Origin of the sequence: Mycobacterium sp. (assembly GCF_035314665.1) — a bacterium.
Lineage (GTDB): Bacteria > Actinomycetota > Actinomycetes > Mycobacteriales > Mycobacteriaceae > Mycobacterium.
The window spans coordinates 1-56,065 of the sequence record NZ_DATFZD010000387.1; the positions used below are offsets into that span (position 1 = coordinate 1).

The following is a 56,065-nucleotide window of genomic DNA, read 5'->3' on the forward strand; positions in this document are numbered from 1 at the left end:
CTTGCCCCGAAGCGAACCTACCTCGTCCGAACCGAGGTTGCCAGCGGCGGCTGATTAATTAACTATTTCAGGATTTTAACAAATCCGCATGCTAGAGCGTGGGCGAACGTAACGCCGCGGACGTCGTTGTCAGGGGCTGAGACACACGTCGTGCCACGACCGATGAGAGGCGATTGTGACAAGTGCGACACGTCAGGATTGACAGACATTCGCCAGGCAATCTTCTCCGGCATGATTGCACTTCAGGGCGCTGGAAGCTGGCCTTGGTGACTTGGACAGTAGACGTCCACCGATGCGGTGATGAATTTGATCGCGGTTCTTCTCACGCGAGCGGGATACAAACGCAAAGCCGGATTATCCTCAAAAGCACTATCCATCTCTTCGTTGGCTACAGCCTCGACCGGGGTGCCCCCATCGAGTTCGCCACAAATCTGATGGGCTCGAGCGATGAGCCCCGGCACATTATCGATAGCGGGAATCTGTTCCTGTTCGAGCAGCGCCACAAACTGATCCTGCTGGCCTGGGTCTGCGCCTGCCGCGCCAGCGCAAACAATTGCGGCGGTCAGCACCACCGCGGCGCTAACCAGAGCGGCTATGAGGCTACGGATGTTGGTGCACACGGCAGGATTTTCCATCGCTTTTGTGTCACCTGCTCGGCATCTAACTCGATCGACACCAAGCGGTAATGGTGGAGCCGTTTGGCGCCTGCAATGATGGATATCGTAGCTGGTTGTAATGGCGAGTCATCACTGGGCTTTCGCGCAGACCCGCAGATCGAGGGCGCGGCGCGACGGCCAGGTAGTCGCGTGATAGCGCCGGCGATCGCGGCCTTGATAACCACCGCATCGAGCGTGGTGGGTGCGGCACATTTGCCGGTGGCGGCACAAGGCACCGTGCTCACCGCACTGACCAGGCCAGCCCCCGCGGGCGAAGTTACGCCGACACCGCCACAGATCCCGCCACCGACGCTAAAGCCCACCGCGGCGCCAGTCGCGCCACCGCCGCCTCAAGCAGAACAACCGCTGCCTCCCCCACGACAGCAGCAGAGACCCCCACCACAACAGGCACCCCCGCCGCCGGCGGAAGCACCCGCACCAATACCGGAAGCACCCGCGCCAGCGCCGGAAGCACCCGCCCCAACACCAGAGGCACCCGCGCCAACACCGGAACCACCCGCACCACCACCGGAGGCGCCTCCTTCACCGCCTCCCGGACGGGGGCACGTCCGGCTCGCACCGTGAGGCAATGACTGCCGCTGTTCAAACCGGCGGGCTCAGCCGCCCCGAACCCGGCGCTTGTGTTTATTTAGTCGCCTCGACCAGTTCGGCGTTGGCCAGAGTTCAGCCAACTCCTTCGGCAGTAACGACTTTCGCGGCGTCAGCCCAGGTGCGCCCGGAGCAGCCAGGCCGCTATCGACTTGCGCCCATTGCCTTCGTCGCGGAGGTCGGCAGCCGGGAAGTTGCTGCCGTCGGGAACGTTGGCGTGAATGCGGGCGGGCCGGATCTCATCGATGACCCAGTACGGCGACACGGCATCGCGCAACTCGTCTTCGGTGACCGCGTTGGGCGGACCGTCCGGCATGCCCGCGTGGTCGAAGACCAGCACGAAGTAGGAGGCACCGGGCGCGGCAGCGCGAACGATTGACCGCTGGTAGCCGTCACGAAACTCAACGGGCATCGAATGAAACAGCGTGCTGTCGACGATCGTGTCGAACCGCCCTTCGGAACCGGTCGGCCAGCTGGCGAAGTCAGTGATGTCGGCCACCGCGAACGAGGCATTGCTCAATCCATGGCTGGCCGCCTCGGCCTTGGCCAACTCGATGGCAGTCGGCGAGGCATCCAGCCCGACGGTGTTGTACCCCAGCGCCGCCAGATGCAGTGACAGCGCTGCCTCGCCGCAGCCCGCGTCGAGCACGTCGCCCTTGATTTCGCCCTGATCGATGAGCGTCGCGAGCTCAGGTTGGGGCTCACCGAGACTCCACGGCGGTCGGGCACCCTCCCCGAATTGGGCGGCTTCGCCACGGTAGGCCGGATCGAAATCGAAATCGAACTTCTCTACTTCAGTCATATCCGAGATATATCAACTAGGCTGATATATGTCAATATGGTTGATATGAGCACTGCCCAAGATGCGCCACTTGGATACTTGCTGCATCAGGTGATGGCCACGCTGCGACCGGAGGTGGCCGCAGTGCTGAGTCCGCTAGGTCTGACGCTGCCCGAGTTCGTCTGCATGCGAATGCTTTCCATGAGTCCCGGGATGTCCAGCGCCGAACTCTCCCGGGAAGGCAACGTCTCGCCGCAGGCGATGAACACGGTGTTACACCGGCTGGAAAACGCACAGGTGGTGACCAGGCCCGCGTCGGTGCCATCCGGTCGCGCGTTGCCCGCCACGCTCACCGGATCAGGCCGGGCGCTGTTGAAGCATGCCGAGGCTGCCGTCCGGGAGGCCGACGGCCGTGTCCTCGACAAGCTGTCGACAGCCGAGCAGCGGGAGTTCAAACGGATGTTGGCAGCGCTGGGGACCGACTAGCCTGCATCGTCACCGCTAGTCCTGATGGCCCGGCTCCTCAGCAGGCCGTTGCGGCCTGCATCGTTACCGGACGTCTTGAATACGGGCCCACGGCCGGGCCTCTTCGAGTTCGTAGGCCAGCTCCAGCAGCCGGACTTCGGCTCCGGTGGGTGCGGAGAACATCATGCCGACGGGCAACCCGCTGGCGGATTCGGCCAGTGGCAGCGAGATCGCGGGCTCCCCGGTCACGTTCTGCAGCGGCGTGAACGCGACCCAATCTTGCAGCCGGTCGATGATCTGCTGGTAGTCGGCGGTCGGGTCGAGGTAACCAATCGGCGGCGTCTCGTGCGCCAGCGTCGGGGTCAGCACCACGTCATAGGTTCGGGCGAAGCGGGCGGTGTGGCGATGAGCGCCGCGCAGACGCACGAGCGCCAGCGGTAGCCGGTGCAGGTTGCGGCGGGCCAGCCGATCCAGCCCCAGGGTCAGGTTGTCCAATCGTGTGCGGTCGAAGCCGACCGCGCGCCGGCTGAACTGGATCTGGCCCAGCGCGAGCAGCCCCCAGTACAGCAAGAAGTCGGCGGCGAAACTGGTCGGCACCGGCGGCTTTTCGACATGGTCGACGCGGTGGCCGAGCTCTTCGAGCAGCCCGGCGGTTTTCAGTGTCAGCTCACGCATTTCCACGCTGCATTCACGCAGCAGCGAGCGGGTGATGACCGCGATCCTCAGCCGCGACTTGCCGGGGCGCGCCACGTCCCCGATCGGCGGCAGCTGCGGTGGGCGCCAGATGCGTTCGGCTTCACGGTAAAAGGCCGCCGTGTCGCGCACCGATCGGGTGACCACCCCGTTGGCGACCAGGCGAATCGGCATCCGGCTGACTTCCTTGTCCAGCGGCAGCCGACCCCGGGATGGCTTCAAACCGACAAGTCCGTTGCAGGAGGCGGGAATTCGAATCGAGCCACCGCCGTCGTTGGCGTGGGCGATCGGCACCGCACCGGCGGCGACAAAGGCGGCGGAGCCCGACGACGATGCGCCCGCGGTGTGGTCGGTGTTCCACGGGTTGCGGACCGGTCCGATTCGCGGGTGTTCGGCCGAGGCGCTGAATCCGTACTCCGACATCTGCGTTTTGCCCAGCGACGTCATCCCGGTGCCGAGGTAGAGCCGCGCGAATTCGCCGTCTTCGTCGGCCGGCCGCGCGGGCCACGCGTCGGTGCCCCGCATCGTCGGCAGCCCAGCGACGTCGACGTTGTCCTTGACAAATGTCGGTACGCCACTGAGGAAGCCACCGTTGGGCGGCACTGAACTCTTAGCCGCCTCGACGCGGGCTCGATCGAATGCCTGATACGCCAAGCCGTTCAGGGCGGTGTTGACCGCTTCAGTGCGTGCGATCGCCGACTCGACAACCTCGGCCCTGCTCACCCGACCGGATTGGATGGCATCGACCAGATCGACCGTGTCCAAATCGCCCAAGGCGTCATCATGGAATGAGCCGCCGAACGCGTGTACGTGTCGCATCTGCGCTGATGCTACTGCTGGCCGACCTCGAACCGGACGAAGCGCGTGACGATGACACCGGCATCGTCGAGCAGTGCCTTGACGGTCTTCTTGTTGTCGGACACCGATGGCTGCTCAAGCAACACGACGTCTTTGAAGAAACCGTTCAGCCGGCCCTCGACGATCTTGGGCAGCGCCTGTTCGGGTTTGCCCTCTGCACGCGAGGTCTCCTCGGCGATGCGCCGTTCGCTGGCCAGCACGTCGTCGGGCACGTCGTCGCGGCTCAGGTAACGAGCCTTGAGCGCGGCGATCTGCAGCGCGACGGCATGCGCAGCAGCGGTGTCGTCGCCGGTGTACTCCACCAGCACACCGACCGCCGGCGGCAGATCGGCCGAACGCTTGTGCAAGTAGGTTTCGACGGTGCCGTCGAGAAACGCGACCCGGCGCAGCTCAAGCTTCTCGCCGATCTTGGCCGACAGCTCGGCGATTGCCTGTTCGACAGTTTTGTCACCCGCGGTGGCCGCTTTGAGCGCGTCAACGTCAGCCGTCTTGGCCGCCGCGGCGGCACCCACCACCACGTCGGCGAGCTTTTGGAACTCCGCATTCTTGGCGACGAAGTCGGTCTCGCAGTTCAGCTCGATCAGCGCGCCGCCCTTGGCCGCGACCAATCCCTCGGCGGTGGCGCGCTCGGCACGCTTGCCGACATCTTTGGCGCCCTTGATTCGCAGTGCCTCGACGGCCTTGTCGAAGTCGCCGTCGGTCTCGGCCAGTGCGTTCTTGCAATCCAACATTCCGGCGCCGGTCAGCTCGCGAAGTCGCTTGACGTCGGCAGCGGTGTAGTTCGCCATATCAGCCTTCCGTGGAGGTTGATTCAATTGGGGTTTCGGCGGCAGGAGCTTCGGCCGACGCTGCCGCCGTCGCCGAGGCCAGCAGTTCCTGCTCCCACTCGGCCAGCGGCTCGGCGGACTCTGCCTCGGGCTTGCCGTCGCCGCGGCCGAGTCCGGCACGCGCCTGCAGGCCCTCGGCTACCGCCGAGGCGATCACCTTGGTCAGCAGGGCCGCCGAGCGGATCGCATCGTCGTTGCCCGGGATCGGGTAGTCGACCAGGTCGGGGTCGCAGTTGGTGTCGAGGATCGCGATCACGGGGATACCCAGTTTGCGAGCCTCGCCGACCGCGATGTGCTCCTTGTTGGTATCGACAACCCAGACCGCCGATGGCACCTTTGCCATGTCGCGGATACCGCCCAGGCTGCGCTCCAGCTTGTTCTTTTCCCGGGTCAGACCCAGGATTTCCTTCTTGGTGCGGCCCTCAAAGCCCCCGGTCTGCTCCATCGCCTCGAGCTCCTTGAGCCGCTGCAGCCGCTTGTGCACGGTGGAGAAGTTGGTGAGCATGCCGCCCAGCCAGCGCTGGTTGACATACGGCATCCCGACGCGAGTGGCCTCGGCGGCGATGGACTCCTGGGCCTGCTTCTTGGTACCGACGAACAGCACCGAACCGCCGTGGGCGACGGTCTCCTTGACGAATTCGTACGCCTTGTCGATGAACGTCAGCGTCTGCTGCAGATCGATGATGTAGATGCCGTTGCGGTCGGTGAAAATAAACCGCTTCATCTTGGGATTCCAGCGGCGGGTCTGGTGCCCGAAGTGAGTGCCGCTGTCGAGCAGCTGCTTCATGGTTACTACGGCCATGCTTATGCCTTTGTGTGTCGGTTGTCGCCCAGCGTCGGGTGAAGCCGGGCCCTGGCGGCTGCTGCGATGCCGGACCCTGTTAAGGGACCGCCCGGCATGCGGTGCGAACTCCTAGTGGAACGGGAGACGCGGTGCAGACGCGCGAAGTCAGTCCGTTGGTACGGGCTGCGGGAAGCAGTTTACACGGTCTCAGCAAGTGCTTTGTCCACAGTGCTGGCTGGCCGGGTTGACGGTGCCACGGTGAACTGCGGATATGCGATTGCTACCGCTGATCTTGGCCGTGGGACTGATTTGGGCGTGCCCGGCGCGCGGTGACGATCCCCGGCTGGACTGGCCGTTGCGGCCGCAGCCGGCGGTGCTGCGAGACTTCGACGCCCCGGCGCCGGACTGGAATCGCGGTCACCGCGGTGTCGACCTGGCGGGCAAGCCCGGCCAACCGGTGTACGCCGCGGGCGCGGGAACCGTGGTGTACGCCGGGATGCTCGCCGGGCGGCAGGTGGTGTCGTTGGCACATCCGGGTGGATTGCACACCAGCTACGAGCCGGTGCAGGCCAGCGTGCGGGTCGGGCAGCTACTGCCCGCCGGGGCGGTGATCGGCGAACTGCTGCCCGGGCATTCGGGCTGCCCGGTTGCGGCGTGCTTGCACTGGGGAGCGATGTGGGGCCCGGCCGCCCGCGCCGACTACGTCGACCCGCTGGGGTTGCTGGCGTCGACGCCAATCCGGCTCAAGCCGCTGCACGGATGAGCGTCAAGCCCGCGGATGGGCCCGGTCGTGCACCGCGCGCAATCGGGCAACAGTGACATGGGTGTAGAGCTGGGTGGTGGCCAGGCTGGAATGACCGAGCAATTCCTGTACGACGCGTAGGTCAGCCCCGCCCTCGAGCAGGTGAGTGGCGGCGCTGTGCCGCAACCCGTGCGGCCCCATATCCGGTGCGCCGTCGACTGCGGCGACGGTCTGATGCACGACGGTGCGGGCCTGGCGCACGTCGAGTCGCCGTCCCCGAGCGCCCAACAGCAGCGCCGGCCCGGACTCCGCGGTGGCCAGCGCGGGACGCCCACGGGCCAGCCAAGCGCTCAACGCATCGGCGGCCGGCTCCCCGAACGGCGCCGTGCGCTGCTTGTCGCCCTTGCCGAGCACGCGCAGCAGCCGATGCCCGGTGTCGACGTCGTCGATGTCCAGGCCGCACAGCTCGCTGACCCGGATGCCGGTGGCGTACAGCAACTCCACGATCAACCGGTCCCGCAGCGCCAGCGGATCACCTTGCTGGCAACCGGATTTCGCGGCCGCCATGGCGGCGAGGGCCTGGTCTTGGCGCAATACCGACGGTAGGGTGCGACGCGTCTTCGGCACCTGCAGCCGAGCAGCCGGATCGTCGGTAAGCAGCCCCTGCCGCACGGCCCAGGCGGTGAACGTCTTCACCGCCGACGTTCGGCGCGCCAACGTGGTGCGGGCAGCGCCAGCGCCGGCCCCGGCGGCCAGCCACGACCGCAGCAACGGCAAACTCAGCCCACGCAGGCCGGTCCCGGGCGTGCGTTCGTCCAGGAAGGCGAACAACGACCGCAGATCGCCCAGGTATGCGCGACGGGTGTGCGCCGAGCGAAGGCGTTGCAACGCCAGGAAGTCGTCGAACTCGTCGAGGATCGCCTCCACCCGCCCACGGTCGCAGACGCCGACGGTGTGACTCAGCTGACGCGCCGCAACGTGTCCGGAGTGAGATCAGCCAGTGATGGATAGCCGTCGACGGCCATAGTCAGGTCAGCTTCGGCCAACAGCGTGCGCAGCACGTGCACGATGCCGTCGACCCCGCCCAGCGCCAGGCCGTAGGCGTAGGGCCGCCCGATGCCCACCGCAGTGGCGCCCAGCGCGAGGGCTTTGACGATGTCGGCGCCGCTGCGGATCCCCGAGTCGAACAGCACCGGCAGCCCGTCGGCGGCCTCGACCACGTCCGGCAGGCAGTCCAGCGCGGGCAAGCCGCCGTTGGCCTGCCGGCCGCCGTGGTTGGAGCAGTAGATGCCGTCGACGCCGCCGTCCTTGGCGCGCCGCGCATCGTCTGGGTGGCAGATGCCCTTGACGATTAGCGGCAGCTTGGTCAGCGAGCGCAGCCACGGAAGGTCGTCCCAGGTCAGTGGGTTGCCGAAGACCTGGATCCACCGCAGGACGACGCCCTGCGGGTTCTCTTCGGGTGGCTGCGCCAGACTCGCCCGGAACACCGGGTCGCTGGAGTAGTTGCTCAGGCAGTGCCCGCGTAGCTGGGGGAAGTTCGACACGCCCAGGTCGCGCGGACGCCAGCCCGTTACCCAGGTGTCGAGGGTGACGACGATGCCCTTGAAGCCGGCCGCCTCGGCGCGGTGCACCAGGCTGGCGGCCAGATCGCGGTCGGTCGGGGTGTACAGCTGGAAGAATCCCGGGGTCTCGCCGAACTCGGCCGCGACGTCTTCCATGGGGTCGACGGTCAGCGTCGAGGCGACCATCGGAACGCCGGTGCGGGCGGCCGCGCGGGCGGTGGCCAGATCGCCGTGACCGTCCTGGGCACACAACCCGATGATCCCAATGGGCGCCATGAACACCGGCGCGGGCAGCGTCATCCCGAACAAATCCACCGACAGGTCACGTTCCTTGGCGCCGACGAACATCCGCGGGATCAGTCCCCAGCTCTCGAAGGCCTCGCAGTTGGCCCGCTGGGTCCGCTCATCCCCGGCCCCGCCCGCGACGTACGACCACACCGACGGCGGCAGTGCCTTTGCGGCCTTGGCTTCCCATTCCGCGAATACCATCGGCAGCGACGGCGCCACTCCCGTCAGGCCCTGAAAATAGATCTCGTTTTGATAGTCGCCGAATGCCATGCGATGAGCATGCCAGTCGGGGTTCAGGCTGACGAGCCTCTAGTCAGCCCCGGCCTCAGCCTCAGCCAGTTCCCTCTTCCACTGACGGAACGTCTCTTCGGTGCGACCGCGCCGCCAGTAACCGGAGATCGACGCCCACTTCGCTTCGACTGCACGGTCTTTGCGGATGTAGGGCCGAATGTTGTGCATCACCGCCTGCGCTTCGCCGTGGACGAAGGCATGCACCTGCCCGGGAAGCCAGGCCGCGGTCTTGACCGCCTCGATCAACGGCGCGTGGTCGCCTGCTCGATCCTCGCCGATCAGATCGGCGCGTCCGCCGCGGTAAATCCAGTTGATCTGGACACCGTCCGGTGCGATCAGCGGGATTTCATCTTCGGGTCCGGCAATCTCAATAAAGGCCTTGCCAATTGTGTTGGCGGGCAAGGCTTCCAGCGCAACGCCGATTGCCGGCAGGGCGGTCTCGTCGCCGGCCAGCAGATGCCAGTCGGCTGCGGGATCCGGCGAGTAGGCCCCGGACGGCCCCATCAGGTACGCCGGCTGGCCTGGCTCGGCCGTTGCGGCCCAATGTCCGGCCGCGCCGTGCTCACCGTGCACGACGACGTCGATCGCGATCTCGCGGGCGACCGGGTCGGCGCGGCGCACGGTCAGCGTCCGAATTGCGGGCTGCTTGGCGGCGGGCAGCTCGGCGAAACTGTCCAGCGTCAGCGGCCGGGGCAAGCCGGCCACATCGACGTCGTCGTCGACGAATACCAGCTTGACGTAGGAGTCGGTGAACTCGCTCGGCCTGAAGGTGTCAAACCCGCTGCCGCCGAGCACAACCCGAACCATGTGCGAGGTGACGTTTACGCTGCGCACCACTTCGAAGGTGTGCACTGGTCGACCGGCCACGTAGTTCCCTCCCCTTTACAGCGGACCCCGTCGACTATACGAGCCGCCGCCATCACGGCGGGGGGCTCCGTTTCCGGACGATCCGCCAGCGGCCGTCGTGTCGCTCGGCCAGGCCGGCGATCTCCAGCATTGCCAGCGGCGCCAGGATACGCGCGGGCTGCAACGCGGCGGCGACGGCGATCTCGTCGACCGTGGCGGCCCCGCGCCCTGGTAGCGCCTCATAAACCTGTCGCTCGGCGTCGCTGAGCCCGTCCAGCGCCGTTGCAGGGCGGGGCTGCTCGGGCGCCAGCTCACCGACGTGGCCCACCAGCTCGACAATGTCCTCGGCGCGGGTGACAACCTCGGCGCCGGCGCGCAGCAGGGCGTGGCACCCTGTCGACGCCGACGAGGTCACCGGCCCGGGTACCGCGCCCACCACCCTGCCCAGCGCTCGGGCCCACGCAGCGGTGTTGGCCGCGCCGCTGCGCAAACCCGCCTCCACCACCACCGCCGCTCCGGCAAATGCGGCCACCAAACGGTTGCGGGTCAAGAACCGGTATCGGGCCGGTCGCACCCCGGGTGGGTATTCGGTGACCAGCAAGCCGTTGCTGCCGATACGATGCAGCAGCCCTGAATGCCCAGCGGGATAAGGGATGTCAAGCCCACCAGCCAAGACCGCGACGGTGATGCCCTCGACTGCCAGCGCGGCGCGGTGGGCCGCGCCGTCGACGCCGTAGGCCCCGCCGGAGACCACCGCGACGTCCTGCGCGGCCAGCCCGGCTGCCAGATCGGCAGCCACCTGTTCGCCATAGCTGGTCGCCGCCCGCGTTCCGACAACGGCGGCTGCCCGGTATGCCGTCTCGTCGAGCCTCGCCGGCCCCATCGCCCACAACACCAGCGGTGGTCTGCCTTGTGGCTTCGCGGCGACGGTGTCGCCGCCGAACGCGGCGAAGGCCAGTATCGGCCATTCGCCGTCGTCGGGCGTGATCAGCCGACCGCCGCGGCGAGCGAGCAAGTCGAGATCGTCTGCGGCCTTGTCGATTTCGCGTCTTGCCTCGGTGTGTCGGGCCAGGACGTCGTCGACCTGACCCCGCCGCACTCGTTCGGCCGCGTCTATCGGCCCCACCCGATCCACCAGGGCGGCCAGTTCCGCGCAGGGCGGTTCGACCACCCGGGACAGGTAGGCCCATGCTCGGAACGTCGGGTCGGTCATCGTGACGCCCCGGGTTGGCGAAAGCTCAAGGCGACGGCCACCTCGTCGCGACCGGGTGAACCGCGGCCCGCCAGATCGGACAATGTCCAAGCAACTCGCAATGTCCGGTCGACGCCCCGGATGCTCAGCAGCCCGCGCTCCAGCGCACTGCGCAGCGGCTGCATCGCCGCACTGCCAAGCCGGAAACGGCGCCGCAGCAGCGTTCCGCTGACCTCGGCATTGGTGCAAAATCCGTGTGGGCGCCAACGCTCGGTTGCCGCATCGCGGGCCAACGCCACCCTGCCCCGGACCTGGGCCGTCGATTCGGCGTCGGTGGTCGCGAAGGCGCTCATCCGCACCGGATGCATTTCGACTCGCAAGTCGACGCGGTCCAGCAGCGGCCCCGACAACCGGCCGAGATAGCGTCGTTTGGCCGCCGCCGCGCAGATGCAGTCGCGCGGATCGGCCGGGGCGCACGGACAAGGGTTGGCGGCCAGAACCAATTGAAAGCGGGCGGGATAACACGCCACCCCGTCTCGGCGGGCAAGACGAATCTGACCGTCCTCCAAAGGCGTTCGCAACGCCTCCATTACATTGACGCTGACTTCCGCGCACTCATCGAGGAAGAGCACCCCGCGGTGTGCCCGGCTGACGGCGCCCGGCCGCGCCATTCCCGAGCCACCGCCGACCAGGGCGGCGACGCTGGAACTGTGATGCGGCGCGACGAACGGCGGCCGGGTGATCAGCGGCGTGGCATCCGACAGCAGGCCGGCCACCGAATGAATGGCGGTCACCTCCAGCGACTCGCTGTCTGACAGCGATGGTAGAAGCCCCGGAAGGCGTTGTGCCAGCATCGTTTTGCCCACGCCCGGCGGGCCGGTGAGCATCAGGTGATGCGCCCCCGCAGCGGCCACCTCGACGGCGAAGCGGGCCTGAGTCTGCCCCACGACGTCGGCGAGGTCCGCCGACGGCTCGGCTTCCGGAACGATCCCGCTAATCCGCTCGTCTAACTGCGCCGACCCGCTGAGCCAGCCCTGCAGTTGCGCCAAGGTCCGCACGCCCCAGACCTCGATGCCGTCGACCAGGCTGGCTTCCGGGAGGTTCTCCACTGGAACCACCACGGCTTTCCAGCCCTCACCCTTGGCCGCCAGCACGGCCGGCAGCACCCCGCGCACCGGCCGAACCCGTCCGTCGAGAGCCAACTCACCAAGCACCACAACGGCTTCCAGCTGCCGCCACGGCGTCTTGCGCTGCGCCGACAACACTGCGGCCGCTAGCGCGAGGTCGTATACCGAGCCCATCTTCGGCAGCGTCGCCGGCGAAAGCGCCAGCGTGAGCCGAGACATCGGCCAGCGGTTGTTGCAGTTGGTGATCGCCGCCCGGACCCGGTCCCGCGATTCCTGCAGCGCGGCGTCGGGCAGACCTACCAGGTGCACACCCGGCAGGCCCGAGGTGATATCGGCTTCAATCTCGACGATCGCGCCGTCCAGTCCCAGCACCGCGACGGAAAACGCGCGACCCAGCGCCATCAGCCGATCCCCTGCAGGTGACTGATTTCCGGAGTACGACGCCGGCCGATACGCACGCCGATCACATCGATGCGAACGGCCGCCCAACCTTGCACCTGGGTGGCCAGCCACATCGCGGCCAGCCGACGTAGCCGGCGGGCCTTCTGCTCGGTCACCGCTTGCGCGACACCCCCGAAACCGTCGCCGGTTCGGGTTTTGACCTCGACGAACACCAAAGTATTCGTTGTCGGGTCGACGGCGATCACATCCAGCTCGCCGTACCGGCAGCGCCAATTGCGGGTCAAGATTCGCAGGCCCAGGCCGGTCAGGTGGTCGGTGGCCAACTGCTCACCGAGCGCTCCGATTTCGGCCCGCGTCAACATCGTCATGCGGCCACACTGCGGCAGGTCGCCGACAGGCATGTGCACCACACCGCCGTCGCTGCGAGACGGTGGCCGGTTATCCCCAGTTGCGCGTCAGTCCACAGGACGCGTCGTTGCCGGCGACCGTCGCGTCGTTCTAGTACCGGTGACGTGCCATCCGTGCTCCCCCACTGCCGTCGTCGCCGTCACCGGCAAGCGCGGGCACCATTTCGCTTGTCACCAGACCTTGTTCACGAGTGATTTCGTCGACGATGTCAAAGGACGCGGCGATGTTGTTCGGGGTGTCGATGATGATGGTCACGACCGGCACATGCCGACTCAACGAGAACAGCTTGTCGCCATGCGGCGGGTGATCGCCGTGGAAGCCCCAGATTCCGCGCAGCACGGTCGCGCCGTGTGACGATTCGTGGTGCCGGAGCCGTTGGATCAGCGCACGGTGAACCGGCATCCCGTCGAAGCGGGCAGATTCCGAGGAGTAGACCATCAACTTCTGAAAGAGCGCCAAGCCGTGCCCGTCGGTTCCCGGTAGCGCATGCGGTCGTTCCAACAGCTCGCCGTCGCGCTTGCACACCCGGACCCGTTCGACCGTGACGAGCGGGCGCTTCAGCAGCGCGCCAAGCTCCGGTAGCACCCGGCCGATCTGCTCGCCGTTGCCGACGGCGATGATCATCATCGGCACATCGGCGTTCCGGTCGAAGAACTGCGCGCGTTCTCGCCGTCCACGAACCGTGCCGTCGACGCCCAAGAAGACCGATGCGCCGGCGAGTTGACGCCGGTAAAGCAGGTCGCAAACCGCAATGTGAGCGGGCACGCCGTAGACCCGCTCCTTCCGGCCGACGTAAATCGTCAGCTTGGTGGCTTCGTGATATTCGTCCGACAGCTCGATGCTGTGGATGTCATCATCCAGCAAGCGGGCGCGCTCCAAGCTGATCAGGCCGCGCTTGTCGACGGCCAACACGGGTTCGAGCAGTCCCTCAATGACGGACTGGGTGTCCACCGCGATCACCGCGACGGGGGGATCCTCCGACAAGCTCAGGGACTGATCGGTTCTGAAGTGGCGCCGTGAACCGAAGCCCGCGATCCCGCGCAGCACGATGCTGGTAGCGACGCCCCGCTGTTCGTACAGGCTCAGCATTGTTTCGGCCACAAAGCGACCGTCCACGCGCTGACGCTCACCGAAGTACGCAGTGAGCTTCAGACAAGCTTCATCCACGATCGCTCCCTCCATTGCGGCACAACAGTTTTCGACCTAAGCAATTTCCCCGTCGACGCCATGATTTGAGGTGATCTCGGGGTGATCTGGTCATACTCTGCTCCCGGGTTTCCATCGCCTGAGGCGCCGCGCGGATCGCACGCGACGTCGTCAGTGTCGATCTAGTTCCCAGGGACCGTTGGCAGTCGTCGGCTTGACCGTTGACTGCAGGTGGCGAGCCCCACCGCCTTGTCTTGCGGTCAGATTACTCAGCGGTGACATCGTGGGTCAATCGCCGCATGCGCCGACTATCGCGGCTATTTGCCGCAAGTACCCCCAGCTACGTTGCATCTGGAGTTAACCCGCCGTTAGCATCGCGTTCAGGCGATGAAGCTCGCCTTTAACCGCCGTATCGGCTGATGGCTTCTACCCGTGAGCGGGTCGTTGTCAGAGGACGGGGGGCCAATGAGTCAGGTTGCTCAGCTCGAATTCCCCGTTCGCCTCCGGGATTATCCAGCGGCGTGTTCAACGTATTCAGGTGATGACGCGTGGCATCCACACGCCATGTTCAACCGCATGTGACACCTATCGAGAGGAATACCGATGTCATTCGTCACAACACAACCGGAGGCTCTGACCGCCGCGGCCGGCAACTTGGCCGGCATCGGCACCACGATGAGCGCGCAGAATGCCGCCGCCGCGGCGCCGACCACCGGCCTGGTACCCGCAGCGGCCGACGAGGTGTCCGCGCTGACGGCCACCCAATTCGCAGTTCACGCGCAGATGTACCAAGCGGTCAGCGCTCAAGCAGACGCGATTCATCAGTTATTCGTCAGCACGCTCGGAACGAGTGCGACGTCATATGCGGCCACCGAAGCCGCTAACGCCATAGCGGCCGGTTAAGACGGGACACGGCAATGGATTTCGCGGTGTTACCACCGGAGGTCAACTCCGGTCGAATGTATGCCGGCCCCGGTTCGGGGCCGATGTTGGCCGCGGCGACGGCCTGGGATGGGCTGGCGGCCGAGCTTCAATCCACGGCAGCGTCCTACGGGTCGGCGATCTCCGAACTCACCGGCGGCCCGTGGCTGGGCTCGTCGTCTGCGTCGATGGCGGCAGCGGCCGCGCCGTACCTCGATTGGATGACCGGGACCTCCGCGCAAGCTGAGCAAACCGCCACCCAGGCCAAGGCGGCAGCAGCGGCCTACGAAGCGGCGTTCGCGATGACGGTGCCGCCGGCGATGATCGCTGCCAACCGCACGCTTTTGATGGCGTTGATCGCGACCAATATCTTCGGCCAGAACACCGCGGCGATCGCGGCAACCGAAACCGACTATGCCGAGATGTGGGCCCAGGACGCCGCCGCAATGTACGGCTACGCCGGTTCGTCGGCGGCGGCATCGACATTGACGCCCTTCACCCCACCGCCGCCGACCACCAATCCGGCCGGGGCGGGCAGCCAGGCCGCAGCGGTGGCGCAGTCGTCCGCGTCAAGCGGTTCGCAGCTGATGAACGCCGTCCCGCAAGCGCTGCAGGGGCTGGCGTCGTCCGCAGCGACAGATCCGACATCGGCGAGCGCTCTGTCCGATCTGCTGACCCCGATCTCGGTCGCCCTGACGAGCCTGGCAATCCCGATAAGCACGACTTCTGTCGGCTCCTCGGCGACGAGCATCTCGGCAACGTTCACGGGGGTCGGGACCAACTTCCGCGGCTTTGAGATCAACGCCGACCGTGACTTCGCTCAGGGCAGGGGGCCCTACACGGGCTATGGGCCGGGCGCCGCCAAGCTGCCGGAATGGTTCTGGAGCGGCCAAGGCAGCGTCGCTGCACCGTCGAACGCGGCTACGGCATCCGTATCCGCCGGCTTAGGCGAGGCAAATACGGTCGGCAAACTGTCAGTGCCGTCGGCCTGGACGGTGGCGGCACCCGAAATACGCCCGCTCGCCTATACGCTGCCCATCACCGGTGCCGCGGCCGCACCCGAGATCGCCGCTGGCAGTTCGGGCAACCTGTTCAGCAACATGGGCCTCGCCGGTGCGGCCGGCGGCGCAGTCGGCAGCACGGCTTCGGTAGGACGCGGCGGCGATCAGCGCGTCAGGATGACACCGCGGGGGAATCCCAAGCCGCCGCAACGGCCGGCGAACGAGACGGTAACCGAGATCGCCGTCGAGCTACGCGAGCTTGCCAGCCGGGCGCAATCGCTGCTGACCAAGCTGGCCGACTCCGGGCTGATGACGGCCGAGCAGGTCACCGAGCAGAAGGGACGCTTCACCTGGTGATGCGGGCACAGCGCCCTTCCTCAGTCAGCGGGCCGACGAAGCGCACCGGAAGCGATGGCCGCCGCGACCATCCAGGACGCCGCATAGCCAAATGCCACCGCTGGCGACGTCAGCGTGTAGAGCAATCCGGCGACGACGGTGGCCACGAGGTCACCCGTGGCCTGAACGGCTCCTAGAACTCCAAACCCGCTGCCGCGCAACCTGTCTGGCAGCAGTTGCGCGACGACAGCCGATTCCGTTGGCTCGGCGAATCCGATTCCTGCTCCGGCTGCGGCGAATGCAAGCACAATGGCGAGCACACTGTGCGAGCCGACCGCGAATGCGCAGTAAGCGATTACATATACGGCCGCGCCGGTCGCGAACACCACCCGCGGACCCGCCCGGTCAAACCACCGTCCGGCTATCAATGACGCGAACGTCGCGACCACGTTGTGGCCCGCATAGATCAGGATCGCCAGCGTGGTCGCGGTGGCAACCGATCGTTGCGGCGAGGTGAGCAATTGGGTGGCGCGCAGTATCAGCAGAGTCGTTGCGACGTTGCCGAACTCGAACAACAGCACCGGCACCAGCGCCCGAAGCATCCCGGCATCCCCCAGAGCGCGCAGATCGAGCCGACGCGCCGGAAACTCGCTCGCCAGATGGGCGCTGTGCCGGCGGGACTCGCGTGCGGCGATGATGATCGCGACTGCCGCAAGGAGACCGGGAATCGCGGCCAGATACAGCGCGGGTCGGACTCCCACCCACGCCATCAAGCCGGCCGCCAACAACGGACCGGCAACCGCCCCCAGGTTGTCACCGGCTCTTTCGAGCCCGAATGCTCTGCCGTGCGCTGAAGACGGGCTCAACGAAGCCAGTAACGCATCGCGGGCCGGTGATCGTAGGCCCCGGAACAACCAAGCGATCGCACGTAGCGCGCCGACCTGCCACACCGTTACCGCCGCACCGATGGCTCCGGTAGCCACCGCGGTGCCCAGATAGCCGCCAGACGCGGCCCGTGCCCGTCGTTGCGGGTCGTTCGCCAACGGCCCGGTGATGAGCTTCATCGCACCGACCAGCGCATCACTGATCCCGTCGATCACGCCGAGTGCCGCCGCGGAGGCACCCAGCGTGCCGGTGAGAAATGCCGGCAGCACCGACGTCGTCACCTCATGACCGGCGTCAGAGAAGAAGCTCGCCGCACCGACCGCGCCGACACCCGGAGTGAGCCAGCTGGTGTTACCGGTAGCGATCGCCGCGTCATCACTCATTCCGCCGGCGGCGCTCACAGCCCCGAGACTTCCACAAGCGGACGGTTCAGCCGCCCATTACGCTGAGTTGGCTGAAGCCACGGCACTGGGAGGGGCGGTTGTGATTCCGGCGGGCTACGTGGTCCTGCTGCTCTGCGGACCGTTGGCGGCGGTGGCGGCGGTGTGGGTGGCCGAGCGCGTCGGGGTCCCGTATCCGGTCCTGCTGGTGGGCCTTGGAGCGCTGTTCAGCTGGTTACCAGGTATCAGCGTGCCCGTGCTGTCGCCTCATGTCGTGTTCTACGTGTTTCTGCCCCCGTTGATCTACTACGCGGCGTATTTCATTGCACCCGATGACCTTCGTGCCAATGCCAGGTCGATCGGCCTGCTGTCGGTGGGACTGGTGATAGTCACCATGGCCGCGGTCGCTGGAGTCTTGGTGGGTCTCGCGGGTGTGCCACTGGCGGTGGCCCTGGTGGCCGGAGCGGTTGTGGCGCCGACCGACGCGGTGGCGGCGACATCGGTGTTCAAGCGGCTGGATGTGCCGGAGCGACTCGCGACAATCGTTGAGGGAGAAGGCCTTACGAACGACGGCACCGCCTTGGTGCTCTACGCAGGCGCGGTGGGCGCGGCAACGGTCGGCGCAGTGCGACCCGGCCCGCTGGCGGTTACGCTGCTGGCCGCTCCGGCCGGCGGCGCTGCGCTGGGCCTGGCCATCGGCTGGGTGGCGGTGAAGGTGCGCCGACGAATCGAACAACCGTTGTTGGAGATCACCATCTCGCTCGCGACGCCTTACGTCACCTATGTGCTCGCAGAGGCGGTCCATGTCTCGGGTGTTTTGGCCACCGTCGCCGCCGGGGTTTATGTCGGTTCGCACCTGAGCTCCATCTTCGCCCCGGGCGCGCGACTGCAAGCCTTCGCCTTTCTCGATGTTTTGGTGTTTCTGCTGAACGCAGTGCTGTTCACGCTGGTCGGCGCGGAACTTGTGCGTTCGGTGCACTGGGTGCCGGGGATGTCCGCGCTGCGAGTCGTGGCGGTGTTGCTGGCCGTGATCATCGTGGTGATCGCATTGCGGATGATATGGATGCTGTTCGGACCGGTCAGCGCAAAGCTGTTCGGGCGTGCCCGGGGCGAGCCCGTGTGGCGGGAACGTCTGGTCGTGGCGTGGGCGGGCATGCGCGGCGGCTTGTCGCTGGCAGCCGCGCTGGCGGTTCCGTTGCAGCTCGCCGACGGCTCACCGTTTCCCGACCGCGACTTGTTGATCATGGTGGCGGCTGCGGTGATCGTGGCGAGCCTGCTCGTGCAGGGCACCAGTCTGCCGTGGTTGCTGCGCCGGCTCGGGCTGCGGGCTGAGGATTTCGCAACCGAGGAGAACAAAGCCCGGCTCAAGGCGGCCCGCGCCGCGCTGAAATGGCTGGACGACCAGTCCGGCGCTGAAAGTGCCTATGAGGCAACGAAATCTGCACGGGCCGTATACGAGGCCAAATTGCGGCGCCTACAGATCAGCCCTCCTGGGGATGAGGAGTCCGACGAAGCCCGGGAAATGGAACGGTATCGGGTATTGCGACTGGAAATGCTGGGAGTCGAGCGGTCGGCGTTGCTGGCGTTGAGGCGCGACCGTCGCATCAACGCGACAGTGTTGCGCACCATCGAACGAGACCTCGACCTCGAGGAGGCGCGGCTCAGCGGGTCTTGAGACCGTTCCGAGCTTGGTCCTCGGCCGTCTTGGTCACTCGGCGGGCCGCGACTAACCGGGCGATCCGCGATCCCACGTCGTAAGCCAGGATCTGCGCAGTCGCGTCCGGGACCCGGCTGATCGCGGCGGCCATCCTGTCGGCGGTGCGGTCATGTAGAAGCCGGCCCACCAGCGCCGCATATGTTCGCCGCGGGAACAACACCGTCACCTTGGTGCCCGGATGTTCCTTGATCTCCTGGCAGACCAGTTCTTGGCCGGCGCGACTCAGGTGGCGGTCCGGGCACTCAACCATCCGCAGCGAAACCTGGTCCTCGAAGTGCTCCCATCGCTTCAGCAGGCGCGCGGCATGAGCCGTGTCGATCACGAAGTGCACCGCGGTCAACTTATCGGCGTGCAGCCCGGTCGCGTAATGCAGCGCCTCCATCACCGCGAGGTCGAAGTGATCGACAAAGACAAATATTCGATGCCGCGGATGCCTGACCAGGTCCTGACGCTCTGCTACCAACATCTCCAAAACGGAGTTTTCGGCACGGTACTGGCGGTTGAGCCGCATCAATCCGAACACCAGCAGCGGCATGACCACGACCACCAGCCAGGCTCCCTCGGTGAACTTGGCCACCGCGAAGATTCCCACCACGATCGTCGACAAGATCCCCGCGGACAGGTTGATCGCCAACTTGCGTCGCCAACCGGGCCCACGATGGATCAGCCAGTGTTTGGTCATGCCATAGCCGGCCATCGAGAATCCGGTGAATACGCCCATCGCAAACAGCGGCACCACCGCGTCGACCGAGCCGCCGGTCACGATCACCAGTGTCACCGCCAGTGTAGTCAGCACGATGATGGCGTTGGAGAACACCAAACGATGACCACGTTTCATCATCGGCCGCGGCAGAAAGCTGTCCTCGGCAATGAAACTCGTCAGCGCAGGAAAACCGTTGAAGCTGGTATTCGCACCGAAGAACAAGATCGCCGCGCTGGCCGTCTGCAGCAGCAAGTACGTGATGTTCCCGATCACCCCGTTGCCGAAGACCGCCCGGCCAACCTCGGACAGCATCGACGGATACTCGGCGACAAACGGAGTGGCGTGGGTGGCATGCACCAGGTAGATGACACCAACCAATAAGAACCCGAGGACACAGGCCATTCGGGTGAGGACCCGACGTGCGTTGGGGCCTTGCGGCTGACGAAAGACATTGACCGCGTCGGTGATCGCCTCGACCCCGGTCAGCGAGGTGCCGCCGTTGGCGAACGCGCGCAACAATATAAGAACGGTGGCGCCCATAATCAGCCCGTTGCCCTGATGGACCGGCACCGCCCCGGCAATGTGCGCCGGATCGTATTGCGGCAAACCCCAGAAAATTTGACGAACCACACCGGTCACGATCATCACCGTGAGCATGACGATGAACGCGTAGACCGGCACGGCGAAGATCCGGCCCGCCTCCCGCATTCCGCGCAGGTTGGCGTAAGACATGAGCAGCAACGCGCCTACGGTGATTTCCAAGTGGTAGGGGCCCAGTGCCGGTACCGCCGACACCACCGCAAACGTGCCCGACGCGCACTGCACCGCCACGGTCACCACATAATCGATCAACAGCGCGGCCGCCGAGATCTGCGCGATGCGCGGCCCGAAGTTGGCTCGAGCCACCACGTAGGAGCCACCCCGTTGGGTGTAGGCCATGACCACCTGCCGATACGACGCGGTCACCAACGCCAAAATCACCAAGATGACACCGGCGATCGGAAGGACCAGCAGGTACGCAGCCATCCCCGCCGCTGGCAGCAACTCGACCATAATCTGCTCGGGACCATAGACCGTGGACGAGATCGCATCCGGTGAAAGCGCCCCTAGCGCAACGGTATTCGACAAGCTCTCGTGTTCCAGGTGCTCGCTGATCAGCGGCTTGCCCAGGAAGAACCGCTTCCACGCATCGGCGAACGTCGACGGGAGGTTCTGGTCGTCAGCCAACTCTGTCACGGTAATTTCGTTTCCACCCTTGAACGCACCGAAAGAGCCTACGAACGTGAAGAGTAGCCGCTCCGGCCGGGTGCGGCAGTCCACGGCCAATGGCCCGGGCACCGATTCCCATCCAACGCGACGGGTCTTGACAGGTATCTCCCATCGATACCACGTCCATTTTGACGAATTGGCGACTAGGATCCCGCCGCCCAACCGGTGTGGCCCGGCCGGCCAGCCGACATGCCCGGTAGTCAGATGACGGGGCTCGCAGTCGGCGCTTCTTCGATGGATTCGAGGGCTTGAGCAGCACGCTTAGCTTCTGCCGCTCGGGCGGCTTGGGCTTGCGCGATCCGGGACCCTATGTCGTAAGCCACGATCTGCGCGCTCGCGCCCGGGATCCTGCTGATCACCCGGGCGATCTTGTCGGCGGTGCGGTCATGCAGCAGCCGGCCAAGTAGCGCCGAGTAGGTTCGGCGCGGCAACAGCACGGTCACCGTGGTGTCCGGGTGCTCCCGCTTGACCCATGTAACCAGGTCTTGGGCGGCCCGACTCAAGTTGCGATCCCGGCACTCGACCAAGCGCAACTCAGTGACGTGCCCGAAGTGCTGCCAATTCTCCTGCAGACGCGCGGCGCGATCCCCGTCCAACACGAAGTGCACCGCGGTCAGTTCGTCGGCGTGCAGCCCCTGCGCGTAACGCATCGCCTCGATCTCGGCCAGGTCGACGCTGTCCACAAAGACAAACACCCGATGCCGGTCGTGTTTGTCCAGGTCGGCGTGCTCGGTAAGCGACGACTCCAGTACGGAGGCCTCGGCGCGGTACTGCCGGTTGAGCCGCATCAACACCAACACCAGAATCGGGAAGACAACGACGACCAGCCAGGCCCCCTCGGTGAATTTCGCGATCGCGAAGATGGCCACCACACTCGTCGACAAGATGCCGGCGGACAGGTTGATCACCAGCTTGTAGTGCCAGCCCGGCCCACGATGGGTCAGCCAGTGTTTGGTCATCCCGTAGCCGGCCATCGAGAACGCAGTGAACACGCCCATCGCGAACATCGGCACCAGCGCGTTGACGGAGCCTCCCGTGGCAACTAAGAGCACCACCGCAAGCGTGGTCAGCAGGATGATCGCATTGGAGAACACCAAACGATGACCCCGCTTCATCAGCGGCCGCGGCAGGAAACTGTCCTCGGCAACGAAGTGAGTCAGCGCCGGAAAACCGTTGAAGCTGGTATTGGCACCGTTGTACAAGATCGTCGCGCTCGCCGCCTGCAACAGGAAGTAAAAGATGTTGCCGATCAGTCCCTGGCCGAAGACCGCCCGTCCGATCTCGGAGAGCATCGACGGATATCCGGCGGAAAACGGAACGGAATGAGTCGCGTAGCCAAGCCAAGCCACACCGGCCAACAACAGCCCAAGAATCGCAGCCATGATGGTCAGCACCCGGCGAGCGTTGGGCCCTTCGGGCTTGCGAAAAAGGTTGACAGTGTTGGAAATCGCCTCGACCCCAGTCAACGACGACCCGCCGTTGGCGAACGCCCGCAGGATTATCAGAATCGTCGCACCCATCACCAGGCCGCTGCCCTGGTGGATCGGCACCGCGCCGTCAATGTGTTGCGGATCGTATACGGGCAGATTCCCCAAGACTTCACGAGCAATGCCGACCACGATCATCAGCGTGAGCATGCCGATAAACCAGTACGTTGGCACCGCGAATGTCCGTCCTGCCTCCCGCAATCCGCGCAAGTTCGCGTAACAGAAGATCAGCACCGCAGCGACCGAGATTTCCAAACTGTAGGGGCCCAGCGCCGGTATCGCCGACGCCACCGCCACAGTGCCGGCAGCACACTGGATCGCCACGGTGACGACGTAGTCGATCAACAGCACTGCGGCCGCGATCTGCGCAACCCGAGGTCCGAAATTTTCCCTGGCGACGATGTACGAGCCGCCGGCTCGGGTGTAGGCCATGACTACCTGCCGATACGACGCGGTCACCAGCAACAGAATCAGCAGGATCACGCCGATCAGCGGAAGCAATAGCACAAACGCGGCCATCCCGGCAGCCGGCAGCAACTCGACCATGATCTGCTCAGGACCGTATGCAGTCGAAGAGATCGCATCCGGTGAAAGCGCACCTAGCGCAACGGTATTCGACAACTTCTCGTGCTGAAGCTCGTCGGTGATCATCGGCTTACCGAGAAATACGCGTTTCCACCCGTCGTAAAAGGACGGCACCATGCGCCGCTCGTCAGGCAATCCGGTCACGAGACATTCCTAACCGATGTTGGGACTGGCCGCCGTCTTCCTTACGGGATCTTGACGCCCTCCGAACACCCCACGCACCAGGCATCGGAACCGCATCCACGAGCAGAAACGCCGATCCGATGGCCTGCGCGGAAGCGGCCTGAAATGATGGACAACGTGGCAGACGACGGGAACAACGGCACTGCGGGAACACCCGCGGCAGCCGACCCAAGCAAGGTCTTTTCCGCGCTCGCGGAGATCATCTACCAGGGCTCGGACGCAAACCAGGTCTACGCGGCCATTTGTGTCGCCGCGACGCTGGTCGTCACGGGCTGTGACCACGCCAGCCTGCTGGTGCGTCGCGAGGGTCACTACGTCACCGTCGGCGCCAGTGACCGCATCGCGCAGCGAATCGACGACATGGAACGCACGGCCGGGGACGGACCGTGCGTCGACGCCATCGAGGAAGAGACGCCGCAGATCGAAACGGACCTCACCACGCCTAATCAATGGCCACAGCTGGCCGCCCGCCTGGTCGCCGAGACCCCCGTGAGGGGAGCGATGGGCTTTCGCATCCTGGTCGATAAGCGCAAAACAGGCGCACTAAATCTGTTCAGCGACAAGCCAGGCGTCTTCGACCACGAGTCCGCCGGCCAGGCGATCGTGCTGGCATCGTTCGCCAGCGTGGCCATCAACGCCGTCGCTCAGGGCGAGGACGTCGCCACCTTGCGGCGCGGGCTGCTCAGCAACCGCGAAATCGGCAAGGCCGTGGGCATGCTGATGATGCTGAACGGCGTGAACGAGCACGAGGCCTTCGACATCCTGCGGCGGTATTCCCAGGATCTGAACATCAAGCTCGCCGATGTGGCGCGGTCAGTCATCGAGCACCGCGGGAATCCGATATTCGGATGACGACCGGTCGTCGAGCGACCGCTAGCGCCCGCCGGCTGCCTACTCGGGCAGCCGTAGCTCGGGTTTCTCGACCTCTTCGATGTTGACGTCTTTGAAGGTGACCACCCGCACCTGTTTGACGAACCGGGCCGGCCGGTACATGTCCCACACCCACGCATCGGAGAGCCGCAGCTCGAAGTACACCTCGCCGTCCGCGTTGCGCGGCACCATCTCGACACCGTTTGCCAAATAGAAGCGGCGCTCGGTTTCCACCACGTAGCTGAACTGCCCCACGATGTCCTTGTATTCGCGGTACAGCGAGAGCTCCATCTCGGTTTCGTACTTTTCGAGATCTTCGGCACTCATCTGCTCAGCGTCCTTCTCCGGCCCATTCGGGCGAGTCGGGTTCCATCTTTCCCCACCCATTGTGGGTGTCTCGACCCGGTGGGCCGGACTCGGCTGCATTGCCAGGCCACTCCGGGCCCGCATCGTCGCCCGGCTCGGCTCGATTGCCGGGCCAGCACTCCGCCACGTCCGGTTGCCAGGCTCCTCCTCGGGCCGTACCGGCCCGCATCGTCACCAGGCGCAATCGGCTGCCCGACCCGGTTGCCACCCGCCGGACATTGATGAAGGAATACCGATGCTCGGGACACGGGCCCAGCTCGTTCAGCGCCGCAGAGTGCGCGAGGGTGCTGTAGCCCTTGTGCTCGGCGAACCCGTAACCCGGATGGTCGGCGTCCATCGCGACCATCAACCGGTCCCGGCTGACCTTGGCCAGCACACTTGCGGCAGCGATACAGGCCGCCGCCGCGTCTCCACCGATCACCGGCAGCGACGGCACGGGCAGTCCGGGCACTCGAAAACCGTCGCTGAGCACGTAGCCGGGACGCACCGCTAACCCGGCCACCGCGCGGCGCATGCCTTCGATGTTGGCCACGTGTACGCCGCGGCGGTCAACGTCGAGCGACGGGATGAACACCATGTGGTAGGCCAGCGCGTAGCGGCAAATCAACGGGTACAGCTTCTCTCGCGCCTTTTCGGTGAGCTTCTTCGAATCATCAAGGGCAGCAAGGCTTTCCAGTCGGCCCGGCCCCAGCACACAGGCCGCGACCACCAGCGGGCCGGCGCACGCGCCGCGACCGACCTCGTCCACGCCGGCCACTGGTCCCAGACCGCTGCGATACAGCGCCGACTCCAGGGTGCGCAAGCCGGAGGATTTACGGATCACCGTCCGCGGCGGCCAGGTGGTGGCCATGCCTAATGATTCTGCTGCGGATTCACCGATCGCACAGCACCCCATCGCGACGGCGGCCACACAATGAACCTTGCCTTGCCGATGACGTTGCCCACCGGCACGGTGCCCGCCATGGGATCACCCGTGCACAGCAGCCCATCCATTGCGTCGGTGGGCGTGCTGGTGCAGTGTGCCCGGGAGTCCGCCGAATGAGTGCGGTTGTCCCCCATCACCCACAACCGCCCTTGTGGGACGGTCACCGGCCCGAACTCGGGGCCCAGACACGGATATACCGATGGGTCCGCGTTCATCGTGGCCGGGTCCAGATAAGGCTCCTGCAACCGTGCGCCGTTGACCGTCAGCCCACTTTTGCTCCGGCACTGCACGGTCTGTCCACCCACCGCGATCACACGCTTGACGAGGTCGTTCTCGTCAGGCGGAACAAAGCCGATGAACGACAGCGAGTTTTGCAGCCACCGCACCGCGGTGTCATGCGAGCGGATCGACTTGTAGCCCACGTTCCACGACGGCGGCCCCTTGAACACGATGACGTCACCGGGCTGCGGTGAGCCGAACCGAAAGGTCAGCTTATCCACCATGATCCGGTCGCCGACGCAGCCCGAACACCCGTGCAGCGTGGGCTCCATGGACTCCGACGGAATGAGGTAGGGGCGTGCCACGAACGTCAACATCACGTAATAGAGCACTAGCGCAATCGCCGCCAGGATGACGGTTTCCCGCAGCGCCGCTCGCTTGTTGCCGGTGGGCTCGTCGTCGGCGTCGCCGGCACCCGATTCCGCGGTAGCCGGATGGCTCGTCTCAACGTCCGGCTCGGCCGGATCGGGGTTGGGCTGGCCGTCGGGCGACGAGTCCGTGGTTTCGGTCACCGCGTCAGCCTAGCCAGCACGACGTGCAGAGTCGCGGGCCGCCGCGCGGGGGGACGGCAGAAGCCGGAACAGCCATCGGGCCGCACCAGGTCAGCGCTTCTCTTTGATCTTGGCTTTCTTGCCGCGCAGCTCTCGCAGGTAGTAGAGCTTGGCGCGACGGACATCACCGCGGGTCACGACCTCGATGTGGTCGATATTCGGCGAATGCACGGGGAAGGTCCGTTCGACGCCTACGCCGTAGCTTTCCTTGCGGACGGTGAAGGTCTCCCGGATCCCGCCGCCTTGCCGACGCAGCACAACGCCCTTGAAGACCTGGATGCGCTCTTTGGCGCCCTCGATGACCTTGACGTGCACATTGATCGTGTCGCCGGGGCTGAAGGCCGGGATGTCGTCGCGCAGCGACGCCTTGTCGACGAAGTCCAGCGTGTTCATGTCGGGGACACTTCCTTGCGGTCGCGGCTGCGGGCTGCTGCTCACGCTGTTGGCGCGTTGACAGTCAACCAAGCCGATGGATTCGGGCATCTGGGCGCGTCTCGCAGCAGGCGGGAGCGGACCGGCCGGCCGACAACCGCTGGAGACAACTGGTCAATTGTGCCAGATGGGGCCCAGGCAGCGAAATCGCCGCGAATCGCCGCTCCTGTTTACCCCGCCCTGACGTGGGCGAATGGAAAATAGATGCCATGCGAGCGCGGGCGCTGGTGCTGCTGATCACCATGGCGGCGGAACTCACCGTGTCGGTTGCCGGCTTCGAAGCGAAGGTGTACGGCTCGCCCGCTGCTGCGTCGCACGCGCCCTACACGGCCGCACCGCCGCACGCGATCGTGCCGCCGGAGTCCCCGCAGGGAATGCACGGCGCCACGTTCGACGGGTTGGCGGACCGCATCGCGCAGGCCACCGAAGAGGCCGGGGCCGACGGCGCCACCATCTCGGTTGCGGTCCTCGACCGGGCCAACCATCAACTGCTGTCCAACGGCAACGAGCAGCTCGTCGCCATCGCGTCGGTCGCCAAGCTGTTTATCGCCGATGATCTGCTGTCGCTGGAATCGGGCGGCTCAACGGATGACCACCGGCTGTCGACGGCAGACCGCGAGGCCCTGGACAGCATGCTGCGCTCCTCCGACGACGACGCGGCGGAGGCGTTCTGGGCAGAGCACGGCGGCGAGGCGATCATCACCGACGTCGCGGGCCGGTACGGGCTGACGTCCACTGCCCCGCCCAGCGACGGGCGATGGTGGAACACGATGAGCTCCACATCCGACTTGGTGCGCTACTACGACAAGCTGCTCAACGGGTCCGGCGGATTGTCTGGCGAGCGGGCGAAGATCATCGTCGACGACCTCGCCGGGTCCACGGCTACCGGAGCCGATGGCTACCCCCAGCGGTTCGGCATTCCCGACGGGCTGTACGCCGAACCCGTTGCCGTCAAGCAGGGGTGGATGTGCTGCATGGACGGCAGCAGCTGGATGCACCTGTCCACCGGCATCATCGGGCCCGACCGGCGCTACGTCATGGTGATCGAGTCGCTGCAACCCTCCGATGACGCCACCGCGCGGGCGACGATCACCCAGGCGGTCAAGACGATGTTTCCGTCCGGACGGATTTAAGACCGCGAGCGCTACTGCAACAGGTCCGGACGGCGTTCACGGGTGCGCTGTTCGGCGGCCTGGCGTCGCCAAGACTCGACGCGAGCGTGGTCGCCGGACAGCAGCACCTCCGGGACGTCCAGTCCGCGCCAGCTCGGCGGCCTAGTGTACGACGGCCCTTCCAGCAGACCACAAGAATGCGAATCATCTTGGTGCGAAAGCGGATTGCCCAAAACGTTGGGCAACAGTCGCAGCACCGCCTCAATGACTACCAGGGCCGCCGATTCTCCTCCCGGCAACACGTAGTCTCCGATCGAGACCTCTTCTACGCGCATCCGGCCGGCCGCGTCGTCGATGACTCTCTGGTCGATCCCCTCATAGCGACCGCAGGCGAACACCAGATGGGGCTCGGTGCTCCAGCGCTGCGCCGTCGCCTGGGTAAACAGCGTGCCCGCGGGTGTTGGGACAACGAGAAGCGTTTCCTGCGAACAGATCTCGTCCAGTGCTTCGCCCCAAACCGGCGCCCTCATCACCATCCCCGGGCCACCGCCGTAAGGCGCGTCGTCCACCGAGTGGTGCACATCGTGAGTCCACTTCCGCAAGTCGTGCACTTCGAGTGCGACGAGACCCGACTCTATCGCCTTGCCCGGCAACGATTGTCGCAGCGGATCGAGGTACGACGGGAAGATCGTCACCACGTCAATCTTCATGTCTCCAACTCCAACAGGCCCTCAGGCGGATCGATTTCGACGATCCCAGAGTCCAACGACACCGACGTGACGATCGCGCCCACGAACGGCACCAGCAACTCACCGGCATCAGCCCGGTCGACCGCGAGTAGTTCCCCTGCGGCCGTGTGCAGGACCTCGGCGACGGTGCCGATATCGAGCCCGGCCGTTGTCCGCACCAGAAGGCCTTCCAGTTGGTGGTCGTAGTAGGTGTCGGGCTCATCGATGGGCGGCAAGTCCTCGGACTCGATGATGAACACGCTGCCCCGCAGCGCGTCCGCGGCATCACGGTCGGCCACCCCCTCCAGCCGCAGCAGGAGGCGGCTCCCGTGCGGACGGACGGCCTCCACGACGTAGTTGCGCTCACGGTGATCGGATGCCCGGGCGCGCAATGTCGTGCCTCGGGCGAACCGCGTCTCGGGATCATCGGTGCGGATCTCGACGACGAGTTCGCCGGTCACGCCGTGGGCTTTGACCACGCGCCCGACTGTCAGCTCCACAGCAGTTCCATGGGCCGGGCTCCGCTACTGGTCGGTGTCCACCACATCGACTCGGATACCGCGACCACCGATTCCGGCAACCAGCGTGCGCAGGGCGGTCGCGGTGCGCCCGCCGCGACCGATCACCTTGCCGAGATCGTCGGGATGGACGTGTACCTCGACGGTCCTTCCACGCCTGCTGGTAACCAGGTCGACCCGGACATCGTCGGGGTTGTCGACAATGCCGCGCACCAGATGTTCGACGGCGTCGACGACGACGGTACTCATGCTCAGCTCTCGGTTGCCGATTCGGCCTGCTCGCTGCCTTCGGCGGGCTCGGCCGCCGCGGCTTCAGCGGGCGGCGTGGCAGGTGCCTCGGCTTCAGCGGCCTTCTCAGCGTCGTCGGCTTTCTCGGCCTTGACCGGCGCGGCGGCCTTCTTGGCCGGAGCTTTCTTCTTCTTCGGTGTCGCGGCCTCGGAGTCGGGAGCCCCGTCGGCGGCGGCGAGCGCGGCGTTGAACAGCTCCAGCTTGGTCGGCTTGGGCGGAGCGACCTTCAATTTGCCCTCGGCGCCGGGCAGGCCCTTGAACTTCTGCCAGTCACCGGTGATCTTGAGCAGCTTGAGGACGGGCTCGGTGGGCTGAGCGCCTACCGACAGCCAGTACTGGGCACGCTCGGAGTCGATCTCGATCAGGCTGGGCTCTTGCTTCGGGTGATACCGGCCGATGATCTCGATCGCGCGACCTTCGCGGCGGGTCCGCGAGTCGGCGACGGCGATGCGGTATTGCGGATTGCGGATCTTGCCAAGCCGGCTGAGTTTGATCTTTACAGACATTGTTGAGCGACTTCTCCTGTGGGTGTCACGCTGCAATTCAGCGATTCGGGCGGGGTGCCAGGATCCGGTTTTGCCTCGCGTGCGTGACCGCGAAGCGACCGTAATCGCAGGGCGGACAGCCGCCCATTGTGCCAGAGCAAGGTCAGCCAGGGAAAATTCGCCTGTTCGGTCTCTGCCTTTAGAGAATTTTCTGGAAGCACTTGGTTTCCACCCGGCGGTTCATCCGCCAACCGTCGGGCGTGCGCAAGAACTCGTCGTCGTACCACAGCCCGCAGAACATCACCTGTTCCCCTTTGGCCCCCACATCACCACCCAGCACCATCGGGTTGAAGCAGATTGTCCGCGACGACGCGGTGTCCCCATCGATGCGCACCGAGAAATTGCCCAGCATGTGCGAATATATGGGGAAGTTCGGCAGCACCTCGGCCAGCCAGGCCTTCACCTCTGGATAGTGGCCTTCGATACCGCCGAGGGCCGTGTAATCGATATATGCGTCGGGCGTGAACACCACGTCGAGGTCGTCAAAGCGGCGCGAATCGATCGCAGTGGAGTAATCGACCACCAGCTGCTGGATTTCCAACCGGTCAGAGATTTCGGCCTGGCTCAACATGAGTGAATTGAACACCTCGGTCGCGTCGATGCGCGGCGCGGGCCGGTAAGCCGCCCGGCGACGATGCGGCTCGCGAAGCTACCCCGGAGAAGCCGGGCCGTTAGACTGAGCGGCCATGCGTACGCTCCTCGCCGCAGTCGCGGCTGTTCTAACTCTCATGGGCTGCGCCACCCCGGCGCGGGCCGACGTCGGCGTGCAGCCCGTTGGCTCGGTACCCATCCCCGACGGCCCGGCGCAGACCTGGCTGGTCGCCGATCTCGATTCCGGCCAGGTGCTGGCCGAGCGGGACGAGAACGTGCAACATCCACCCGCGAGCACGATCAAAGTGCTGTTGGCGCTGGTCGCCCTGGACCAGCTCAGCCTGGATTCCACCGTGGTCGCCGACGAGGCCGACAGCCACGTCGAATGCAACTGCGTGGGCGTGAAAGCTGGCCGCACCTATACGGCGCGCCAACTGCTGGACGGACTGCTTCTGGTGTCGGGTAACGACGCCGCCAACACGCTGGCGCACATGCTGGGCGGTCCGGACGCCGCCGTCGCCAAGATGGACGCCAAAGCTGCGTCGCTGGGCGCCGTCAACACGCACGCATCGACCCCGTCTGGCCTGGATGGGCCGGGGGGCTCGGGCTGGTCGACGGCGCACGACCTGGCCGTCATCTTCCGGGCAGCAATGGGCAATCCGGTGTTCGCCCAGATCACCGCCGAGCCCGCCGCTGTGTTTCCGGGCGATAACGGCGATCACCCGATCACCAACCAGGACGAGCTGCTGCAGCGCTACCCGGGCGCAATCGGGGGCAAAACCGGCTTCACCGACGCGGCACGCAAGACGTTCGTCGGCGCCGCTGCCCGCGGCGGCCGCCGCCTGGTGGTCGCGATGATGTACGGGCTGGTGCGTGAGGGTGGACCAACCTACTGGGATCAGGCCGGCAGTCTGCTGGACTGGGGTTTCGCCCTTAACCGGCAGTCGACGATCGGCGTTCTGTAGGCCGCTGACGACAGATGCCGCGTTTTGCTAGGCTTCCTATGCCGTTGCACCCTATTCTGCAGTTGCCCAATACGAACTTTCACGGCATCGTGTCGACATGCGTCGACGTTGTCCATCGGTTGAGCCGTCAGCCATCGCCAACTATGTCTGCGTCTCGAACAGCGCCCACGCAGGTTCCCGCAAGGAGTGATGATCGATGATGGCCGAAAACCAACCCGCTCCATCTGGCTCGCCACCTCAATCAGACAAGGACGACTTCAACGCGCACGAGTCGCTGGTCGATGGTCTGGTCGTGGTATCGGTCAGCGGTAGCGTCGACATGCTCACCGCCCCGGGTTTGGCCGAGTCCCTCGATTCCGCGCTTGCCAAAAAGCCCGACGGCCTGATTGTCGACCTGTCCAAAGTCGAGTTTCTGGGCTCGGCCGGGATCAGTGTGCTGATGAAAACCCGCGAAACCCTTGGCGACTCCACCCCGTTCTGTGTGGTTGCCGACGGGCCCGCCACGCACCGGCCGCTCACCTTGTTGGGGATCAACGAGATGATGTGCCTGTGTCGAACATTGGACGACGCGGTCAGCAAGCTCACCGACCGCTGAGACGTTCAGGCCGGTAGGCCAACTCCGCTCAGCAGGGACATCAACAGCTGAATCCGTCGCTGCTCGATGTCCGGTTGGGGTAACACCGCTCCCACCAACGCGGCGCCGTCGAAGGTGTTGGTCAACAACGCCACCAGGACCGGGAAGCTTTCCTGCGGGAAGCTCTCGGCACCGGGCAATGCGCGCGCGGCGTCGCAGATCTTGGTGGCGTACTGCTCGAGGACGTGTTGCAAAGTGGCGTTGAGCTTTTCGTTGGTGCGCGCGGCGATCATCAGTTCGTACAGCACAGCGTTGGTGGGGCTGCTGGTGATGTCCCGCAGGATTGTCAGCGCCGCCTCGAGTGCCGGCCGGTCGGACGGTATCGCGGCGACCTGCTTGCTGAACGAGTCGAGTTGACGCCGCAGGACCTCATACGCCGTGGCCGCCATGAAGTCGCCCATCGTGTCGAAGTGGCGGAACAGGGCTCCGACCGATACCCCGGCACGCTTGGTGATCACCGCCGCGGACGCCCGGGCGTATCCGACTTCGATGATCGTCGCGATGCTGGCTTCGAGCAGTCGCGCCACCGTCTCTTCGCGACGCTGCTGCTGGGTCGCCATCTCAGACCCGCACACCCGAGACGGCGGGCTGTCGATGACCCGCAGCGGCGCGCAGATACCGGCCAGACTTCACCGTCTTTCCATAGCCGTCGCGAAATTGGCCGTCGCGGAACACGATTGCGCCGTTTACGCCGGTGGCCACCACGGCCGCGTCGTTGCGGTTGACCATGCGGCTCAGGCCGCCGTAGAACGGGACCGTCTCCTCGTGGTACGCATCGACCGAATCGTCCAGGCCGGCCGGATCGATCACCACAAAGTCGGCGCGGTCGCCCTTGCAGAGCGTGCCGGCGTCCAGACCGAACCATTCGGCCACTTCACCGGTGAGGCGATGCACCGCGCGCCCGAGGGTGAGGAACGGCTTGCCCTCCCGTTGGGCGTCCAGCGTGCGCTTGAGCAGCCGCAGCGAGAAGTTGTAGAAGGCCATGTTGCGCAAATGCGCACCGGCGTCGGAGAAGCCCATGTGGATGGTCGGCTCGGCGGCCAACTTGTTGAGTTGCTTGGGCCGATGGTTGGCGACGACGGTGGTCCAGCGGACGTTGCGCTCGCCGTTCTCCACCAGGACATCGAGGAACGCGTCCAGTGGGTGTAGCCCTCGCTCGTCGGCGATCGCGCCAAAGCTCTTGCCGACCAACGACTTATCGGGGCATTCGACGATCATGGCGTCGTGGAAGTCGCGATGCCACAACGACGGTCCGAGTTTGATGCGGTCGAACTGTTGGCGGAACTTGCGACGGTATTCCTTGTCGGCCAGTAGCGTGTTGCGCTCCAGCTGATCGCGCAGGTGCAACGCCGCGGTGCCCGCGCCGAACTCTTCGAAGACCGGCAAGTCGATTCCGTCGGAGTACAACTCGAACGGGACCGGCAGATGCTGGAAGCGCACCTGAGAGCCGAGCAGGAAGTTGAGCAACCGCGTGCCGAGCCCGAAGACATGTACGGCCAACGGCATTGACTTCGCGTCGGCAGACACCAGAAGGCTCATGCGAACGGGCTTGCGACGGCAGAACATTGGGCTGCTGGACAGGAAGAACAACAGCCCCGACTCGGCTTTGGCCACGTTGGGCGCGCTCTGCAGGATCCGGCCGCGTCTGCGCAACACCTTGATCAGCTTGCGTCGTTCACGCCACGTCGCGAAGGTGGACGGCAGCGCACGGGAGCGGAAGCGGTCGCCGTCGAGCTTGTCGATCGCCGCGTCCATTCCAGACATGCCGAGCATTCCGGCGTCGAGCGCCTCGTCGAGCAGCGACGCCATCTTGTCGAGTTCGGCGTCGGTGGGTCGCACGTGCTTGTCGGTGGCGCGATCAAGGCCGAGCACGGCGGTCCGCAGATCGGAATGACCCAGCAGCGAGCCCACATTCGGACCGAGTGGCAGGCTGTCGAGTTTCTCGATGTATTCCGCCGCCGTCGACCACGTCTTGTTGTCTTCCAGTGCGCCGTGGACGAACTTGCGCGGCACCGCCTCCACGCGGCTGAACAAATCAGCGGCGTCGTCGGCACCGGCGTAGACCGTCGACAACGAGCACATGCCCAGCAGCACGGTGGTGACACCGTGGCGCACCGACTCTTGCAAGCCGGGATCCAGCAACACCTCGGCGTCGTAGTGGGTGTGCACGTCGACGAAGCCGGGGACGACCCACTTGCCTTTCGCGTCGATCACCTCGGGGCAACCGGTCTCGTCCAGGGGACCGTCGGCCGCCTCTGAAACAACGCAAGCCACAACGCCGTCGCGGATGCCCAGTGTGCGGGTCAGCGGCGCACTGCCGGTGCCGTCGAACCACAAGCCGTCGCGAATGATCACGTCGTAGGTCACTGTCTTCCTCCGCATCGTTGGGGGTTGGAACGAACCTAACATAGATAGTGAGTACTCGCAATCTTTCCGGGCAGGCTCGAAGGCGCCTAGTCCAGGCCCTCTTCACGTCCGGGCACCGAAGCATCGAATGCGTTGAGCGTGACGCCGACCATCGAGAAGCAGCCGACCAGGAAGACGATTTCGGCCAGCCCCTGCTCTCCGAAGGCGCTCAGCGCGGCGCGATGGGTCGTTTCCGGAAGCGGGCCGCCGCGGTTCAGCGCGGCCGCCATGTCGTAGGCAACGCGTTCCTCGCGGGTGAGCTCGTCCGGGCGTTCTCCAGCGACGATGCTGGCGATTTTTTGCTCGGCTAAGCCCGCTCGGCCGGCGAAGTACTCGTGGCCATAGATTTCGTAGCAGGCGCCGAACTTGACTGCGGTAACCAAGATGACGAGCTGGTGGATGGCGGCGGGCAAAACGCTGTGTTCCCACATTGCCCTGTTGAAGGCCCAAGCGGGGTTGCCGAACTGCGGGAAATGCAGCCAAGCGTTGAACGGGCCAATCAGCGCACCGTCTTTCCGACGCGCAACGAGTTCACCAAAGTTCTCCTCGATGACATCGACCATGTCGTCGTAGAGGATCTGTTGATCCGGGCTCAGGCTGGCCGGTGGCAACAACGGCAGGCGCATCTCTGGTCCTCAACCTCGGTCGGTACTCAACCCGATGGTCATAACCGCCCCCTGGTTCGCGGACGCTGCGGCTGCGGACTCACCGCGCCGAGCAGCCCCGCCAGCTCAGCGACCGAAACCTCATCGAGGCGCTGCACACCGTCGATGATCTCGGCGCGAAGCGCCGCGTCGGCGAACGGTTCGCCAAGCCAATGGAACTTCTGCACGACACGGTCCCACGACATCGGCCGCGTAAGTGATCCTTCGAAATCCGATTGCTCGCGGTGCAGCTCTCGACCGTCGTTCAAGGTGATGTACACGCGAGCCGCTGTCCGTTCGGGGTAGGCCTCGGTCAGGTCGGCGGCGGCCTCGACATGGACGCGCGTCAGCAGCTCCTGGACGTCGTCGCGCCGCACGCGTTCGGTCTCGAGCTGCTCGGGGCCCACCTGACCGTCCAGCAATGCCGCGCTCACAAGGTATTTGAGGTTGTAGTCCGCCTGCTCCTTGGTCGATGGGTGGTCCTTGTTGCCGTAATGACCACCACCGGCGAAGTCGAACGCGCCCTGGAAGACCTCGAGTCGCACCGTCGCCACGTCGGCACCGGTGATGCCGTGCTCGTCGCGAAGCGCCAACGTCGCGTCGATGATGACCTGCCCGTGAATCAGTGCGCAGTACTGCTTGAGGTAGGTCTGCTCGACCGCGGTTAGCGATCGATCGGATGTGCGCAAGTCGATCGGCTGGTCAAACAACCGCTCAAGTCCGTTGGGACCTTCGAAAAGCGCTCTGGGGCCGGTGATTCCACGGCCCGCGAGGATGGTGTTGTAGACCGCCCGCATCCCGGTGATGGCTGGCGAAATACCTTTCCAGGCCGAAACAGGCTCGGCGTGCACCGCGGCGAGTGACACGTTGTCGGCGGCGGACGCGGCGATGGCGTCGCCGGTCTGTGCGACGTCGAGCGCGAGTAGCTTGGCCGAGCCGGCAGCTGCCGACATGGCCAGCTGCAGCGCATGGTTGAGCCCTCGGCCCATAACCGGAACCGTTGCGCTGAAGCGAGATTGAATCTCGTAGGCGACCCCTAGAGCGAGCAGAAAGTCCCCTCCGCGCGCATCGACGTGTTCGGCGACGGCAAAAACAGCACCGAAGTTGTCGGCCGGGTGGCACAGACCGCCGGGCGTCAGATATGTGTCGAGCAGATCAGGGTAGCGCACCAGCACCGCGTTGAAGAAGGCCGCCTGATCGACGGATCCACGCCCACCTCCGACGAACGTCGCCGTCGGATGGCTGCTGAACTGTTCGGCATGGGCGCGGATGGCGGGGATCAGTTCTCCGTCGAGGGCACCGAGCGCACAGGCGATGCTGTCCAGAACGTTTCGCTTCAGCGTCGGCATGACCTTACCGCCCAGATCAGACTGGTCGGCCCTGACCACGAACTCGGCCAGCGTGTCGACGGTGTATGTCGGGTCGTTGCGTGTCATGCCCGGTCCACTTCTCTGCTCGTATCGAAGATCGTTGGGGCACAGAGGTTGTTATCGCTGGCCACTTCGATCCGCCGACGCATGTCAGCAGACATCTCCGGCATCTCGGCGAGAGGAAACCAACGAACGTCGAGGCTTTCATCGTCCGCGGGGAACGGCTCTCCGCCAACCCAGTCCATCCGGAACACGAGATCCAGGTATTGGGCATGATCGCCATTGGCATGAATTATCGGGCGGGATACCTGCACCAAGGCTAGTCGTCTGGCAATCGCGTGGATGCCGGTCTCTTCCAACGCTTCTCGAACGGCACAATCTGCCGGGTTCTCGCCCGGTTCAACAACGCCGGTGACCGCGGTCCATGCCTGGTTGTCGGAGCGCTGGACCAGAAGTATCTGCTGATCGCGGATGACCACTGCTGTCGCACCCGGCAACCACAGTGGCGCATGTCCGATGTGCCGACGAAGCTCGACGATGAATTCGGGGATCGGCATACTCACGTGTTTAACAGAGACTGCGATCAGCTGTCGTCCGCGGCGGCAAAAACAATTGTGACCTGCAGCGCAGGTTTCGCCAAGGGCCATGTCAGATCCTTAGATCGACTCACGATCTGTCCTGGACGGCGTGGGGCGAATAGGAGCAAGAAAGGAATCGCCATGGACCTGAAGAAAATCGTCGGCACTGGTGCAATCGCCGGCGCGCTTGGCTTTTCGGCAATCGGACTGGCAGGTGTCGCCAACGCCGCGCCGACTCCACCGGCAGCTCCCGCTGCGTTCCAACATGCGCCGATGCCCGGCTGGGGCGGACCCGGCTGGCACGGCCCCGGCGGACCCGGCTGGGGTGGCCACGGTTGGGGTGGCCCAGGCTGGGGCCGACCCGGTTGGGGCGGACCCGGTCTCGGCTGGCGCGGACCCGGCTTTGGGGGGCCTGGCTTTGGCGGCCCCGGCTGGCGCGGACCACGTTGGGGCGGAATCGGCTTCGGCGGCGGCCTTCGACGCGGTTAGCCGTCGATCAGAACGTTTGTCCGCGCAGGATTACTAGGTCGGGCCGATTTAGCACAGCCGGACCCTGGCGCGGATCCTCGTTGTAGCACAACAGGTCTGCGGACGCGCCGTCGTCCAGTGCCGGCCGTCCCAGCCAACGACGGGCATCCCAGCACGCCGCGCCCAACGCGTCGTTCGCACTCATCCCGATGCCCTTGAGCGCCTCGACCTCGTCGGCGATCCGCCCGTGGGCGACCATGCTGCCGGCGTCGGTGCCCGCGTAAACCGGTACGCCGGCGTCTCGGGCGGCGGCTATCCGCGGATAGCAGTTGGCGTAGAGGTCGCGCATGTGCGCGGCGTATTTCGGATAGCGGGTCGCGGAATCGGCTATGCCGGCGAAGTTTTCGATGTTGATCAGGGTCGGCACCAAGGCGGTTCCGTGTTCGACCATCAACTCGATGGTGTCGTCGGTGAGCCCCGTGCCGTGTTCGATGCAATCGATCCCGGCGTTGATAAGTCCGGGCAGCGCATCCTCGCCGAAGACATGGGCGGTGACCTTTGCGCCGTGGTCGTGCGCAGCCTCGATCGCCGTCTTGAGAATGTCGTCGGACCACAGCGGGGCCAAATCGCCTGTGCCGCGGTCGATCCAGTCGCCGACCAACTTCACCCAGCCGTCCCCGCGGCGTGCCTGCTGGGCCACCGAGTCCGGCAGCTGCGACTCGTCTTCGAACTCGATCGCCAAGCCGGGCGAATACCGCTTGGGTTTCGCCAAATGCCGTCCGGCGCGGATGATCCGCGGCAGATCCGCGTGGTCGTCGAGGCTGCGGGTGTCGGTCGGCGAGCCGCAGTCGCGCAGCAACAGCGCGCCGGCCTCGCGTTCGGTCTCGGCCTGGACGATCGCTTCGTCGAGCTCGATGGTGCCGCCATGTACGCCCAGCCCGACATGGCAGTGCGCGTCGACCAGCCCTGGCAGAACCCAGCCGCCGTCGAAAACGGTGTCAGCGCCGCTGACGGGATCACGGCTGATCCGGCCGTCGACGATCCACAGCTCGACGGGTTCTTCGCCGGGTAAGCCCGCCCCTCGAACGTGCAGACGCACGGGTGCGGCTACTTCTTACCCGGGAAGTTCAGCTTGGACAGATCGAAGTCGGCCAGGCCGGGCGGCAACTCGTCCAGACCCTCCGGCATGTTCGACAGATCGGGGAATCCGGCCGGCATGCCCGGCATCCCCGCGCCCAGCGGTCCGCGGACCCGGGGCGGCGTCGGGCCACGCTTCTTGCCCTTCTTGCCCTTGCCGCCCTTGGCCTTTGCGCTCTTGCGGGTCGCTGACTTTCGCCCTAAACCGGGGATGCCCATGCTGCCCACCATCGAGGACATCATCTTGCGGGCCTCGAAGAACCGGTCGACCAAGCTATTGACCTCCGACACCGTCACGCCCGAGCCGTTGGCGATGCGCAGCCGCCGCGAGGCGTTGATGATCTTCGGATCGGCGCGCTCTTGCGGCGTCATTCCGCGGATGATGGCCTGCAGCCGGTCGAGTTGCCTGTCGTCGACGGCGGCCAAAGCCTCCTTCATCTGGCCCGCGCCGGGCAGCATCCCCAGCAGGTTGCCGATCGGGCCCATCTTGCGGATGGCCAGCATCTGCTCGAGAAAATCCTCCAGTGTCAGCTCGCCGGAACCGATCTTGGCGGCGGCGGCTTCGGCCTGCTCTGCATCGAAGACCTGCTCGGCCTGCTCGATGAGGCTCAGCACATCGCCCATGCCCAGGATGCGGCTGGCCATCCGGTCCGGGTGGAAGACGTCGAAGTCCTCCAGCTTCTCGCCAGCCGACGCGAAAAGGATTGGCACACCGGTGACTTCGCGAACCGACAACGCGGCGCCGCCGCGGGCATCACCGTCCAGCTTGGTCAGCACGACACCGGTGAAGCCGACACCTTCGCGGAACGCTTCAGCGGTAGCGACGGCATCCTGACCGATCATCGCGTCCAGAACGAACAGCACCTCGTCGGGGTCGACGGCATCGCGAATGGCCCCGGCCTGCGACATCAGTTCCTCGTCGATGCCCAACCGCCCGGCGGTGTCGACGATCACCACGTCGAAATGCTTGGCCCGCGCCTCGGCGAGTCCGGCCGCGGCGACGGCGACCGGATCGCCGGGAGCGGCCTCCTGCGCGGCATCGGCCGACCTGCCCGGGTGTGGCGCGAACACCGTGACACCGGCCCGCTCCCCCGTGATTCGCAGCTGGTCGACGGCGCCCGGCCGCTGCAGGTCGCACGCCACCAGCAGCGGTGTGTGCCCCTGGCCGCGCAGCCACACCGCCAGCTTGCCGGCCAGCGTGGTCTTTCCGGAGCCTTGCAGACCAGCCAGCATCACCACGGTCGGCGGCGTCTTGGCGAACGCGAGCTGGCGGGTCTGCCCGCCCAGGATGCCGATGAGCTCCTCGTTGACGATCTTGACGACCTGCTGCGCCGGATTGAGGGCGCCGGACACCTCCGCGCCCTTGGCGCGGGTTTTGATCCGGGCGACGAACTCGCGGACCACCGGCAGCGCGACGTCGGCCTCCAGCAGCGCCAGCCGGATCTCGCGGGTGGTGGTGTCGATGTCGGCGTCGGTCAGCCGGCCCTTGCCGCGCAGCCCCTGCAGGGCGCCGGTTAGGCGGTCGGACAGCGATTCAAACACGCCGCCCAGCCTAGCCGGGCGACGATGCAGAGCGCGCAGCGCGATGAGGAGGAGGCCGGCAATCGGGCCTAGCGGGAGGTGGACATGGACAGCTTGACGGATGATCAGCTCATGCTCGAAGTGATCGACAAGGGGTCGGGTAGCGAAGCGCATCCGGTGCCGCTGCTTTTCGTTCATGGCGGCTGGCATTCCGCGTCGTGTTGGGGCAATTTCCTGGACTTCTTTGCCGATGCCGGCTATCGCGCGGTCGCTCTGAGCCTGCGTGGCCACGGCGCCAGCCCCACCACGAAGCGATTTCACGCATGTTCCATCGCCGACTATGTCGACGATGTCCGCGCCACCGCCGACAACCTGGGCGGCCGGCCGGTGCTCGTCGCCCACTCGCTGGGCGGCTTCGTCGTGCAGCGCTACCTGGAAAACCGCGATGCCCCGGCAGCTGTCCTGGTGGCGTCGGTGCCGCCCCAGGGCGTGCTGGGACTGGCGACGCGTATTTGGAGCCGCCACCCGTGGATCTCGCTACGGTCGCTGCCCGTCGGCAAGTTGACCGGGTTCATCGGTACCCCGCCGCTGGTCCGCGAACATCTCTTCAGCGCACACACGCCAGACGACATCGTCGAATCCTGCGCCGCCAGCGTCCAGTCGGAGGCCGTGCGCGCCTCCCTCATCGACCCACTGGTCCGCCGCGTCCGGGCCGCCCGGGTAACCACCCCCATGCTGGTGCTCGGCGCCGAGGAAGACGGCATGGTCACCAACGCTGAGGTCCGCGCCACGGCGCGGGCCTACCGGACCGAAGCCGAGTTCTTTCCCGCAATGGGCCACAACATGATGCTCGAACCGCGATGGGCCGACGTCGCCAAACGAATTCACGCGTGGCTGCAAACTCGCGACCTTGGCTAGACCGCCGCAACGTCCCCCGGCGCACCCAGCACGGCCAACAGGTGTTGCTCCACCGCAGTGCACGCGTCTGCATCGTCGGGCAGGCTGACGCAGAACACGTCGTCCACCATCGACCCCAGCGTGGTCACTTTCGCCCAGTCGATGTCCGCTCCGACACGCTCGAGCGCCCCGGCGAGCAACGCGAGCAAACCGGCGCGGTCACCGGCGCGAATTTCGATGAGCTGTCGGCCAGGCGCGCCGCCGTCTAACCACAGAATGCGTGGCGGGGCGGTTGACCTGTGAATCGGCACCGCCGTCGCCGCCTCCCCGACGGGCTTGGAATTCTCAGCGCTGTTCCGCTGCTGGAGTTTGGCCAAGACGTCAACCTCGCCGCCGAGTGCGCCGACGAGTTGCTGACGCAACAATCCGGCAGCGGGTGGCGAACCGAAGTGCGGCGAGACGACGAATTCACTGATCGCGGAACCCTCGTGAATGTTCACCGACGCCGAATGCACGCGTAAGGAGTTCAGCGCCAGCACCCCGGCCGATTTGGAGAGCAACCCTCGCTGGTCCGGGGCGATCACCGCCACGTGGTAGAGGCGCTGGCTGCTGCCGGGCCGCAGCTCGACGTGCACCTTGTGATCGGCGGCCAGCGAAAGATACTCGGGGTCAAGCGGATCGGCATGGGGCAACGGCTCACCGGCCATCGCCAATCGGCTGCGGCGCACCAGGTCGCCGATCAGCGATGCTTTCCAGTCGCTCCACACCCCGGGTCCGGTGCCAAGCGAATCGGCTTCGGTCAGTGCATGCAGCACGTCGAGCAATACCGGATCTCCGTTCAACGCCTCGCAGACGGTGGCGATCGTCTGGGGGTCGTTGAGGTCGTGGCGGGTGGCGGTTATCGACAACAGCAGGTGATGGCGCACCAGGTTGGCGAGCATCTCGATGTCGGAAGGCCAGATACCCAACCTGGTACCGATCTGGGTAATCAACTCGGCCCCGAACACGCTGTGGTCGACGCCCCGTCCCTTCCCCAGGTCGTGCAGCAGTGCAGCGAGGAGCAGCAAGTCGGGACGCGCTACCCGGGTGGTGAAAATCCTCGCCCGGGAGACGACTTCGGCCGAATGACGATCGACCGTCCAGATATGGATGACGTCGCGAGGCGGCAGGTCGCGGATGGCGGCCCACTCCGGAAAGAGGCGGACCCACAACCCGGTCCGGTCGAGCGTTTCAATCACCGCGATGGTGTCCGGCCCTTCGGCCAGCAGGACCAGCAGGAGGTCCAACGCCTCGCGTGGCCACGGCGTCGGAAGTTCGGCCGCGGTGTCGGCCAGCCGACTCAGCGTGGATACCGCGATGGGCAGTCCGGTGACCGCCGACGCCGCCGCCACGCGCAGCATCAGGATGGGATCGCCTTCCGGTCGGGCGTCGCGGGCCAGCACGATCTCCCCGGCGTACTCGACCACTCCCTCGTCGAGGGGTCGACGCGGCCGCCGCCGTATTGCCGAAATCCCCCGCCGCGGCAGAGCATTGGCGGCAGTCCGAAGTCCGGCATCGACACGGTAGCTGATGGTGCGGCCCGCACTGGACAGCGTTCGCGAAAGGTCGAATCTGTCACCGATGTGCAGGGCGGCGCTGATCTCGTCGGCGAACTGGGCCAACAACAGGTCATGACCGCGACCGGAAACCCGGTGAAGCTCGGTGCGGACGTTGAGCAGGGTGAGGTGAGCATCGGCCAACGAACCCAGCGGGTTCTCCGGTGTACCCCCGGTGACCCGGTCGGCGAGGTGGGCGACGGCCAGGGCGTCGAGCAACTGAAGATCACGCAGGCCGCCGCGGCCCAATTTCAGGTCGGGTTCGGCCCGGTGTGCGATCTCGCCAATGCGCCGCCAGCGGGCATGCGTCTCTTCGACGAGTTCGCTGAACAGCGAACGGATTCCGGTCCGCCACTGCCCCCGCACTGCGTCGATCAGCCGGGCCGACAGCTGCTCGTCGCCGGCGATATGCCGCGCATCCAGCATGGCCAGGCCGGCTGACACGTCCTCGCCGGCAACCCGCACAGTCTCGGCAACGGTACGCACGCTGTGATCGAGGCGAATGTTCGCATCCCACAACGGATACCACAGCTGATCGGCAACCTGCCGCACGGTGTCGGCGGGCTTGCTGTCGTGTAATAGCAGGAGATCCAGGTCGGAGTAGGGCACCAGCTCACGACGCCCCAGCGAGCCGGTCGCGACGATCGAAAAGCCGCTGCCGGCGGTGATACCGATTTCGGTGGCCTTCGCGGTCAGCCAGGATTCGTGCAGTTCTCCCCATGCTTCGCGCAGGGCGGCCGAATCAAGTTCATCCGGGCCGCGGGCGAGCAGGGCTTCCCGGGCAGCCGGTAAATCGCTTGCCGTGGCCTCCGGCGAAATCGGATCGGGTGCATCTGGTCCGCGCTGCGTCATTCCCGTCCAGGTCGGATCGGCTACTCCGGAGGAGTCTTCATAGGAGCGTGTATTAGATTGCGTCGGCTCCGCGTTCGCCGGTGCGCACCCGCACCACCGTTTCCACGGCGCTGACCCACACTTTGCCGTCGCCAATCTTACCGGTTCGTGCGGCCCGCACGATGCTGTCCAGGACCTTGTCCGCGTCAAAGTCTTCGACCAAGACCTCGATGCGCACCTTCGGCACGAAGTCGACCGAGTATTCAGCACCGCGGTAAACCTCGGTGTGCCCCTTCTGCCGGCCGTAGCCCTGAACTTCGCTGACCGTCATGCCCAGGATTCCCACCTGCTCAAGGCTGGCTTTGATGTCCTCGAGCGTGAACGGCTTCACGATCGCGGTGATCAGCTTCATTTCTATTCCGCCTCTACTTTGTCGCCCACTCGATCTTCCAGGCCGTGAGAGCCGTCAGGCAGGCTTGCATGAGGAAGAACAGGGGTGGTAGCTGTTGCGAAATCGTAGCCGCTCTCCGCGTGCTCAGCCTCGTCGATACCCGTGACTTCGTCTTCGGCGTTCAGACGCAGCCCGACGGTGTATTTCAGCACTAGCGCGATAACGAGTGTGCCGATGGCGGAGAACGTCAGGACACTCGATGCGCCGATGGTTTGCCGGATCAGCTGAGCGAAGCCGCCACCGTAGAACAATCCCGCCGATGTGTTGCCGCCGCCCAAGGCGATGGCGGGCGATTGCGGCGCTGCGAGCAGACCTACCAGCAGTGTGCCGAGCAGCCCGCCGACCAGGTGGACTCCGACCACATCCAGCGAGTCGTCGAATCCGAGCTTGAACTTCAGACCGACCGCCAGCGCGCATACGGCGCCGGCCACGACGCCGATTGTCAGTGCGCCAAGCACATTGACCGACGAACACGAGGGGGTGATCGCGACCAGTCCGGCCACGATGCCCGACGCCGCACCGAGGGTCGTCGCGTGCCCGTCCCGGATGCGCTCGGTGACCAGCCAGCCCAGCATCGCTGAGGCGGTGGCGACGGTGGTGGTGATGAATGTCGTGCCGGCGACGCCGTTCGCGCTGGTAGCCGAGCCGGCGTTGAACCCGTACCAGCCGAACCACAGCAGGCCCGCGCCGAGCATGACGAACGGCACATTATGTGGTCGCGGCGCGGTTTGCGGCCAACCCTTGCGCTTGCCCAGCACGATCGCCAGCACCAAGCCCGCCACACCGGCGTTGATATGGACCGCGGTCCCGCCGGCGAAGTCGATCGCATGCAGTTTGTTGTTGATCCAGCCGCCGTGGGCTCCGGTGACCCCGTCGGCGCAGAACACCCAGTGCGCGACCGGGAAATAGACGATGCTGGCCCACAGTGCGGCGAATATCGTCCAGCTGCCGAATTTCAGCCGGTCGGCGACGGCGCCGGAGATCAGAGCGACCGTGATGATGGCGAACATCAGCTGGAATGCGACGAACACCGTCTGCGGCAATGTGCCCGCCAACGCGATGTGGGTCGCCGGTGTGCTGCCGCTTGCGGCGACACCGTTAACCCCGATCAGACCCTTCAGGCCGAAGTACTGGGTCGGGTTGCCGGCGATGTTGCCGACGTCGTCACCGAAGGCGAGTGAATAACCGAAGGTCACCCACAGCACGGTCACGACGCCCATGGCGATGACGCTCATCATGATCATGTTGAGCACGCTCTTGACGCGAACCATCCCGCCATAGAAGAACGCCAGGCCCGGCGTCATCAACAGCACCAACGCGGAGCTCGCCAGCATCCAGGCGGTATCGCCGGTGTCTGGCACTCCCATCGTGGGGAATTGGTCCACTGCCCCTAACCTCCTTCGGCAAGGCCGCGTCGAGCGAGGGTGCGCGACCGACGACCCGTGGTCAAGACAATGCAAAGTGGTTGTTTCGAAATGACACGCTGGCAGGTTTCGCCCGTGTTACAGAATTTTTTCGCGCGGCTCAGCCAAGCGGCGATCGCAAGCGCGGCGGAGCCGGGCGCAGCGGGTCGCCGCCAGATCAGCCCAGAAGTGCGTCGACGAAGGCGGCGGGCTCGAACGGCGCGAGATCGTCAGGTCCCTCGCCGAGCCCGACCAGCTTCACCGGCACACCCAGTTCCTGCTGGACCCGGAAAACGATGCCGCCTTTGGCGGTGCCGTCCAACTTGGTCAGCACCGCGCCGGTGATGTCGACGACGTCGGCGAACACCCGGGCCTGGGCTAGCCCGTTCTGGCCGATCGTGGCGTCGAGCACCAGCAGTACTTCGTCGACTGCCGCTCGCCGCATCACCACGCGCTTGACCTTGCCGAGCTCGTCCATCAACCCGGTCTTGGTGTGCAGCCGGCCCGCGGTGTCGATCACGACGACGTCGGCGCCCGACGCGATGCCCCTGTCGACGGCGTCAAACGCCACCGAGGCCGGGTCGGCGCCCTCGGCGCCGCGCACCACCTCCGCGCCCACCCGCGAAGCCCAGGTCTGCAACTGGTCCGCGGCCGCGGCCCGAAACGTGTCAGCGGCGCCCAGCACGACCCGTCGGCCGTCGGCGACCAAGACTCGCGCCAGCTTGCCGACCGTGGTGGTTTTGCCGGTGCCGTTGACGCCGACCACCAGCAGCACCGAGGGGTGGTCGTCATGCGGCAACGCGCGGACGGAGCGGTCCAAGCCGGGCTGCAGCTCGGTGATCAGCACGTCTCGCAACACGGCGCGGGCATCGGCCTCGGTGCGCACGTCCTTGCTGGCGAGCTGGCTGCGCAGCTGGCCCACCACCGACGTGGTCACCGTCGGACCCAAGTCGGCGACCAGCAAGGTGTCTTCGACTTCCTCCCAGGAGGCTTCGTCGAGATCGCCGCCGCCGAGCAGCCCTAGCAGGCTGCGGCCCACCGCATTCTGCGACCTGGCGAGCCGACCGCGTAGTCGCTCCAACCGTCCTTCGGGCGGGGCGATGGCCTCGATCTCCGGCGCTACCGCGTCGGCTGCCGGCGGCGTTGACGGCTCAGGCGGCTGGACCACCGGCGGCGTGACGGTATCCGGTTCGGGCAGTTGGACATCGGAGATCGGACGCTTCGGGGCGTCACGCGGAATGGTCGCATCGTCGCCGACGGCGGGCAGGCCGGTGGTGTCGATACGGTCGCCAGTCTCCGTGCGGCTGAACGTGATTCCCGACGACGCGGTGTATCCGCCCGACCGATCGATGGTGCCGGTCTGCTCGCGGGCCGACAGCCTGATCTGCCGCCGGCGATACCGGGCCAGACCCAGGACCAAGACGGCGATGACGATCAGTGCGGCGGCGACCGCGATCGCGATCCAAAGACCTTGCGACAACGTGTTCCTCGCTAAGTAGTGGCGACGAGCTGGTTGACCTGCTCACCGCGCATTCGCTGGGAGATCACCGCGGTGATGCCGTCGTCGCGCATCGTCACGCCGTAGAGCGCGTCGGCGACCTCCATGGTCGGCTTCTGGTGGGTGATGACGAGCAGCTGCGACTGAGCTCGCAGCTGCTCGAACAGACCCAGCAGCCGGTGCAGGTTCACATCGTCGAGGGCCGCTTCCACCTCGTCCATGATGTAGAACGGCGACGGGCGGGCCCGGAAGATCGCCACCAGCATCGCGACCGCGGTCAGCGCCTTCTCTCCACCTGACAGCAGCGACAGCCGCTTGATCTTCTTACCGGGCGGACGGGCCTCGACTTCGATGCCGGTAGTCAGCATGTCGTCGGGATCGGTCAGCCGCAACCGGCCCTCCCCGCCTGGGAACAAGGCGGCGAACACCCCGCTGAACTCGCGTTCCACATCGGTGTAAGCGTCGGTGAACACCTGCAGGATGCGGGCGTCCACGTCGGCCACGACGCCGAGCAGATCTTTGCGTGCGGCCTTGACGTCCTCGAGTTGGGTGGACAGGAAGTTGTAGCGCTCCTCCAGCGCGGCGAACTCTTCGAGCGCTAACGGGTTGACCCGGCCCAGCTCGGCCAGCTCGCGTTCGGCCCGTTTGGCGCGACGCTCCTGGGTGGCCCGGTCATACGGCATGGGCGCCGGCGCGGTCACCTGCTCGGCGCGCTCGCGGGCCTGCTCGTATTCGGCGAGCTCGAGCTCGGTCGGCGGGAGCGTGACCTGCGGGCCGTATTCGGCGACCAGATCGTCGGGCGCCATCCCGAACTGCTCGAGCACCATCTGCTCGAGCTGCTCGATTCGCAGCGCCGCCTGCGCCTTGGCCACCTCGTCGCGGTGCAGCGCCTCGGTGAGCGTGGCGATCCGGGCGCCCAGCGCGTTCACCTCTTCGCGGACGGCCGCCATGGCGGCCGACCGTTGCTGGCGCTCGGTGGTGAGCACGTCGCGGTTGCGCGACGCGGCCACGACCACCTGATCCAGCCGCCCGGCAAGCCGCCATCCGGCGTCGGCCACCGCGGCGGCCACGGCGGCCGCGTGCTCGCGCGCGGCGCGGGCCTGCTGGGCGCGAAGGCGCGCCTCCCGTTCCGCCGCGGCCGCGCGCCGCAGCGAATCCGCCCGTCCGCGAACAGCATTGGCGCGCTCCTCGGCGGTGCGCACCGCCAACCGGGCTTCCACCTCGACGCCGCGGGCCGCCTCGGCCGCCGCGGCGATCTGCTGACGGTCGACCGGCTCAGCCGTAACCTGTTGAGTCTCCTCGACATTGCGCAGCCGGGTCTCGAGTTCACCGAGTTCGGACAGGGTTTCGGCGCGTCCGGCCTCCAGCTCTTCACGCTGGCGCAGCAGCCTGCGCCACTCCTCCTTGGCGGCACGGGCGTCCTGGCCCAGCCGCCCGAGCTGCTCGTAGATCCCCGAGATCGCGGCGTCGGACTCGTTGAGCGCCGCCAGCGCCTGCTCGGCGGAGTCCTGACGAGCGGTTTGCTCACTCAGCGCCCCGGACAACGCCGCGCCGAGCTGGCCGGCCTGCGTCTCGGCAGCGGCCAATTCGCTTCGTGCCTTGGCGATTTCGGAGGTGATCTCCAACGTGGACGGTTTGCGGTCGGAACCGCCGCTGACCCAGCCGGCGCCCAGCAGATCGCCGTCGCGGGTGACCGCGCGCAACCGGGGGCGTGCGGCCACCAGATTCATTGCCTCGGTGAGACTGCCGACCACCGCGACGCCGGACAGCATGGCGATCATCGCGCCGCGCAGCCGCGCCGGCGCCTCGACAAGATCCAGCGCCCACCGCGCGCCGTCGGGCAGAGCGTCCGCCGGCGTCGACGCTGGGTCTTCCGTGGCCGGCCAGTCGCTGAGCACGATGGCGGCACGACCGCCGTCGGCCTGCTTCAGCGCGGTCACCGCGGAGGCCGCCGCGGTGAAGCTGTCGGCGGCCAGCGCATCGGCGGCCGCACCGAGGACCGCCGCCAGCGCGGTCTCATAACCCGAATGCACCTTGACCAGCTTTGCGACAGACCCGAAAAGCCCCGCGCCGCCGCGGTTTCGGGTGAGCCAGTCGGCGCCATCCTTGCGCTCGAGCGTGGTCGACAATGCGTCGATCCGGGCCCGCAGCGAAGCCACTTGGCGTTCGGCGCCACGCTCGGCCGATTGCAGTTCGGCGACCCGCTCGTCGGCCAACCGCAACGCCGCCACCATCCGGTCGTGGTGCTCGTCGAGGCCGACCTCGCCTTGGTCGAGCTCACCGACCCGGCCCTGCACGGTTTCGAACTCCACCTGCGCCTGGTGGGCCCGGGCGGCGCCTTCCTCGATGCGCTCCGACAACTTGGCGACGCTGTCGTCGATCGACTCGACGCGCGCCCGCATCGTCTCCACCTGGCCGGCCAGCCGGGCCAGGCCCTCCCGGCGGTCGGCCTCCGCCTGCACCGCCGCCAGGTGGGCCTGTTCGGCCTCGGCGGCGTCACGCTCACGGTCGGCCAACTCGGTACGCGCGGCGTCGAGCCGGGTGCGAGTTGCGGCCAGCTCAGCCAGCAGTTGCTGCTCGGCGGCGGCCACCTGCGCAGCCTCGGCCTCCAGCGCGTCGGGGTCAGGGCCGCCGGTCGTGGCCGGCTCGACGTCCAGATGCTGAGCACGCTCGCTGGCGATGCGCACGGTCGCGCTCACCCGTTCGGCCAAGGCGGACAACCGAAACCAGGTCTGCTGCGCCGATTCGGCGCGTTCCGACAGCGCGGCCAACGCCGCCTCGTGGGCGGCCAGCTCGTCGGACGCCACCGACATCCGGGCCGCGGCCTCGTCGTGTTCGCGGCGCAGCGTGGCCTCGGCCTCGTTGGTGTCGTTGAGCTCGGCCTGTCGGGTGACCACGTCGTCGGCGGCCAGCCGCAGTCGGGCGTCGCGCAGGTCAGCCTGGATGGTCTGAGCCCGGCGGGCCACCTCGGCCTGACGCCCCAACGGCTTGAGCTGGCGGCGCAGCTCGGTGGTCAGATCGGTCAGCCGGGCCAGGTTCGCCGACATCGCTTCGAGCTTGCGAACGGCTTTTTCCTTGCGCTTGCGGTGCTTGAGCACACCGGCGGCTTCCTCGATGAATGCCCGGCGATCCTCCGGCCGCGATTCCAGGATTTCGTTCAGCTTGCCCTGCCCGACGATGACGTGCATCTCGCGGCCGATGCCGGAGTCGCTCAGCAGCTCCTGGACATCCATCAAACGGCAACTGCTGCCGTTGATTTCGTATTCACTGGCACCGTCGCGAAACATCCGACGGGTGATCGACACTTCGGAGTACTCAATCGGCAACGCATTGTCGGAGTTGTCGATGGTGACGGTGACTTCGGCGCGGCCCAACGGAGCCCGCGACGAGGTGCCGGCGAAGATGACGTCTTCCATCTTGCCGCCGCGCAGCGTTTTGGCGCCCTGCTCCCCCATCACCCAGGCCAGCGCATCCACCACGTTGGATTTGCCCGACCCGTTGGGCCCGACCACTACGGTGATGCCGGGCTCAAACCGCAGCGTCGTCGGCGAGGCGAAGGATTTGAAACCCTTCAGCGTCAGGCTCTTGAGGTACACGGCGTGCCAGACTACCGCTCGGTGAAGCCGCTGATCGGTTCGCCGCGCTGCGACCAATCGGGGATTACGTTGTCGACGTGGCCTGGTGTTTTTCCACTCTGCAACAGGCGTAACAGCTGTTCACACGCGTCACGCGAGCCCTGGGCGACGACCTGCACCCGCCCGTCGGGACGGTTCGCGGCGTAGCCGGTCAAGCCCAGCTCCAGCGCGCGGCTACGCGTCCACCAGCGGAAGCCGACGCCCTGCACGCGTCCGTGCACCCACGCGGTGAGCCGTACGTCAGGCTCCGACATCGGCTACCTCGAAGCTGACCTTCGTGCCGGATTTCAGGGTGCGCCCGACCGTGCAGACTTGGTCGATGGCTCGGTTGACCACGACAACCAGTCGCTCCTTCTCCTGCTCGGACAACCCCGACATGTCGATCTCGAGGGTCTCCTGCAGCAGCGGATAACGCTCCTGCTCACGGTCGGCGTCACCGGACACCCGAATCGTCGCCTGGTAATCGTCACCGAGGCGATGGGCCAGCGGGTGGTCGCTGGACATTCCGCTACACGCGGCCAGCGCGATCTTCATCAGCTCGCCCGGTGTGAAGACACCGTCGACGTCCTCTGAGCCGATAAGAACCTGCGCTCCGCGCGAGCTGTGCGCGGTGTAGCGGCGCACCCCGGTGCGTTCCACCCATAGTTCCGTCATGGGTTCTTTCTACCGGGCCGCAAGAAGGGCCTCGCGCCCGCGGATCGGTCCCGTTCAATGCCGCGGTCGCGGCTGGCACCGCGGACAGTAGAACGACGAGCGGTTCATGAACTTCTCCCGGCGGATCACCGCCCCGCAGCGCCGGCACGGTTTGCCCTCGCGGGCGTACACGTTGAGAGACCGGTCGAAGTAGCCGGACTGGCCGTTGACGTTGACATACAACGAATCGAACGATGTGCCGCCCTGGGACAACGCGTCGCGCATCACGTCGGCGGCCGCCTCCAACACGTCAGCCAGCCGCCGGCGGGTGAGAGTGTCGGCGATGCGCGCGCCATTCACCTTGGCCCGCCACAACGCTTCGTCGGCGTAGATGTTGCCGATCCCCGAGACGACGGTCTGGTCCAGCAGTTGACGCTTGATCTCGGAGTGCTTGCGCCGCAACACGTTAACCACCGATTCGATATCGAATCGCGGGTCGAGTGGATCGCGCGCCAGGTGGGCGACCGGTTCAGGAACCACGCTGCCGTCCACAGTCACCAGATCCGCGAGCTGCCATCCGCCGAACGTGCGCTGGTCGACGAAGCTCAGTGTCGTCCCGTCGTCGAACACCGCCGCGATGCGCAGGTGGCCCGCGTTTGGCACAGTCCCAAGCAACATTTGACCGCTCATGCCGAGGTGGACCACCAGCGCGCAATCGCCCTCGTCGAGTGTGAGCCACAGATATTTCCCGCGCCGATCGGTGCCGGTGATTTTGGCATCCAGCAGCCGCGCGGTCAGGTCAGCCGGGCCGGCCCCGTGGCGGCGCACTGCGCGGGGGTGATGCACGCGGACGGCGGTGATGGTCCTGCCCATCACATGGGCCTGCAACCCGCGCCGCACCACCTCAACCTCGGGTAGTTCGGGCATCCAGAAAACCTAAGTCACGCGCTATCGAGCACGCTCAGCGCTTTCCAGGCCGCCGCAGCGGCATGCTGCTCGGCTTCCTTCTTGGACCGGCCCACGCCCGACCCGTACTCGGTGTCGGCCACGATCACGACCGCGGTGAACTCTTTGTGGTGGTCGGGTCCCGTCGAGGTGACCTGATACGACGGCGCGCCCAGACCGCGGGCTGCAGTCAGCTCCTGCAGGCTGGTCTTCCAGTCCAGTCCGGCGCCCAGTGTCGGCGCGGCGTCCAGCAGCGGACCGAACAACCGCAGGATCACCTCCCGCGCGCTGTCCATGCCGAGATGCAAGTAGATCGCTCCCAGCAGCGATTCCATGCTGTCGGCCAGGATGCTCGATTTGCCCGCCCCGCCGGTGTTCACCTCACCGCGGCCCAACAGCAGATATGCGCCGAGGCCTTGATCGGTTAGCTTTCGCGCGACCTCGGCCAATGCTTGCGTGTTGACCACGCTGGCCCGCAGTTTGGCCAGATCGCCCTCCGAGCGGTCGGGGTGGCGGTGGAACAGCTCGTCAGTGACGGTCAGGCCCAGCACCGCGTCGCCGAGAAACTCCAGACGCTCGTTGGTGGGCAGGCCGCCGTTCTCGTAGGCATAGCTGCGGTGGGTCAGCGCCAGGGTCAGCAACTCGTCGGGTAGTTCGACGCCGAGTGCGTCGAGCAGGTCATTCACGAGCGTCCCCGTCGTTGTCGGGCGGCAACATCGCAGCGAGTTTGGCCCAGCGCGGGTCGATCTCATCGTGCTGATGACCGGGCTCGGCGGTGGCCAGCGCGATGCCGCACCGCGGACACAGCCCCGGGCAATCCGGCTGGCACACCGGCGAGAACGGTAGTTCCAGCCCCACCGCGTCGATGATGGGCTGCTCGAGATCGACGATGTCGTTAACGACCCGACCGACCTCGTCTTCCTCGGTGGTTGCCTCGGTGATGCTGTCCGGGTAGGCGAAGAGCTCGGTCAGGGCGACTTCGACCCGCCCGTTGAATGGTGTCAGGCAGCGGGAACATTCGCCGCTGGTGGGCGCGATCAGCGTCCCGGTCACCAGCACACCTTCGGACACGGATTCGACGCGTAGATCAAGCTCCAACTGCGCGCCGGCCTGGATTCCGATCATTTCCACGCCGATGCGCGACGGGCTGGGCACGACGTCGTGCAGGGGAAACATCGATCCCGGGCGTCGTCCCAGACGTGCGACGTTGACGGCTAGCGACGAGCCCGGATGCGGCTTCGCGGTTTGGCTATGCTGCCTGGCCATAGCCGCAATCCTACGGGCGGCTACCACCCGCCTTGCGCCGGTCGGAGGCTACCGCTGCGCGTAGTCGTGCACGCCCGCCGCGGTCCGCAGTTGGTGGCGGCCACGGTTGACCGAGCGCAGGGTGCTGTTGAGGTGCTCTTCGAACTCGGCCAGCTTGCTGTCGACGTAAATATCGCATTCACCACGAAGCCGGTCGGCTTCGGCGTGCGCCGCGTCGATGAGCCGGGAGGCCTCGCCGTTGGCCGATTGGACCACCTCGGTCTGAGAGACCAGGCGCTGCTGCTCCTTGATGCCCTCTTGCACGGCGTTCTCGTAGGAGATGTTGCCGTTTTCGACGAGCCGGTCGCATTCCGACTTGGCCCGGCCGGTGGTGGCCTCGTACTCGCGTTTCGCCGCGGCCGCGATGCGGACCGCTTCCTCGCGCGCTTCGGAGACCATTCGTTCGCTGTGCTGGCGGGCCTCGCCCACCATCCGGTCAGCCTGCGCTTTCGCCTCGGCCAAGATCCGGTCCGCCTCCATGCGGGCGTGATTCAGCAGCGAGTCGGACTCGGTAGTTGCCGAGGACACCACGGAGTCGGCGTGCGCCTTGGCCTCGTGTAGCAGCGAGTCGCGGGCGTCGAGCACGTCCTGGGCGTCATCCAGCTCGCCCGGGATCGCGTCCTTGATGTCATCGATCAGTTCGAGAACGTCGCCGCGGGGTACCACGCAGCCCGCGGTCATCGGCACACCACGGGCTTCTTCGACAATGGCGCCCAGTTCGTCGAGCGCCTCAAATACTCGGTACACGGCAACACCCTTCCGGCATCGTTTGTTGTTACCAGTGTGCCTGGTGTTACGCCTGTGACTAGGTTGCCAGACCCGGTGTGTCGGACATTAAGCGACCGGAATAGCGCCCACTCACCTGCACACTTGGCGCCATTATGTCGGTTCGGGCAGATTTACGGCAATCATGAATGGGCGCAGCCCCCGGGGGCGGCAGCCATTCGAGGTTTGGAATATACCCCCTGGGGGTATATTAGTGATGCCAAGCAGGCGAAACGCCGAAGTGGAGGGTCTGGTGGTCCTGGTGGTCAACGAAGCGGCGGGAGCGGTTGGGCATGCGCTGGCGCTGGCGGGGTCGATGACGTGGGAAATCCTGTGGGCGTTGATCCTGGGTTTCGCGCTCTCCGCGGTAGTGCAGGCCGTCGTGCGTCGATCGACCGTCGTGGCCCTGCTGGGCGACGACCGGCCCCGCACCCTGGCGATCGCGGCGGGGCTGGGCGCTGCGTCCTCGTCGTGCTCGTATGCCGCAGTGGCCCTGGCGCGGTCGCTATTCCGCAAGGGCGCCAACTTCACCGCGGCCATGGCCTTCGAGATCGGCTCTACGAATCTCGTGGTGGAGTTGGGCATCATCCTGGCTTTGCTGATGGGCTGGCAGTTCACCGCGGCCGAGTTCGTCGGCGGCCCACTGATGATCGTGGTACTGGCCGTGCTGTTCCGGCTTTTCGTGCGCTCGCGGCTCATCGACGCAGCCCGTCGACAGGCCGATCAGGGGCTCGCCGGGTCGATGGAAGGTCATGCGGCGATGGACATGTCGGTTCAGCGTGAGGGTTCGTTTTGGCAGCGATTGGTGTCGCGCGAAGGCTTCACATCGGTCTCACACGTGTTCGTCATGGAATGGGCCGCGATCCTTCGCGATCTGGTCATCGGGCTACTGATCGCGGGTGCTATCGCGGCCTGGGTGCCCGAATCATTCTGGCAGCACTTCTTTTTCGCTAACCATCCAATCTTATCGACGGTGTGGGGGCCGATCGTGGGCCCGTTCGTGGCGATCTTCTCGTTCGTCTGCTCGATCGGCAACGTGCCCTTGGCCGCGGTGTTGTGGAACGGCGGCATCAGCTTCGGCGGTGTCGTTGCGTTCATTTTCGCCGACCTGTTGATCATCCCGATCTTGAACATCTACCGGAAGTACTACGGCACCGCGATGATGCTGACACTGCTGGGCACCTTCTACGCCGCGATGGTCGCGGCCGGCTACCTGGTCGAATTGATCTTCGGCGCAGCAAGTCTCATCCCGTCACAGCGCAGCGCCACGGTGATGCACGCCGACATTTCGTGGAACTACACCACGTGGCTCAATATCGTCTTCGTCGCGCTGGCAGCGCTGCTCGTCGTACGGTTCGTGACGACGGGCGGAGTCCCGATGCTGCGCATGATGGGTGGCTCCCCGGACGCGGGCGACGACGCGTGTGGCCACCAACACCATCATCACTAGTCTGCTCAAATCACTTCCGTCACAGCGGCTTAGCCCTGTGGATAACCTCGGCAGCTTGTCGGTCAGCCGCGATATAGTTCGAACATGCGTTCGAGTAGTCGGGAGCAGATCGTCGAGGTCTTCGACGCGCTCAAGGCCGACTTGAAACGCGCCCTGGACCTGTCCTTCGACGCGCTGACCACCCCGGAGCGGTTGGCGTTGCTGCAGTGCTGCGAGACCTTCCGACGTCAGCTGCCGGCCCTCGATCACCCGTTGATCAACCAGATCGGCGCGCAGGCCGATGAGACGGAGCTGGGCGGCAAACTGCCGTCTGCCCTGGCGAATCGGCTGGGCATCACCCGTGCTGAAGCATCGCGGCGCATCAGCGAGGCCGCCGATCTCGGCGAGCGCACAGCGATCACCGGCGAACGCTTGGAGCCGATTCTGCCCGCCACCGCCGCAGCGCAACGCGAAGGCCGCATCGGCGCCGGCCACGTCGCGGTAATCCGCGGTTTCTGGCATCGGCTGCCCGACGTCGTCGACGTCGAAACCCGCCAACGGGCCGAGGCGCAGCTGGCCCGGTTGGGCGGCGAGCATCGCCCCGAC

Annotated in this window: 54 protein-coding genes, 2 pseudogenes and 1 riboswitch; of the genes and pseudogenes, 13 read left to right on the forward strand and 43 right to left on the reverse strand. The window is 66.1% G+C overall.

Annotated elements, in window-relative coordinates; genetic code table 11:
- Positions 1-242: 242 nt before the first annotated feature.
- The 3 genes from VKI00_RS27400 to VKI00_RS27410 all read right to left on the reverse strand — a co-directional run bounded on the left by VKI00_RS27400 (position 243) and on the right by VKI00_RS27410 (position 2,067).
- Positions 243-635, reverse strand: a complete 393-nt coding sequence (locus VKI00_RS27400; protein ID WP_324443831.1) for a DUF732 domain-containing protein — start codon at positions 633-635, stop codon at positions 243-245.
- Positions 636-933: 298 nt separating this feature from the next.
- Positions 934-1,203 carry a hypothetical protein gene (locus VKI00_RS27405; protein WP_324443833.1) on the reverse strand — a complete coding sequence of 90 codons (270 nt, stop codon included), beginning with the start codon at positions 1,201-1,203 and terminating at the stop codon, positions 934-936.
- A gap of 174 nt (positions 1,204-1,377) precedes the next feature.
- Complete coding sequence (locus VKI00_RS27410; RefSeq protein ID WP_324443835.1) at positions 1,378-2,067, reverse strand: class I SAM-dependent methyltransferase; 690 nt, start codon at positions 2,065-2,067, stop codon at positions 1,378-1,380.
- Positions 2,068-2,112: 45 nt separating this feature from the next.
- Between VKI00_RS27410 and VKI00_RS27415 the strand changes: the two genes are divergently transcribed.
- A complete protein-coding gene (locus tag VKI00_RS27415) occupies positions 2,113-2,532 on the forward strand; it encodes a MarR family transcriptional regulator (RefSeq protein WP_324443838.1) in 420 nt (139 codons plus the stop codon).
- 63 nt (positions 2,533-2,595) lie between these two features.
- On the opposite strand, the gene VKI00_RS27420 is transcribed toward VKI00_RS27415, so the two are convergent.
- Genes VKI00_RS27420 through rpsB form a run of 3 tightly spaced genes read right to left on the reverse strand, consistent with a single transcriptional unit; the run spans position 2,596 to position 5,691 of the window.
- Entirely contained in the window at positions 2,596-4,023 is a 1,428-nt protein-coding gene (locus tag VKI00_RS27420; RefSeq protein ID WP_324443840.1) for an amidase, read from the reverse strand.
- An 11-nt stretch (positions 4,024-4,034) separates the two neighbouring features.
- Positions 4,035-4,850 carry a translation elongation factor Ts gene (gene tsf, locus VKI00_RS27425; RefSeq protein WP_324443842.1) on the reverse strand — a complete coding sequence of 272 codons (816 nt, stop codon included), beginning with the start codon at positions 4,848-4,850 and terminating at the stop codon, positions 4,035-4,037.
- Position 4,851: 1 nt separating this feature from the next.
- A complete protein-coding gene (rpsB, locus tag VKI00_RS27430; RefSeq protein ID WP_324443843.1) occupies positions 4,852-5,691 on the reverse strand; it encodes a 30S ribosomal protein S2 in 840 nt (279 codons plus the stop codon).
- Positions 5,692-5,944: 253 nt separating this feature from the next.
- Between rpsB and VKI00_RS27435 the strand changes: the two genes are divergently transcribed.
- On the forward strand, positions 5,945-6,436 hold the full coding sequence (locus VKI00_RS27435) for a M23 family metallopeptidase (RefSeq protein WP_324443844.1): 492 nt from the start codon (positions 5,945-5,947) through the stop codon (positions 6,434-6,436).
- Between the two features lie 3 nt (positions 6,437-6,439).
- Here the strand turns inward: VKI00_RS27435 and VKI00_RS27440 are convergent, their stop codons facing one another.
- The 7 genes from VKI00_RS27440 to VKI00_RS27470 form a co-directional block, all read right to left on the reverse strand.
- Positions 6,440-7,342, reverse strand: coding sequence for a tyrosine recombinase XerC (locus VKI00_RS27440; RefSeq protein ID WP_324443845.1), 903 nt, complete (start codon positions 7,340-7,342; stop codon positions 6,440-6,442).
- A 32-nt stretch (positions 7,343-7,374) separates the two neighbouring features.
- Complete coding sequence (locus VKI00_RS27445) at positions 7,375-8,535, reverse strand: alpha-hydroxy-acid oxidizing protein (protein WP_324443846.1); 1,161 nt, start codon at positions 8,533-8,535, stop codon at positions 7,375-7,377.
- A 39-nt stretch (positions 8,536-8,574) separates the two neighbouring features.
- Positions 8,575-9,423, reverse strand: coding sequence for a siderophore-interacting protein (locus tag VKI00_RS27450; RefSeq protein ID WP_324443847.1), 849 nt, complete (start codon positions 9,421-9,423; stop codon positions 8,575-8,577).
- Between the two features lie 52 nt (positions 9,424-9,475).
- Complete coding sequence (gene dprA / locus VKI00_RS27455) at positions 9,476-10,615, reverse strand: DNA-processing protein DprA (protein WP_414687306.1); 1,140 nt, start codon at positions 10,613-10,615, stop codon at positions 9,476-9,478.
- Complete coding sequence (locus VKI00_RS27460) at positions 10,612-12,123, reverse strand: YifB family Mg chelatase-like AAA ATPase (RefSeq protein WP_324443848.1); 1,512 nt, start codon at positions 12,121-12,123, stop codon at positions 10,612-10,614. The genes dprA and VKI00_RS27460 overlap by 4 nt, the downstream gene beginning before the upstream one ends.
- Positions 12,123-12,491 carry a YraN family protein gene (locus VKI00_RS27465; RefSeq protein ID WP_324443849.1) on the reverse strand — a complete coding sequence of 123 codons (369 nt, stop codon included), beginning with the start codon at positions 12,489-12,491 and terminating at the stop codon, positions 12,123-12,125. Before VKI00_RS27465 ends, VKI00_RS27460 begins: the two co-directional genes overlap by 1 nt.
- A 130-nt stretch (positions 12,492-12,621) precedes the next feature.
- Positions 12,622-13,698: a DUF190 domain-containing protein gene (locus VKI00_RS27470; protein ID WP_324443850.1), complete on the reverse strand. Its 1,077-nt coding sequence runs from the start codon at positions 13,696-13,698 to the stop codon at positions 12,622-12,624.
- A 353-nt stretch (positions 13,699-14,051) separates the two neighbouring features.
- Positions 14,052-14,113: riboswitch (Fluoride riboswitch) on the forward strand.
- Between the two features lie 167 nt (positions 14,114-14,280).
- On the opposite strand from VKI00_RS27470, the gene VKI00_RS27475 reads away from it, so the two are divergent.
- Together VKI00_RS27475 and VKI00_RS27480 are read left to right on the forward strand one after the other, a co-directional pair.
- Positions 14,281-14,580, forward strand: a complete 300-nt coding sequence (locus VKI00_RS27475) for a PE family protein (protein ID WP_324443851.1) — start codon at positions 14,281-14,283, stop codon at positions 14,578-14,580.
- A gap of 14 nt (positions 14,581-14,594) precedes the next feature.
- Complete coding sequence (locus VKI00_RS27480) at positions 14,595-15,956, forward strand: PPE family protein (RefSeq protein ID WP_324443852.1); 1,362 nt, start codon at positions 14,595-14,597, stop codon at positions 15,954-15,956.
- A gap of 20 nt (positions 15,957-15,976) precedes the next feature.
- Here VKI00_RS27480 and VKI00_RS27485 read toward each other — a convergent pair whose 3' ends face one another.
- Complete coding sequence (locus VKI00_RS27485; protein WP_324443853.1) at positions 15,977-17,221, reverse strand: MFS transporter; 1,245 nt, start codon at positions 17,219-17,221, stop codon at positions 15,977-15,979.
- Between the two features lie 49 nt (positions 17,222-17,270).
- On the opposite strand from VKI00_RS27485, the gene VKI00_RS27490 reads away from it, so the two are divergent.
- Complete coding sequence (locus tag VKI00_RS27490) at positions 17,271-18,875, forward strand: Na+/H+ antiporter (protein WP_324443854.1); 1,605 nt, start codon at positions 17,271-17,273, stop codon at positions 18,873-18,875.
- Here the strand turns inward: VKI00_RS27490 and VKI00_RS27495 are convergent.
- Positions 18,862-20,856, reverse strand: coding sequence for an APC family permease (locus tag VKI00_RS27495; RefSeq protein WP_414687307.1), 1,995 nt, complete (start codon positions 20,854-20,856; stop codon positions 18,862-18,864). The two genes, VKI00_RS27490 and VKI00_RS27495, sit on opposite strands and share 14 nt — an antisense overlap.
- A gap of 263 nt (positions 20,857-21,119) precedes the next feature.
- Positions 21,120-23,105: pseudogene (locus VKI00_RS27500) on the reverse strand (APC family permease); the annotation flags it as partial.
- 147 nt (positions 23,106-23,252) lie between these two features.
- Between VKI00_RS27500 and VKI00_RS27505 the strand changes: the two are divergent.
- Positions 23,253-23,996 carry a GAF and ANTAR domain-containing protein gene (locus VKI00_RS27505; RefSeq protein WP_414687308.1) on the forward strand — a complete coding sequence of 248 codons (744 nt, stop codon included), beginning with the start codon at positions 23,253-23,255 and terminating at the stop codon, positions 23,994-23,996.
- A gap of 39 nt (positions 23,997-24,035) precedes the next feature.
- Here VKI00_RS27505 and VKI00_RS27510 read toward each other — a convergent pair whose 3' ends face one another.
- The 4 genes and pseudogenes from VKI00_RS27510 to rplS all read right to left on the reverse strand — a co-directional run bounded on the left by VKI00_RS27510 (position 24,036) and on the right by rplS (position 26,528).
- The gene (locus tag VKI00_RS27510) at positions 24,036-24,341 is read right to left on the reverse strand and encodes a DUF2469 domain-containing protein (protein WP_324443856.1); all 306 of its coding nucleotides are present in this window, start codon (positions 24,339-24,341) and stop codon (positions 24,036-24,038) included.
- Positions 24,342-24,567: 226 nt separating this feature from the next.
- A pseudogene (locus VKI00_RS27515) lies at positions 24,568-25,230 on the reverse strand (ribonuclease HII); the annotation flags it as partial.
- Between the two features lie 2 nt (positions 25,231-25,232).
- Positions 25,233-26,096, reverse strand: coding sequence for a signal peptidase I (lepB, locus tag VKI00_RS27520; protein ID WP_324443857.1), 864 nt, complete (start codon positions 26,094-26,096; stop codon positions 25,233-25,235).
- A 90-nt stretch (positions 26,097-26,186) separates the two neighbouring features.
- Complete coding sequence (rplS, locus tag VKI00_RS27525) at positions 26,187-26,528, reverse strand: 50S ribosomal protein L19 (RefSeq protein WP_324443858.1); 342 nt, start codon at positions 26,526-26,528, stop codon at positions 26,187-26,189.
- Positions 26,529-26,776: 248 nt separating this feature from the next.
- Here rplS and VKI00_RS27530 point away from each other — a divergent pair, with 248 nt between their 5' ends.
- Entirely contained in the window at positions 26,777-27,700 is a 924-nt protein-coding gene (locus VKI00_RS27530) for a hypothetical protein (RefSeq protein WP_324443859.1), read from the forward strand.
- Between the two features lie 11 nt (positions 27,701-27,711).
- Here VKI00_RS27530 and trmD read toward each other — a convergent pair whose 3' ends face one another.
- The 5 genes from trmD to VKI00_RS27555 form a co-directional block, all read right to left on the reverse strand.
- Positions 27,712-28,389: a tRNA (guanosine(37)-N1)-methyltransferase TrmD gene (gene trmD, locus VKI00_RS27535; protein WP_324443860.1), complete on the reverse strand. Its 678-nt coding sequence runs from the start codon at positions 28,387-28,389 to the stop codon at positions 27,712-27,714.
- A complete protein-coding gene (gene rimM, locus VKI00_RS27540) occupies positions 28,386-28,907 on the reverse strand; it encodes a ribosome maturation factor RimM (RefSeq protein WP_324443861.1) in 522 nt (173 codons plus the stop codon). Before rimM ends, trmD begins: the two co-directional genes overlap by 4 nt.
- A 24-nt stretch (positions 28,908-28,931) precedes the next feature.
- Complete coding sequence (locus VKI00_RS27545) at positions 28,932-29,174, reverse strand: RNA-binding protein (RefSeq protein WP_036354608.1); 243 nt, start codon at positions 29,172-29,174, stop codon at positions 28,932-28,934.
- A 2-nt stretch (positions 29,175-29,176) separates the two neighbouring features.
- Positions 29,177-29,719: a 30S ribosomal protein S16 gene (gene rpsP, locus VKI00_RS27550; protein ID WP_324443894.1), complete on the reverse strand. Its 543-nt coding sequence runs from the start codon at positions 29,717-29,719 to the stop codon at positions 29,177-29,179.
- A 178-nt stretch (positions 29,720-29,897) separates the two neighbouring features.
- Entirely contained in the window at positions 29,898-30,329 is a 432-nt protein-coding gene (locus tag VKI00_RS27555; RefSeq protein ID WP_324443896.1) for a nuclear transport factor 2 family protein, read from the reverse strand.
- Positions 30,330-30,444: 115 nt separating this feature from the next.
- On the opposite strand from VKI00_RS27555, the gene VKI00_RS27560 reads away from it, so the two are divergent.
- The gene (locus tag VKI00_RS27560; RefSeq protein WP_414687309.1) at positions 30,445-31,314 is read left to right on the forward strand and encodes a D-alanyl-D-alanine carboxypeptidase family protein; all 870 of its coding nucleotides are present in this window, start codon (positions 30,445-30,447) and stop codon (positions 31,312-31,314) included.
- Between the two features lie 196 nt (positions 31,315-31,510).
- Entirely contained in the window at positions 31,511-31,909 is a 399-nt protein-coding gene (locus VKI00_RS27565; protein WP_324443898.1) for an STAS domain-containing protein, read from the forward strand.
- A gap of 5 nt (positions 31,910-31,914) precedes the next feature.
- On the opposite strand, the gene VKI00_RS27570 is transcribed toward VKI00_RS27565, so the two are convergent.
- The 5 genes from VKI00_RS27570 to VKI00_RS27590 form a co-directional block, all read right to left on the reverse strand.
- Positions 31,915-32,508, reverse strand: a complete 594-nt coding sequence (locus VKI00_RS27570; RefSeq protein WP_324443899.1) for a TetR/AcrR family transcriptional regulator — start codon at positions 32,506-32,508, stop codon at positions 31,915-31,917.
- Between the two features lies 1 nt (position 32,509).
- Positions 32,510-34,330, reverse strand: a complete 1,821-nt coding sequence (locus tag VKI00_RS27575; protein WP_324443900.1) for an amidohydrolase family protein — start codon at positions 34,328-34,330, stop codon at positions 32,510-32,512.
- Between the two features lie 71 nt (positions 34,331-34,401).
- Complete coding sequence (locus tag VKI00_RS27580) at positions 34,402-34,980, reverse strand: 4-carboxymuconolactone decarboxylase (RefSeq protein WP_324443901.1); 579 nt, start codon at positions 34,978-34,980, stop codon at positions 34,402-34,404.
- A gap of 38 nt (positions 34,981-35,018) precedes the next feature.
- The gene (locus tag VKI00_RS27585; protein WP_324443902.1) at positions 35,019-36,434 is read right to left on the reverse strand and encodes an MmgE/PrpD family protein; all 1,416 of its coding nucleotides are present in this window, start codon (positions 36,432-36,434) and stop codon (positions 35,019-35,021) included.
- Positions 36,431-36,925, reverse strand: a complete 495-nt coding sequence (locus tag VKI00_RS27590; protein ID WP_324443920.1) for an NUDIX domain-containing protein — start codon at positions 36,923-36,925, stop codon at positions 36,431-36,433. The genes VKI00_RS27585 and VKI00_RS27590 overlap by 4 nt, the downstream gene beginning before the upstream one ends.
- A gap of 162 nt (positions 36,926-37,087) precedes the next feature.
- On the opposite strand from VKI00_RS27590, the gene VKI00_RS27595 reads away from it, so the two are divergent.
- Entirely contained in the window at positions 37,088-37,435 is a 348-nt protein-coding gene (locus VKI00_RS27595; RefSeq protein WP_324443903.1) for a hypothetical protein, read from the forward strand.
- A 7-nt stretch (positions 37,436-37,442) separates the two neighbouring features.
- On the opposite strand, the gene VKI00_RS27600 is transcribed toward VKI00_RS27595, so the two are convergent.
- Together VKI00_RS27600 and ffh are read right to left on the reverse strand one after the other, a co-directional pair.
- The gene (locus tag VKI00_RS27600) at positions 37,443-38,513 is read right to left on the reverse strand and encodes an amidohydrolase family protein (RefSeq protein WP_324443904.1); all 1,071 of its coding nucleotides are present in this window, start codon (positions 38,511-38,513) and stop codon (positions 37,443-37,445) included.
- A gap of 8 nt (positions 38,514-38,521) precedes the next feature.
- Positions 38,522-40,093, reverse strand: coding sequence for a signal recognition particle protein (gene ffh / locus VKI00_RS27605; RefSeq protein ID WP_324443905.1), 1,572 nt, complete (start codon positions 40,091-40,093; stop codon positions 38,522-38,524).
- Positions 40,094-40,204: 111 nt separating this feature from the next.
- On the opposite strand from ffh, the gene VKI00_RS27610 reads away from it, so the two are divergent.
- Positions 40,205-40,990: an alpha/beta hydrolase gene (locus tag VKI00_RS27610; RefSeq protein ID WP_324443921.1), complete on the forward strand. Its 786-nt coding sequence runs from the start codon at positions 40,205-40,207 to the stop codon at positions 40,988-40,990.
- Here the strand turns inward: VKI00_RS27610 and VKI00_RS27615 are convergent.
- The 11 genes from VKI00_RS27615 to sepIVA all read right to left on the reverse strand — a co-directional run bounded on the left by VKI00_RS27615 (position 40,987) and on the right by sepIVA (position 54,012).
- Complete coding sequence (locus VKI00_RS27615) at positions 40,987-43,416, reverse strand: [protein-PII] uridylyltransferase (RefSeq protein WP_324443906.1); 2,430 nt, start codon at positions 43,414-43,416, stop codon at positions 40,987-40,989. The two genes, VKI00_RS27610 and VKI00_RS27615, sit on opposite strands and share 4 nt — an antisense overlap.
- 52 nt (positions 43,417-43,468) lie before the next feature.
- A complete protein-coding gene (locus tag VKI00_RS27620; RefSeq protein ID WP_324443907.1) occupies positions 43,469-43,807 on the reverse strand; it encodes a P-II family nitrogen regulator in 339 nt (112 codons plus the stop codon).
- Between the two features lie 2 nt (positions 43,808-43,809).
- Complete coding sequence (locus tag VKI00_RS27625; protein ID WP_324443908.1) at positions 43,810-45,231, reverse strand: ammonium transporter; 1,422 nt, start codon at positions 45,229-45,231, stop codon at positions 43,810-43,812.
- Between the two features lie 196 nt (positions 45,232-45,427).
- A complete protein-coding gene (gene ftsY / locus VKI00_RS27630; RefSeq protein WP_324443909.1) occupies positions 45,428-46,729 on the reverse strand; it encodes a signal recognition particle-docking protein FtsY in 1,302 nt (433 codons plus the stop codon).
- Between the two features lie 11 nt (positions 46,730-46,740).
- Positions 46,741-50,343: a chromosome segregation protein SMC gene (gene smc, locus VKI00_RS27635; protein WP_324443910.1), complete on the reverse strand. Its 3,603-nt coding sequence runs from the start codon at positions 50,341-50,343 to the stop codon at positions 46,741-46,743.
- An 11-nt stretch (positions 50,344-50,354) separates the two neighbouring features.
- Entirely contained in the window at positions 50,355-50,636 is a 282-nt protein-coding gene (locus tag VKI00_RS27640; RefSeq protein ID WP_324443911.1) for an acylphosphatase, read from the reverse strand.
- A complete protein-coding gene (locus VKI00_RS27645; protein WP_324443912.1) occupies positions 50,623-51,036 on the reverse strand; it encodes an OsmC family protein in 414 nt (137 codons plus the stop codon). The genes VKI00_RS27640 and VKI00_RS27645 overlap by 14 nt, the downstream gene beginning before the upstream one ends.
- A 54-nt stretch (positions 51,037-51,090) precedes the next feature.
- Positions 51,091-51,942, reverse strand: coding sequence for a DNA-formamidopyrimidine glycosylase (gene mutM, locus VKI00_RS27650; RefSeq protein ID WP_324443913.1), 852 nt, complete (start codon positions 51,940-51,942; stop codon positions 51,091-51,093).
- A gap of 14 nt (positions 51,943-51,956) precedes the next feature.
- Positions 51,957-52,646 carry a ribonuclease III gene (rnc, locus tag VKI00_RS27655; protein WP_324443914.1) on the reverse strand — a complete coding sequence of 230 codons (690 nt, stop codon included), beginning with the start codon at positions 52,644-52,646 and terminating at the stop codon, positions 51,957-51,959.
- On the reverse strand, positions 52,639-53,226 hold the full coding sequence (locus tag VKI00_RS27660) for a DUF177 domain-containing protein (RefSeq protein ID WP_324443915.1): 588 nt from the start codon (positions 53,224-53,226) through the stop codon (positions 52,639-52,641). Before VKI00_RS27660 ends, rnc begins: the two co-directional genes overlap by 8 nt.
- 48 nt (positions 53,227-53,274) lie before the next feature.
- Entirely contained in the window at positions 53,275-54,012 is a 738-nt protein-coding gene (gene sepIVA, locus VKI00_RS27665; protein WP_324443916.1) for a cell division protein SepIVA, read from the reverse strand.
- 280 nt (positions 54,013-54,292) lie between these two features.
- Between sepIVA and VKI00_RS27670 the strand changes: the two genes are divergently transcribed.
- On the forward strand, positions 54,293-55,480 hold the full coding sequence (locus VKI00_RS27670) for a permease (protein ID WP_414687310.1): 1,188 nt from the start codon (positions 54,293-54,295) through the stop codon (positions 55,478-55,480).
- A gap of 84 nt (positions 55,481-55,564) precedes the next feature.
- Positions 55,565-56,065: DUF222 domain-containing protein (locus VKI00_RS27675; protein WP_324443918.1), on the forward strand; the 501-nt coding region annotated here is incomplete at its 3' end.

Bases quoted from the DNA above. Each gene is read 5' to 3' on its own strand.
- VKI00_RS27400 (WP_324443831.1), bottom strand. From the start codon at position 635: ATGGAAAATCCTGCCGTGTGCACCAACATCCGTAGCCTCATAGCCGCT.
- VKI00_RS27410 (WP_324443835.1), bottom strand. From the start codon at position 2,067: ATGACTGAAGTAGAGAAGTTCGATTTCGATTTCGATCCGGCCTACCGT.
- VKI00_RS27415 (WP_324443838.1), top strand. From the start codon at position 2,113: ATGAGCACTGCCCAAGATGCGCCACTTGGATACTTGCTGCATCAGGTG.
- VKI00_RS27420 (WP_324443840.1), bottom strand. From the start codon at position 4,023: ATGCGACACGTACACGCGTTCGGCGGCTCATTCCATGATGACGCCTTG.
- tsf (WP_324443842.1), bottom strand. From the start codon at position 4,850: ATGGCGAACTACACCGCTGCCGACGTCAAGCGACTTCGCGAGCTGACC.
- rpsB (WP_324443843.1), bottom strand. From the start codon at position 5,691: ATGGCCGTAGTAACCATGAAGCAGCTGCTCGACAGCGGCACTCACTTC.
- VKI00_RS27435 (WP_324443844.1), top strand. From the start codon at position 5,945: ATGCGATTGCTACCGCTGATCTTGGCCGTGGGACTGATTTGGGCGTGC.
- VKI00_RS27445 (WP_324443846.1), bottom strand. From the start codon at position 8,535: ATGGCATTCGGCGACTATCAAAACGAGATCTATTTTCAGGGCCTGACG.
- dprA (WP_414687306.1), bottom strand. From the start codon at position 10,615: ATGACCGACCCGACGTTCCGAGCATGGGCCTACCTGTCCCGGGTGGTC.
- VKI00_RS27460 (WP_324443848.1), bottom strand. From the start codon at position 12,123: ATGGCGCTGGGTCGCGCGTTTTCCGTCGCGGTGCTGGGACTGGACGGC.
- VKI00_RS27465 (WP_324443849.1), bottom strand. From the start codon at position 12,491: ATGACGATGTTGACGCGGGCCGAAATCGGAGCGCTCGGTGAGCAGTTG.
- VKI00_RS27475 (WP_324443851.1), top strand. From the start codon at position 14,281: ATGTCATTCGTCACAACACAACCGGAGGCTCTGACCGCCGCGGCCGGC.
- VKI00_RS27480 (WP_324443852.1), top strand. From the start codon at position 14,595: ATGGATTTCGCGGTGTTACCACCGGAGGTCAACTCCGGTCGAATGTAT.
- VKI00_RS27505 (WP_414687308.1), top strand. From the start codon at position 23,253: ATGGACAACGTGGCAGACGACGGGAACAACGGCACTGCGGGAACACCC.
- VKI00_RS27510 (WP_324443856.1), bottom strand. From the start codon at position 24,341: ATGAGTGCCGAAGATCTCGAAAAGTACGAAACCGAGATGGAGCTCTCG.
- rplS (WP_324443858.1), bottom strand. From the start codon at position 26,528: ATGAACACGCTGGACTTCGTCGACAAGGCGTCGCTGCGCGACGACATC.
- VKI00_RS27530 (WP_324443859.1), top strand. From the start codon at position 26,777: ATGCGAGCGCGGGCGCTGGTGCTGCTGATCACCATGGCGGCGGAACTC.
- trmD (WP_324443860.1), bottom strand. From the start codon at position 28,389: ATGAAGATTGACGTGGTGACGATCTTCCCGTCGTACCTCGATCCGCTG.
- VKI00_RS27545 (WP_036354608.1), bottom strand. From the start codon at position 29,174: ATGAGTACCGTCGTCGTCGACGCCGTCGAACATCTGGTGCGCGGCATT.
- rpsP (WP_324443894.1), bottom strand. From the start codon at position 29,719: ATGTCTGTAAAGATCAAACTCAGCCGGCTTGGCAAGATCCGCAATCCG.
- VKI00_RS27555 (WP_324443896.1), bottom strand. From the start codon at position 30,329: ATGTTGAGCCAGGCCGAAATCTCTGACCGGTTGGAAATCCAGCAGCTG.
- VKI00_RS27560 (WP_414687309.1), top strand. From the start codon at position 30,445: ATGCGTACGCTCCTCGCCGCAGTCGCGGCTGTTCTAACTCTCATGGGC.
- VKI00_RS27565 (WP_324443898.1), top strand. From the start codon at position 31,511: ATGATGGCCGAAAACCAACCCGCTCCATCTGGCTCGCCACCTCAATCA.
- VKI00_RS27570 (WP_324443899.1), bottom strand. From the start codon at position 32,508: ATGGCGACCCAGCAGCAGCGTCGCGAAGAGACGGTGGCGCGACTGCTC.
- VKI00_RS27575 (WP_324443900.1), bottom strand. From the start codon at position 34,330: ATGCGGAGGAAGACAGTGACCTACGACGTGATCATTCGCGACGGCTTG.
- VKI00_RS27580 (WP_324443901.1), bottom strand. From the start codon at position 34,980: ATGCGCCTGCCGTTGTTGCCACCGGCCAGCCTGAGCCCGGATCAACAG.
- VKI00_RS27585 (WP_324443902.1), bottom strand. From the start codon at position 36,434: ATGACACGCAACGACCCGACATACACCGTCGACACGCTGGCCGAGTTC.
- VKI00_RS27590 (WP_324443920.1), bottom strand. From the start codon at position 36,925: ATGCCGATCCCCGAATTCATCGTCGAGCTTCGTCGGCACATCGGACAT.
- VKI00_RS27595 (WP_324443903.1), top strand. From the start codon at position 37,088: ATGGACCTGAAGAAAATCGTCGGCACTGGTGCAATCGCCGGCGCGCTT.
- VKI00_RS27610 (WP_324443921.1), top strand. From the start codon at position 40,205: ATGCTCGAAGTGATCGACAAGGGGTCGGGTAGCGAAGCGCATCCGGTG.
- VKI00_RS27615 (WP_324443906.1), bottom strand. From the start codon at position 43,416: ATGACGCAGCGCGGACCAGATGCACCCGATCCGATTTCGCCGGAGGCC.
- VKI00_RS27620 (WP_324443907.1), bottom strand. From the start codon at position 43,807: ATGAAGCTGATCACCGCGATCGTGAAGCCGTTCACGCTCGAGGACATC.
- VKI00_RS27640 (WP_324443911.1), bottom strand. From the start codon at position 50,636: ATGTCGGAGCCTGACGTACGGCTCACCGCGTGGGTGCACGGACGCGTG.
- VKI00_RS27645 (WP_324443912.1), bottom strand. From the start codon at position 51,036: ATGACGGAACTATGGGTGGAACGCACCGGGGTGCGCCGCTACACCGCG.
- mutM (WP_324443913.1), bottom strand. From the start codon at position 51,942: ATGCCCGAACTACCCGAGGTTGAGGTGGTGCGGCGCGGGTTGCAGGCC.
- VKI00_RS27660 (WP_324443915.1), bottom strand. From the start codon at position 53,226: ATGGCCAGGCAGCATAGCCAAACCGCGAAGCCGCATCCGGGCTCGTCG.